Source organism: Alteromonas sp. 07-89-2, from assembly GCF_013113925.1.
GTDB lineage: Bacteria > Pseudomonadota > Gammaproteobacteria > Enterobacterales > Alteromonadaceae > Alteromonas > Alteromonas macleodii.
In genome coordinates this window covers 228,398-286,068 of sequence record NZ_VTYM01000002.1, presented here as the reverse complement: position 1 = coordinate 286,068, position 57,671 = coordinate 228,398, and the positions used below count along the sequence as shown (strand labels likewise).

Below are 57,671 nucleotides of genomic sequence, written 5' to 3'. Positions count from 1 at the left end.
TAGCAAGTTTTGACGTATTACTTTGCCGGTGAAACATCGATTCACCGCAATATACCTTGCCAATTCCAACGCCATATAGTCCACCCACCAGAGTTTCGCCGTCCCAAACTTCCACAGAGTGTGCTAAACCCAAACCATTGAGCTGCCGGTAAGCCCCAATCATGTCATCGGTAATCCATGTTTCGCTATTGAGTTCACCTGTGTTTGGGTTTTTACGAGGGGTTGATGAACAGGCTTCAATTACACGGTCGAACGCGTAATTTAACGTTACCGTGTATTTTTGTTTTCGAGCAAGCTTCTTAAGGCTTTTCGATGCGACAAAATTGTCGAGTTCAATAATGGCTCTGGGGTCGGGTGACCACCACAACAGCGGTTCGTCATCACTGAACCAAGGAAAAATGCCCTGTGAGTAGGCAGAAAATAAACGTGCAGGGCTGAGGTCGCCACCAAATGCTAGCAGGCCGTTAGGTTCGTCTAATGCAGTGTCGACTGGAGGGAAGGGCGCGCCTTCTTCGATGTAATGTAACGCTATCATAATCGGGCCAAAAAAAGCCCCACTGAACAGCAGGGCTTGGGAAACAGTACTAACCTTGTTCAGGCATCGTACCGTCTAAGTATTTTTCAGCATCTAGCGCCGCCATACACCCTGTACCTGCTGATGTAATGGCCTGACGATAAATATGATCGCTCACGTCACCTGCAGCAAACACACCTTCAACGCTTGTTTGCGTCGCATTGCCGTTTGTACCGCTGTTTACAACGATATAGCCATCTTTCATTTCAAGCTGCCCATCAAAGATATCGGTATTCGGTTTGTGACCGATAGCAACGAATAGACCCATAACATCAAGCTCTTCAGTGGCATCACTGTTCGTATCTTTAATACGGACTTTGGTTACACCCATTTCGTCACCGAGCACTTCATCTAGTGTACGGTTTAAGTGTAATACCACGTTACCGTTTTCTGCTTTATCACGAAGGCGTTGCTCAAGAATTTTTTCACTTCTAAAGCTATCTCTTCTGTGAATAACATGTACTTCTGATGCAATGTTTGAAAGGTAAAGCGCCTCTTCAACAGCGGTGTTACCACCACCAATTACCGCTACTTTTTGATTGCGGTAGAAGAAACCGTCACAGGTTGCACAAGCAGATACACCTTTACCCATAAACGCTTGCTCTGATTCAAGACCAAGGTATTTAGCTGAAGCACCTGTAGCAATGATTAGTGCGTCACACGTATAAGTACCGCTATCTCCGTAAAGCGTGAAAGGGCGCTTCGAAAAGTCGGTCTTATTGATGTGATCGAAAATAATTTCAGTATCGAACTTTTCAGCATGCTTTTGCATACGAACCATTAGATCAGGACCAGTAAGGCCTTCAGGATCGCCCGGCCAGTTTTCTACTTCTGTCGTGGTAGTAAGCTGTCCGCCTTGTTGAATACCAGTTAACAGTACAGGTTTAAGGTTTGCACGTGCAGCATAAACCGCTGCTGAATAACCTGCAGGGCCTGAACCCAAGATAAGTAGACGGACGTGTCTGCTTTCTGCCATTTTCCTCTCCAAATAATTCACCCAATAGGGTTACTTATAAAATTTCTCTTAGAAAGCTAGGTAGGGGCGAAAATCTGTAAATCAAGCTCAACACCTAGTTACTTTTATTATAGTAATTTGCCAGCGCAATATCTGCAGGTCGTTATTCACTTGCTTTAACAAAAGTAACAACAAAGCCATGCAGCACAATGTTTAGGCTTAAGCGCTATATGATGCCTTTAAGCGAGAAAAATGTCACTTAAAGATAGAATGAACTTATACCTTTTAATTATTAACGTACGGTGTATTAGTTACACAACGCCGATCTTCACAGCAGACCAAAAGGCAGCCGCCACATAACGAAACTTAATTAACTACAGTGCAATCGTATTTGATAAGATCGATGTTGATAGTTTATCGCTGTAATTACGTACTGATTTAGAAGAACCAGTTTGTATTAGCCAAAAAGCGGATTACAATTTAGTTATAACTATCGAATAATGACGTGAGTGATATCAGTATTAATGCTGATAGTAAGGTTTATCAAAGAGGTGAGTCATGTCTCAATCAATAATGACAATGTTGAAAAACGGTCAGCAGTACATGAAGACATGGCCTGTAAGAAAAGAACTCTATGCCTTTTTCCCAGAGTGTAGAGTTGTAGCAGCGACTAAGTTTGCAATTAAAACCATGCCGCCAGTGGCTATGGTTTCATGCGCGCTGCTCTATCAGAGTTTAGGCGCCGATTATCTACCTCAAACCATTACCATAGGTGCTTTCTTCTTAAGTCTGCCTATGCAAGGTTTGCTTTGGCTAGGACATCGCTCTGACCAATACCTTCCACCACAACTGAAAAGCTGGTATCAAGAAATCCACTCAAAAATGCGCTCGCAAGGTGTGGCTATGACCAATGCTAAATCAAAACCAAAATATAAAGAGCTAGCGCAACTTCTTAAGACAGCGTTTAACGATTTAGACAACGCATTTACTAAACACTGGTTTAATTAACAGCACGTATCCTGTAAATACCGCTCGCCAGACAGTGTCTTGGGTCAATAGGCTTTTAGGCTGTCAACGTCTGGTGCGCGAAGCAAGGCCTGACACTTCCTACATTTGTATTGTGCCCCTTTTAAAATATTATTGTGTCTGCGTGTACTTAGCGCATAAGTGTCACAGTCACACACATAATGAAAAGTGCGGGCTACCCGTTTCACGTCAAACTGATGGGTAGCATTAGGCGTGCAGTTAAATACGCTGCGCATTATCGACTGCCATTCTTTGCCGTGGGGCTGAACTCTGCCAAACAGAACCCATACCAACAAATGGCTGACTTCGTGTGGTACCACGTCACTTAAAAAGGCATCGATATTATCTTTAAACAGAAGTGGGTGAAAATTCACGCGGTTTTGCTGTAAAAACGCAGTGCCCGCATTTTTCCCCGACCGTCTAAAAGTGATGGTAGGGCGCTTGAACGTTTGCTTGAAGTATTGCTCTGCTTGCTCATAGCAATAAAAAACAGCGTCGGTAATAACGCGACGCTGTTCTTGAGTTAAGTCATTTGAAGCGATGTTGCTGCCTCTGTCTTTTTACTGTTTCTACTTATTTGCTGCGCGTATTATTTAACGTCACAAGGTAAACATAGCACGTAGGTACCTTTAGGGTCGTTTAGTTGGTTTACTAAACTGAACTCTTTAAGTACGCGCTTAAATTCATTTACCAGTGCAGAGTCGGCATGGGCAAATTGCCATTTGCCCACAAACGTCATTGCCTGGCCAAAAAATTCCTTCCAGAAAATTTCCTGGGCACTCAGCGTACGTTGTACGTAGAACGTATCATAATTTTCTAGCTCGGCGAGCTCGGCCGCTGCAACTACAGCATCGTCAACCGTACCAAGCTGGTCTACCAAGCCAAGTTCAATTGCATCTTCGCCAATCCACACGCGTCCTTGGGCAACACTATCCACTTCTTCTACCGACATACCACGAGCATTTGAAACCAACGACAAGAAGTTTCCGTAAGTGTTTTCAACGTTGCGCTGAAGAATCTGACCGAATTCTGGTGCTAGTGGACGCACAGTAGAGAAGCCTGCAAGCTCTGTAGAGCCCACACCGTCACTGTGAATACCTAAATAATCCAGTGAATTTTCGTAGGTCATAAACATACCAAACACGCCAATCGAGCCTGTAATTGTGCTAGGGCTTGCAATTATTCTATCGGTACTTGCTGCAATCCAATAACCGCCTGAAGCTGCATAGGTGCTCATAGAAGCAATAACGGGCTTACCTGCTTGTTGTAGCTGCAACACTTCCTGACGGATAATTTCAGAGGCGAATGCGCTGCCTCCAGGAGAATCAATCTGAAGAACCACTGCTTTTACGTTGTCATCAAGACGAGCCTTACGCAGAAGACGCGCAGTGCTGTCGCCACCTATAGTACCAGCTTTTTGATTACCGTCTAAGATGGTGCCCTTGGCAACTACAATCGCCACTTTATCCATGTCTGACTCGATAACCGGCATAGGCGGGTTAACAACTTTAAGATAGGTATTGAACGAAGTGAGGTTAACGCCGTGATTGTTTTCATCTTCACCGACTAACTCAGTAAGCTCCAATCTTACTTCTTCGCGGGTCTTCAATGCGTCTACCCAATTATTCTCAAGCGCATACTGTGCGAAATCGCCGCCTGCCGCTTCAAACTTTGCTAATAAACCTTCAAGGGTCTCGTCAAAGTTTGCTTCATCGATACCGCGAGCTGCTGCTACATCCGCTTTGTATTGCGCCCAGTAACCATCTAACCACTGTTTCTCCGCTTCTTTTGCTTCTTCAGACATATCATTTCGCATGATAGGCTCAACAGCAGATTTATAAGTACCAACCCGGAAGATATGCGTGGTTACTTTTAACTTTTCTAGCATGTCTTTGAAGTACATGCCATAACGGCCGTAGCCTTCAAACATTAACCCGCCCATTGGGTTCAGATAGATGCTATCAGCGTGTGCTGCCAAGTAATATTGGTCTTGGGAAAAGTAATCGCCAATGGCATAAACGGGCTTTTCAGATTCTTTAAATGCGTCAATAGCATTAGCTACGGTGCGCAACTTGTCTAAACCACCGCCGGTAAGACCTTGAAGGTCAAGAACCAAAGCTTTAATACGGCGATCCTTTTGCGCATTTTCAAGCACTTTCACTACATCGCGTACCAGTACTTCTGGGTTTTCAGGTTCACTGCCTAGCGATTCTTGTAAGAACTGTTCGAAAGGATCAATGCTTTCTTTTTCTATAACTAGCTTGCCGTTAAGCGTAAGAAACAAAGCACTGTCTTTGTTTACGGTAAACTGTTCATCGTCCTGACCAGTTATTGCGATTATCAATCCAACAAATATAACAATGAATATCAAATTAAAGAAAAGTTTGCGGGTGAAGTTCAGCACCGTCCACAAGCCAATAAACAAGGATTTAGTCCAATTTCCTTTGGCTGCCATTTTAATCACTACCTTTTTTTGAATTAACTAACCAGAGCAAGATAGATCAGGCATACCTTACTCACGTACTGCATTCTATTATGTTACCTAAATCGAGTAAGATCGCGAACTTAATTGTAATTTTTTGTGAGTGTCTTTGTTTTCGGCGACTTACGATGACTTTTATTCTGCGTTGTTTTTTTCGTCTTGTTCCAGCCACTTTCGAATGAGGGAGGCAATACGTTTGTGACTATCCTCGCTCATCGTCATAAGGAATTTTCCATTCTTTGCTTTATAGCCGGTTTTTCCATGGCCCTTTTTCATTAGTCGTAAAAACGGTGAGGGCTTATTTTCGCGCGATGAAATTTTTTTCATAAAGTGCCGTTCTTATTTCTTAATTACACAAAGTAGGCAAAACAATGACACACATTTACCAACAAATCGTAGCCCGACTGCAAGTGGCAGATGGCATTCCTTTACTTTTATTGCGCTTGTATTTAGCACCAGTGATGATACAGGCTGGCTGGAATAAAGCATCCAGTTTCGACAGTATTGTAGATTGGTTTGGTAACGATGATTATGGGCTTGGTTTACCAATGCCTTTGGTAATGGCGTTCTTAGCTACAGCCGCAGAACTCGTGGGTGGTGTTCTATTGTTATTGGGTGTATTGACGCGCTTGGTGAGTATTCCATTAATGGTAACCATGATAGTCGCTATGGTGAGTGTTCACGCTAAGAATGGATGGCTCGCTATTGCTGATGCGTCTTCATGGCTAGCCGACGGTACAATTTTACTGAATGAAAACATTATGGCTGCGCCAGAAAAGCTTGCGGCAGCTAAATCATTGTTACAAGAGCATGGCCATTATGACTGGCTTACATCCAGCGGTAACTTTGTGGTACTTAACAACGGCATCGAATTCGCTGCGACCTATTTTATTATGCTTTTAGTTTTGTTTATCTATGGTGGTGGACGCTTCTTTAGTGTCGATTACTATGTGAATAAAGCCATGCGTTCTAAAAGTCATTAGGGGCGCTCCATTTACTGTACAAAAGGCCGGAATTTTCTGGTCTTTTTCGTTTATGAACCGTAGGATCTAGCATTCAGGTTAGGTAAATTATTGTTGTTGGCACGCTTTTCTCGATTATGAAAATCGAAGCGTGATAACAGCAACGCGAAAAAATAAAGTAGGGACGTAAATGGACGCATTAACATTGTTACTCAACAGAAGTTCTCAGCCTCGATTGGAAGCGCCAGCACCTAGTGGTGATGCCTTAGAGAATATTATGCAGGCTGCACTACGTGCCCCAGACCATGCTTGTCTTACTCCGTGGCGTTTTATTGTGTGCACAGGAAAAGGGCTGGATAAGCTAGGTGCACTCTATGAGCAATCCGCTATTGAAAATGAAAAGTCGCAGAAAGAAATTGAACGTGCCGTGCAGCTTCCTCACCGCGCACCTATGGTTATCGTAGCCATCGCAAAGCATGTGGAACATGAAAAGGTACCGCGTGTTGAGCAGATAGCGTCGGCAAGCTGTGGCGTGATGGCGATGCAAATGGCAGCAGTAGCACAAGGGTTTAACGGCATGTGGCGCACCGGTGGCTACGCACACTGTGAGACGGTAAGAAACGGATTAGGTTTAAGTGAAGAAGACGAGCTGGTAGGTTTCTTATATTTAGGAACACCAGCATTTGAGCCTGCACCTAAACCGCAAAGAAATAGTAACGACTACTTTGAATTCTGGCAGTAGTTGATACCTATTCGAATAAACTACCGCATTAGAAAGCTAGCGGCGGGTAATAGGGGTCTTATTTTTATAAGTAAGTTAAAATAAGACCCTAACATTTAACTTAGAAAGATAGGTCTACATTATAACCAGCGAACTTCCTGATATTAATAACGCGATCGCCATCTAGCATCCAGTATTGCCCCTTGATACCTTGCAATACACCAGTAAATGACGGTGTCTTATCTAAGTTTAAAGATTTTATCTTTATCGGATAATCTTCAACAGGGTAATGAATATCATGGATAGGCGTAGTCACTTCTGATACTGCTTGAAGCCCTTTTTCTTGCTTCAGCGCTTCTAGCTCACTTTCAATTTTATTCATTAATTCGGTTTTGACCTGTTCTAAATCAACCTCGTCAGGTTTGCCCTTTAACATTGTTCGCCAATTGGTTTTATCTGCAATGTGATCCTTGCATAACGTTTCAACCAAACCACTGGTAAGCCTGTCAGGAACTCGCAGCATTACGGTAGCTTGCGTAGCTCCTTGATCCATCCATCGTGTAGACACGCCTTCGGTGACTTGACGAGTAATGCCCACTTTTACCGTACCTGTGTTAGCCAAATAAACAAAATGCTCGCTAAAGCAATGTTCTTCACCCCACTGAGGTTCTCTGCACGTCCCTTCGTGGTAATGGCACTTTTCTGGCTTAATAATGCAGCTATCGCATTGTGCCAGCGATATCAAACACGGGTAGCAGTATCCTTGGTTGAAGCTTTTTTTGGTTTTGCGGTTGCAGTGAACACAGTTGATTTCACCAGAGTAGGTTACCGTTACTTCCTTGCCGATAAGAGAATTGATATCTACCAACTCATCACCAATTGGAAGCGAGTAGTGCACGGTATTGTTTTCATCGGCGGAGGTACGCATTTTTTTAAGCATACCCGAATATGTTGTTGTCACTTGTTGAAACCTTTTTCTTAAAAACTTTATTTGTAACGACTGTTAGTCGCTTAATTCGCCGCGCAAGTTTTGCGTTAATAGATGGATTATTTCCTCAAAAGGAAGCCCTTTACTTAATAAGTAGTGCAGTTTCGCGAGGGCAGCCTCGGGCGTCATATCGCTACCCGATAAAACTCCTACTTCTTGTAGGCCATGGCCAGTGGCATAGCCACCCATGTTTACGCGACCGCGCATACACTGGGTACAATTCACAACAGGAATTTCTCTGGCTTTAGCGTATTTTAACTGTGCAATAAGCTCAGGGTTCTGAGGTGCATTGCCCACACCATAGCTCAGTAAAATCAGTGCATTTACCGGCTGCTGCAGCGTGTTTTTAATGACCTCTGGCGCAATACCGGGATACAAACTTACCATGCCGATCGGTTGGGCTTTAACGTTCGACACCGTTAAGGTGTTATTTGGCGTCTTCGCTAATTCGCCGGCTTTCAGACGAATATTAATGCCAGCTTCTAACAGTGGAGGAAAGTTAGGGGAGTCAAAGGCACTGAACCCATCTGCATCTACTTTACGGCTGCGGTTGCCGCGAAGTAGTCTGTTGTTGAAGAACAGTCCGACTTCGGCAATGGGGAAGTTCGCGGCAACGTATAACGCGTTTAGAAGGTTGACTTGACCATCTGAGCGAAGCTCTGCCAGTGGAATTTGAGAACCGGTAACAATGACAGGTTTTGACAAATCCTCAAGCATGAAACTCAACGCCGAAGCGGTGTATGCCATGGTGTCTGTACCGTGCAAAATAATGAAGCCATCGTACTTGTCGTAGTTGTCGGCGATATCATCGGCAATACGCTGCCAGTCAGACGGATCCATGTCTGATGAATCGATAAGGTTATCGTATTCATGCAGTGTAAAAAGGGGCATTTCAGAACGGTGAAACTCCGGCATCTTTTTCAGTGTGTCTGACAAGAAGCCTGCAGCGGGTACGTAGCCTTGTTTAGACGGCTTCATACCAATAGTTCCACCTGTATAGGCAATGTATATATGTTTGCGCATGAAATGACCTTACCCTTAATTTGGGAATACTTTTCAAAAGGGGATAGCGTAATTTGACGGGCATTCTAACAATACCCACGGGTTTGTCACCCTGAAATACGAAGGCACAAAAAAGCGGTGAAGATCACCGCTTTTATTCTGTATCAACTTTTTAGCAACTCTAGGCTGAGCCCTATGCTGAAGTTCGGTACTACTTAACTTCTTTACCCGCTGCTTGTTGGTCTGCATGGTAGCTAGAGCGGACCATAGGGCCACATGCTGCATGGGTGAAGCCAATTTCTTTTGCGTAGTCACCAAGGGCGTCGAATTCCTTAGGGTGTACGTAGCGCTTAACCGGGTAGTGGTGACGGCTTGGCTGAAGGTATTGACCCAGCGTAAGCATGTCCACATTGTGAGCGCGCAGATCATCAAGTACGCCTTGAATTTCTTCGTTCTCTTCGCCCATACCCATCATCAGACCAGATTTGGTCATCACGTCAGGGTGTTGCGCTTTAAACTTCTTAAGCAAATCCAACGACCATTGGTAATTCGCGCCAGGGCGACATTCACGGTATAAACGCGGGATCGTCTCTAAGTTGTGGTTGAACACATCAGGCACGCCGTTTTTGAAAATCTCAAGTGCACGATCCATACGTCCACGAAAATCGGGTACTAATACTTCGATTGTCGTTGTTGGACTGTGTTCGCGAATGGCGTTAATACAATCTACGAAATGCTGAGCACCGCCATCGCGAAGGTCGTCACGGTCAACAGAAGTAATAACCACATAGCGCAAGTTCATTTCTGCAATGGTTTTAGCCAGCTTCTCTGGCTCTTCTGCGCTCGGAGGCAGTGGCTTACCGTGGGCTACGTCACAGAAAGGACAACGACGGGTACAAATATCACCAAGAATCATAAAGGTGGCTGTACCGTGGTTGAAACACTCGGCAAGGTTAGGACAACTCGCTTCTTCACACACAGAGTGAAGGTTGTTTTTGCGAAGTGTCTGTTTGATGTGATCAATTTTCTCGGTAGTACGAGGAAGCTTGATTTTAATCCACTCCGGCTTGCGCAGCATTTCTTCCTTTTCTGTAGGAATAATAGTGACGGGAATGTGTTTTACTTTTTCATCATCACGGAGTTTTATCCCCGCTTGAGGTCGTGCATTACTCATCAAAACCTTCTTTGTATGTTGGCTGTGCAATGGAAAGCGCTTCTAGCAACAAATGCGTTAATTCATTACCAGCGGTCTCAAGCGTAGTTGGACCATTGAGGCGCGCGGTATCGATCATTTCCATACCGGCATAACCGCAAGGGTTAATACGCTGAAACGGTGTTAGGTCCATATTAACATTTAAAGCTAAGCCATGAAACGAGCAGCCATTACGTATTCTTAAACCTAATGAACAAACTTTCTTCTCATCGACGTATACGCCAGGCGCATCGGGCTTTGGATACGCGGTTACGCCGTATTTTCCAAGTAGTCCGACCACCGCTTCTTCCATAGCAGTGACTAAATGGCGAACACCTAGCTTTCTGCGCTTTATGTTTAGCATCAGATAAATCACTTGTTGGCCTGGACCGTGATAGGTCACTTGGCCACCTCGGTCAACCTGAACAACAGGAATATCACCAGGCATAAGTATGTGTTCAGCTTTGCCTGCTTGTCCTTGCGTAAAGACGGCATCGTGTTCAACAAGCCAAATTTCATCTTGGGTGTTTTGGTCTCGCTCATCGGTGAAGCTTTTCATTGCCTCGAAGATAGGCTCATACGGCTGACGCCCTAACTGACGCACTATAACGCCGTTTGCGTCAGACGCTATCGACTGCTCATTCACTTAAAGTACAACCCTAACTAGCTCTAATTTGGCAAGTTCAGTGTAAATGGTTTCCATGTGCTCTTTGCTGGTTACACGCACACTGATAGAAACCGAGTGGTAAGTACCTTTACTACTTGGTTTTACGTTAGGCGAGTAATCACCTGGCGCGTGTTGCTGAAGGCAGCTCACTACCTGTTGAGGTAGGTCTTCATGAGCAACGCCCATGACTTTAAACGTTTGGTTTGTTGGAAAATCTAGTAATTCGTCAAAACGGGTATCCATGCGATATCCTTGGTACTTAAAATATCATATAAAAAAACGGCCAGATTGTAACAAATCTGGCCGCTTCACAACTAGCTTTTTAACGTATTCAGTAAAGGTGTTTACTCGTCGTCAAATCCTAGCTGAAGCATAATGTAGTCTTTCATGCGATTAAAGAAGCTGCCTTCTTTTACTTCTTGAAGGGTAACAAGGGGATAGCTAGCCACATCTTCACCGTCTAGTTGTAGATAAAGTTTTCCAACAACCTGACCTTTTGCAAGTGGTGCTTCAAGCTTGTCATCAAGTTCGAAGTTAGCTTCTAAATTAGCCGCCTGACCGCGTGGAATAGTAATGGGGGTAGATTGATTAATTCCAAGGTCTACTGTCTCTCTATCACCCATATAGATGCGGTGAGCAACGAAACTATGACCAGCTTGGTATGGCGTAAGTGTTTCGTAAAAACGGAAGCCATACTTAAGTAGCTTTTTGTTTTCAACTTTACGTGCACGTTCGCTATCAGTCCCCATAACTACAGAGATTAGACGCATACCGCCTTGCTCTGCAGAAGTGATTAGGCTGTAGCCCGCATCAGACGTGTGGCCAGTTTTAATGCCATCAACGTTTAAGCTTTTGTCCCACAACAGGCTATTGCGGTTGTATTGCTTAATGCCGTTGTAGGTGAATTCCTTCTCGCTATAAATCTTGTACATTTCTGGCGTTTCTGCGATAAGCGCGCGAGACAGAATCGCCATGTCACGAGGGGTAGTGTAGTGGTCAGGGTCGTGAAGACCGTGAGCATTAACCCAGTGAGAACCACTCATGCCAAGTGATGCCGTGTGTGCATTCATCATGCTGGCAAAAGCAGATTCTGAACCTGCTACGTGTTCTGCCATAGCTACACAGGCGTCGTTACCTGACTGCACAACAATGCCACGTAGTAAGTCACGTACTGAAACTTGTGTACCTACTTCAATAAACATTTTTGACGAGTCAGGGAATTTCTTCGCCCATGCGTTTTCCGAGATAGTCACTTCGTCGTCTAAGCTGATGTTACCGGCCTGTAATTCTTTGCCAATAACATAAATAGTCATTATTTTCGTCAAGCTCGCAGGAGCAAGCTGCATGTCCGCATTTTTAGATGCAATCACATGACCCGTTTCAAAGTCGGTTAAAAGAAAACCTTCTGCGGCAACTGAAGGAGCAGGCGGAGTGACTACGGCAGCATTTGCTGTGTGTAGTAATGTGCCTATCACCAAAAAGGCAAATGAAAGTAATGACGGTTTAGCGCGTTGAATTATTCTGAGCATGGTTCTAATTTCTTTGACCGTTTTATCCGTGTGAGTTAAAGCTTACCCTATTGTTGCGATGACCGCGAAACGATGACCGCAAAACATGGCTACCCAATTTTAGCTTTTGTCCAGTTCGTAACCGAATTCTGTTGTTTCACCTACTTATTAGCTGAGGTGACGAGAGATCTTAACGAAAGGCTGCTTATAAGACTAGGTTTTATCAAAAAAGTTTACGTGATTGTAGGTATTAGGCGAAGAAACCGTGATATTGCCTGCTGAATGACACAATGCTGCCACAATGTCGTTGTTTTTATGAGCGTGCGACAACCCAACTAACTACATGGTCTGCGTAATCGCGTAAGCGTTGGGATAGCCATTTTGCTTTAATTGTTCAAGAACCTCCGCGACGACTGCTTCATCGTGGATAGGGCCTAACTGTAGTTTATAAATGTTATCTGCTACTGGCAGGTGAGCGGGAATTTGATATAACGCCGATAGCACGTTAGAGATAGATTTTGCTTTCTCGGCGTTTGAAAGCGCAGCAACTTGAATATAAATCGCATCACTTACCGCGTTGCTACTTTTCTCACTGCTGCTTGAGTTGGTATCCGCGGTGTTCGAAGAGGGGGCTAATGGCGGGGTGGGTGAAGTTGCTGCCATGGCCGGTGCGGGTACTACCGCAATACCCAAGTATTCATCGTAAGTAACAGTTGGACTGTTTCCCACCGTCACATTGTTTTGTTCGTCAAAGTGGATAACTTCAAGTTTGACTCGCGCTGTGCCTTTGCTGTGGTAGCCTAGTTTTACTGCGGCTGCATACGACAAATCGATAATTCTATCATCGTGAAAAGGGCCTCGGTCGTTAACGCGGACGATCGCTTGTTTGTTATTTTCCAAGTTAGTAACACGCACGTAAGAGGGCAGTGGCAATGTTTTGTGAGCCGCGCTCATGGCAAACATATTGTAAGTTTCGCCATTTGAGGTTAAGTGACCGTGAAACTTTTGGCCATACCAACTGGCGTAGCCGACCTCTTCATAGCCCTTACCACTATCCATTGGCGTGTAGTGCTTGCCCAGTACCTTGTAGGGCCTGCTGTTAAACATGCGGTAGGCTTCGTATTTTGGTACAGCATCAAGTGTTTCTGGTTTCTTGGCAACGTGCTTAGGCGCTGAGTCTTGCTTTTGAGTATAGCGACCAGATTGTGTAGGTGCACTTTGGCATCCCACTAATGCCAAAACTATTAAAACAGCTGAGCCATAGCGAAAGAACTGTCCGTTTGCCAGATTCTGGTTAACAAGACCCGCATTAACTAAACCCGCTTTTACAAAATCAAGTACCGAAAAAAGGCGCTGCAACATACAAGTTATCTAGACATTAAACGTTTCTGAGTGGCAATGGCCATAAGAATGCCAAAACCTGCCATTAAAGTCACCATAGATGTTCCTCCAAAGCTCACTAGAGGAAGGGGAACACCCACCACGGGAAGTAATCCGGACACCATGCCCATGTTTACAAATACATAAACAAAAAAGGTGAGGGTAATACTGCCACCAAGCAATTTTGCATAGGCGTCTTGTGCTCGACTAGAAATTATAAGGCCGCGCATAATTATAAAAATGTATATTGCCATTAAACACATTACACCGGTAAGACCAAACTCTTCGCTGAATACTGAAAAGATAAAGTCGGTGTGACGTTCGGGTAAAAACTCGAGTTGTGATTGCGTGCCTTGCAGCCAGCCTTTGCCGTCTACACCACCGGAACCAATGGCAATTTTAGATTGGATTATGTGGTAGCCAGACCCTAGCGGGTCGCTTTCTGGGTTCAAAAAAGTAAGAACCCGCTGCTTTTGATAATCCTTCATTAAAAAGAACCACATCACAGGCGCAAACGCGCCAATGAGGCCGCCCACTACTGAAATAAGACGCCAGCTCATACCTGCCAGGAATATGGCAAAGATACCTGAACTGGCGATGAGTAACGAGGTCCCTAAATCAGGCTGCTTTGCAATGAGAATGGTGGGCACGACCACCAAACCAAACCCAACGATAATGTGGGTGGTGCGTGGTGGCATAGTGAATTTACTGATATACCATGCAACCATCATAGGCACGGCAAGCTTCATCAGTTCAGAGGGCTGAAAACGGATAAAGCCCACGTCTAGCCAGCGCTGTGCGCCTTTGCCCATATCACCAAATAATAAAACGGCAATTAGCATGAGCAGGCCTGCACCATAGGCATAGGTTGAGAAAAACCTAAACACGCCCAAAGGGGCCTGGGCTAATCCGAACATAACGACAAAGCTAAATCCCAGCCTGATAAACTGGCGCTCCATTTGCTCCATATCCTGACCTGACGCCGAGTACAGAGTAAATAGCCCAACACAACTTAGCACGAGTAGCCCGACTAGCAGCCAGCCATCGATATGAATGCGCTGAAGAAAACTTATTTTATTAGGGTTTATGGTGGTTCTCTTCACTAGTTCGTCCCTAATTCATTATCACTGTTTGCCGAGTCAGCTTCGGCAGTTTCAAAAACACGGTCTCTGAAATAGAAATCCATGATTTGACGGGCGACGGGTGCTGCGTTCTTACTACCACCGCCTACGTTTTCAAGGACCACGGTTACCGATATCTCTGGATCATTGAACGGTGCAAAGCCAACATACATGGCATTGTCTCGAAGACGCTCATCAATTTTAGTAGCGTCATATTTTTCATTCTGACCAACGGTAAATAACTGTGCTGTTCCTGTCTTACCCGCAGAGTCGTAAGGGGTATCTGCAAATGCATGACGCGCGCCGCCTTCTTCGCCACTCACAACATCGCGCATGGCGTTTAACACCACATCCAAATTGTTACGATTCTTAATTTCTATAGGCCGCAGCGACTTAAGCGGGATAAGGTCGACAGAACTATCGGTGTTCATATAACCGCGAATGATTTGTGGAATATAGCGTTCCCCAGCATTGATAAGCGTGTTAACCGATGTATTTAACTGTACCGGCGTGGTGGTCCAATAGCTCTGTCCTATACCAACGGGGATGGTGTCACCAATATACCAAGGTTGATTAAAGCGAGCGCGTTTCCAACCTCGGCTAGGCATGTTGGCATCTGACTCTTCGTAAAGATCGATACCCGTGAAATCTCCGAATCCGAATTCGTACATAGATTCACTGATTTTATCGATACCCAATTTATACGCTAGCTCGTAATAATAAGTATCGCACGACACTTCTATTGCTTTTGATACGTTAACTTTGCCATGTCCCCATCGACGCCAATCGCGCCACACGTGCGACACATTTGGCAATTGATAGCGACCTGTATCGTTAATGGTGTAGTCTTTGGTGATAATGCCTTCTTCTAGTCCTACAAAACCAAGGTGCGGTTTAATGGTAGAAGCCGGAGGGTATTGTCCTTGTGTCGCCCTGTTAATTAGCGGGCGGTCTGGCGAATTCAGTAGCGCAGAGTAATTCTTGCTGCTGATACCGTGCACAAATAAATTGGGGTCGTAACTAGGGTTAGAATAAAGTGCCAGTACGCCACCTGTTTTAACATCGGTAACCACTACAGCGCCGCGCATGCCTTCTATTATTCGCTGGGCTTCTAACTGAAGCTCTAAATCCAGGTTAAGTACGATGTCTTTGCCCGGTGTTGGTGGCTCAACACTGAGTACACGAATAATTCGGCCTTGGTTGTTTACTTCGACCTGCTGATAACCCACTTTTCCATGAAGCAGCTCTTCGTGATATTTCTCTATGCCTAGCTTACCGATATCGTGGGTTGCGGCATAATTATCTTCTTGACCTGCTTCAACGAGTTTTTGTAAGTCTCGCTTGTTAATGCGTGCAACATACCCCAGTGCATGGGTAAGCGTTTCTTTATAAGGGTAATGACGAGCTAAACGCGCTTCAATTTGAACACCCGGAAACTTGTGTTTACTGGCAGAGAACAACGCTACTTCTTCTTCGCTTAGCTGAGTGCGAAGCGCAACGGGTTTAAATCTTCGCGTTCCTTTAAGCGTAGATTGAAAGCGTTCAATTTCATCGCTGGTGATGCTCATTAATTCGGTTAGATCTGCAAGGGTTTGCTCAATATCATCCACTTGCTCTGGAATAACTTCCAAGCTAAAAACTGGGCGGTTTTCAGCTAAAAGCACGCCGTTGCGGTCATAGATAAGGCCACGGTTGGGCGGTATCGGAAGAACCTTGATGCGATTACCGTTAGACCGGGTTTGATAATCTTCAAACTGGGTGACCTGCAAAGAATAGAGGTTGTTAAGTACAATGCCCAACATGGCCACAACAATAATAAAAGCAATGGTCGCTCGGCGCGCGAACAAGTTCGCTTCAGCGGAGTGGTCCCGTATTGCTTGACGTTTTCGTTGCATTGACTTCCTTTGCATTAATAAAGCGACCAATTACTCACGGTGATATGGGTGGTTTTGCGTCACCGACCACGCGCGGTATAAGCTTTCTGTAAGAATGATCCTAACAAGTGGATGGGGTAGAGTTAGGGCTGATAAGGACCACTTTTGTTCCGACGCAGCAATACATTCTGGTGCTAGCCCTTCTGGACCACCAATAAGCAGACTTACGTCGCGCCCGTCCATTTTCCAATTGTCGAGTTGTTTAGCAAGCGTGGGAGTGTCCCAGGGTTTACCTGTTACTTCTAACGTAACAATGCGATTTCCTTTGGGAATAGCGGCTAGCATTTGCTCGCCTTCTTTTTCCAAAATGCGCTTAATATCCGCGTTTTTGCCTCGCTTTCCGGCGGGTATTTCAGTAAAAGACACTGGCATGTCGCTAGGGAAACGACGAATAAACTCATCCACGCCTGTACTTACCCAGCTTGGCATTTTTGTTCCGACCGCGACGATTTGTATACGCACTTCTTTTACCCTTACCGCAGGAATTAGTATTTCACTTATACAATAAAGGCCATACGCATTTGAGTATGGCCTTTATTGACCGTGTTACTGCATGTTTATAGCAAGCGTTTACGCCACTACGACCACAGTTTCTCTAGCTGGTAGAAATCACGGGTTTCATCTTGCATAACGTGCAAAATAACATCACCAAAATCAACCAGAACCCATTCGCCGGTTTCCTTACCTTCCACGCTTCCAGGTGCATGGCCCGCTTTCTTCGCTTCTACCATGACATTTTCTGCAATAGATGAAACGTGGCGCTTTGAGTTACCTGAACAAATGATCATGGTATCTGTAATACTTGATTTGCCGCGAACGTCTAGTTCAATAACATCACGGCCTTTCATATCGTCAATTTTGTCTTTAACAAACTGTTTGAGCTGTTGACTCTCCAAGAGTTTTCCTCACTTACTTAACTTTTATATAACTGATGTTCGTTTATGTAATCTAAAACGCTTTCTTCTAACCATAAATTAGATAGGTCAGCATTTGAACTGTTTGGCGTACCCGATTTCTCGGACGTGGCAGCACTTGCTAGTACGACACGAATTTCAGTAGATGAAACACTAAAAAGCGGTGTGTTGGTTAACACTACATGGCCTGCAGGCTTTGCGTGAATAACATTTTTATCGTTAGCCACATGACAATCTAACCAAGCTTGTATTGCGGGAGGAGGCGAAAATTTCTCATCGTCTCTGCGCATAACCACTAAGTGACAATAATCGAGCAGGTGTTCCCACTCGTACCATTTGTCCAGATTATACAGTGAATCTGCGCCAATGAAAAAACAGATTGTGTCATCGCTTTTCTCTTTAAGTGCACGCAGTGTTTTAACTGTATAAGAGGGTGACGGAAGCGTCAGTTCAATTAACTCTGGAATAAGTCTGTCATTGTTTTGGGCGCAAAGTTCAATCATTTTTACCCGATGGCTTTCTGACACACCTACTGACTTATGCGGAGCTAATTTACAAGGCATGAGATGAACGTGGTTTACTCCAATTTCATCTGCCGCTTTTAGTGCCGCACCAATATGGCCTTTATGCGGCGGATTAAACGTACCCCCAAGAATGGCTTTCACCGTTGGATTTGTTCGAGAAGCGCCGGAAAGACTCACTTAGAATTGCCCATTATGCTTGTAACAGGGGAATTTCGCGAAGGTCCATACCCATAAACATCATGCACAGGTGACACATTTCTACGTAAGGGCGGGCAATGACATTCTGTTTGAATGCATGATCTGACTGAGTCAGTGCTTTTTGGATGTCTTCTAGCTGCGCGACGCTCAGACGATTCAAGGCACTTTGATAAAAACCTTGTCTATTACGCCAAATACCGAATTTTTGCCACTGAATGGGGGCACCGCTTTGCTGCGCTAGTTTTAGTTTCCATAACTGCTCCCACTCTCGAATCAGCGCCCAAATAATGATGTTAGGCTCCAGACCCTCGCTCTCTAATCGGTATAGCATTTTTATGCAGCGGGTACTGTCGCCGCTAAGCATAACGTCAACTAGTTGAAACACGTTGAAGCGCGACTGATCGACCATCGCCTTTTCAATTTGTTCGTCTGAAATAGACTGGTGTGGATAGAGTAGGGCGAGCTTGTCAATTTCTTGCTTAGCAGCAAGCATGTTGCCTTCGCAGAAATCAGCAATCATCTTAGCACCCGACGCTGATACGGAGAGTTGGTGGGCATTTAACTGCTGGTTGAGCCATGCATTGAGCTGCTTGCCTTCCAACGGGTAACACAATACCGACGCGCCCAAATCATCAAGCACTTTAAACCATTTGCCGCGCTGCACGTCTTTGCCAATTTTGGGGCCGTGAACCAGCAACAAAATATCGGGGTTTAATGACGCCGCGACTTCTTGCAGCATTTTACTGCCTTCAGTGCCCGGTTTTCCCGTAGGTAGCTCTAATTCAATAAACTGTTGGCTTGAGAAAAGCGACATGCTTTGCGTGGCTTCAATCAACTGATTCCAGTTAAAGCCCGTTTCAGCAACAAGTACTGTACGCTCTTCAAAGCCATTGGCTTTTGCTTTAGCGCGTATTTGCTCAATGACATCAAACTTCTGCTGGGGTTCATCTCCAAACACCAGATAGCACGGGCGAAGTGCCTTGGTGATATCTTGGCTAAATTGGTTTGGATAAATCTGCATGAAAAATTCTGATGTTTACTGACTAATTGAAGTCGATGCATTTGGTGCAGCGGCTGCCTGACTGGAAAGGCGTCTGATCATGATATCAGCGGCTTCATCGCGCATTTCACTTAACATCAATTCAAGTTCACGAGACTTTGCCAACACTTGGTCAGGGTCGTCTTGATAGTCACGTACTACTTCAAATTGCACCATTACCGCTTCCTTACCAGGAAACTGCACGCGGTAACGCACAACATATATCAGTTCATATTCAGCAACTTGACCCGAAGGGTAAACCGACAGCAGCTGACGTTCTAGTTTCTCTGGAAGCAAATAGATGTTTACGTTTTGGTTAGAGCGCGATGTTTTATCTACGCTAACACTGGATAAACCGTAAACGTTTAAGCGTTTATCAAGCGCACGCGCCAAGGGCGCGTGTGCTCGGGCACTTTCAATAGCAACGGTGTTTATGTCGTCAGGTAGGCTAGGGCTACTTCGCAAATGAAAGCCACAGCCAGTAACCAATACGGTTCCCAACACAGCGACTGCGAATTGTAAGTGCTTTTTCATCAGTATCTGACCTAGTTAGCTACAATGTTTACAAGCTTGCCAGGCACAACAATCACTTTACGAATGGTTTTACCTTCGATGAATTGCTGAACGTTAGGCTGTTCTTTCGCAGATGCTTCAATGCTCTCTTTGCTAGCATCAGCAGCAATTGTCATCTTAGCGCGAACCTTACCGTTAACCTGAACGATGATTAGCTTTTCGTCTTCAACCAATGCGGCTTTATCAGCCTGTGGCCATGGTGCTAAATCGATATCTTCACTGTGACCCAACACTTTCCATAGCTCGTGAGCGATGTGCGGCGTAATAGGATTTAGAAGCAACAAGATAGATTCACAGGCTTCGCGCATAATTGCGATGTCCTGCGCGTCCTCTTGTGGCGCTTTTTGAAGGTGGTTTAACAATTCCATCACCGCTGCAACCGCAGTGTTAAAGGTTTGACGACGGCCTAAGTCATCAGACACCTTTTCAATGGTCTTATGTACTTCACGGCGAAGAGCCTGTTGGTCTTTCGACAGTGCCTTAACATCAATCGCTTCTGGCGTGCCTTTTTCAACGTGTTCGGTCACTAATTTCCAGATACGACGTAAGAAACGGTTTGCTCCTTCAACACCAGAATCTACCCATTCAAGGGTTTGCTCCGGTGGAGCAGCAAACATGGTAAATAAACGCACTGTATCGGCACCGTACTGGTCAATAACTTCTTGCGGGTCGATACCGTTATTCTTCGACTTAGACATTTTCGTCATACCGCCGTGAATAACTTCTTCACCGTCAGCGGTTAGCCATGCTTTAACAATACGGCCTTTATCGTCCTTTTCAGTGCTTACTTCGGTAGGCGAGAACCAGGTTTTCTTACCAGACGCGTCTTCACGATAGTACGAGTCAGCTAATACCATGCCTTGACACAGCAAACGCTTGAACGGTTCATCAGAGTTTACCAAGCCTTCATCGCGTAACAACTTGTGGAAGAAACGCGAGTAAAGTAAGTGCAAGATAGCGTGCTCGATACCACCAATGTACTGATCTACTGGTAACCAGTAGTTTGCTGATGTCGGGTCAAGCATGGCGTCGTTGTTAGTAGCACAGGCATAGCGCGCGTAGTACCACGATGACTCCATAAAGGTGTCAAAAGTATCCGTTTCACGTAACGCGGCTTCGCCATTGTATGTGGTTTTTGCCCACTCAGGGTCAGCTTTAATTGGCGAGGTTACGCCATTCATTTCTACGTCTTCAGGCAAAACAACCGGTAGTTGGTCAGCAGGAACCGGAACAGATTCACCGTTTTCCAAATTTAGCATTGGAATAGGTGCGCCCCAGTAGCGCTGACGGCTTACGCCCCAGTCACGAAGACGGTAATTTACTTTGCGCTTTCCACAGCCTTTGCTTTCAAGTTCATCGGCAATACCGTTAAATGCGGCATCGAACTCAAGACCGTCGAATTTATCTGAATTAATCAAGTTGCCTTTTTCAGTGAATGCAGAAACGGTAAGGTCGCACTTATCTTCATCACCTGCGTTTGGCGCAATGACTTGTTGAATAGGTAGGTTGTATTTAGTCGCAAACTCCCAATCGCGCTGGTCGTGGCCAGGAACAGCCATTACCGCGCCTGAACCGTAGTCCATCAACACGAAGTTAGCGACCCAAATTGGAAGCTTTTCACCGGTTAGTGGGTGAACAACCTCAAAACCCGTGGCGAAACCTTTCTTCTCCATGGTTGCTAATTCAGCTTCAGCAACTTTGGTGTTTTTACATTCGTCGATAAAGGCCGCTAAATCTGGGTTCGATTTTGCTGCGAATTCGGCAAGAGGGTGCTGCGCAGCCACTGCAACGTAAGTAACGCCGTAGAAGGTATCTGGACGCGTGGTATATACCGTTAAATCGGCAATATCGTTAACTGCCGACGCTAAATCGAAGGTAATTTCAACACCTTCAGAGCGGCCAATCCAGTTTGCCTGCATTGCGCGTACTTGGTCTGGCCATTCTTGAAGCTGCTCTAAGTCTTGTAAAAGTTCTTCGGCGTAGTCAGTAATTTTAATAAACCACTGAGGGATCTCTTTTTGCTCAACCAGCGCACCAGAGCGCCAACCGCGACCGTCGATTACCTGCTCGTTGGCCAAAACAGTCTGGTCTACAGGGTCCCAGTTCACAGTAGAGTTTTTCTTGTAAACAAGACCTTTTTCGTAAAGACGCGTGAAGAACCACTGTTCCCAGCGATAGTAATCTGATTTACATGTGGTTACTTCGCGATCCCAGTCGTAACCGAAACCCAACGAGCGAAGTTGGTTTTTCATGTAATCAATATTTGAGTATGTCCATTTCGCAGGAGCAGTGTTGTTGTTAATTGCTGCGTTTTCAGCCGGAAGACCAAAAGCATCCCAACCCATAGGCTGCAATACATTTTTACCCTGCATGCGCTGGAAACGGCTGATCACGTCACCAATGGTGTAGTTGCGCACGTGACCCATGTGAAGTCGGCCACTAGGGTATGGGAACATAGACAGGCAGTAGAACTTTTCTTTTTCTACGTCGTCATTTGCTTTAAACGATTGGTTTTCTTCCCAGTATTGCTGAACGCGTTGTTCAATGTCTTTCGGATTGTACTGATTATCGGCCATGAAACTTAGGCTTCCGCATTAAAAGTTAAAACGTTTATGGGGCGGCATAAGGCGAGTTTGTAGCAACGCCAACTAACCGCGCGTGGGATTCACCCACTTAACATACATATAGCCCAATAGAATAACCCAGCGCTAAGCCATGCCTCAATAGCTTAACACTGAACTAGGCAATATTTATTGTTGCTTGCTTGAAAAGTGAGCATTAATGGCACAGTTTACGTCGATTGAACACCAGAACTCGCCCCATTTGCTCATATTACTTTCTCTTGGCGCCATCTTATTTTGTCGATAAACAGGCCCAGTGTCGCATCTAATTATTGTCACTAAACGCGGTTAGTGCATTAAGTTGTTGCGCCTGCACTTTGTCGACGACTCGAACTAAATTGGCGGCGTCTTCGTTAGATGCTTTTTGGCCATTAAAATGAATATTACCTGAGACGTGGTAGGTAAGGGTGACTTTAGTTTTCGGTATACGACCGTCTTGTGTGTTTGCATCCGATGATGTGCTCGATGCTATTGTGCTGAATTCCCATGTCAGTGCACCTGACATACCCATTTCTTGAAGCGGGCCTAAGCCGCCTGTCATCACCACTTTTTTGTTCGGTTCAACATAGCTTACCTGCATATGCGCTGAACTCGCCGTGTCTGTCGTTTCACAGAAACAGCCACCAGCCTGCTCATCTATGCGCAAAGCACCTTTCCACCATGTGTGGTCTTTCGGCCACCACATATCCACATGTTGAATAAAATGAGAGTACACGACTTCAACTGGCGCATAGCTTTCACTCTCATTGGTGATAGAAAACCCTGAGTTATCTGCATAGTTTACGTTAGCGATACTCATTGAAGAAAATGCCGTACCCAGAAAGGTTGCAAGGAAAGAGGAGGTGAGCAGAAGGGGTGAGCGAGTTTTCAATTTTTTTGTCATTGTTATTACCCTGTTTTTATTTATTGGTTATTGCGCGTGAAACCAGGTCTCGTCGATAAAAAGCATGTCGGTCTTTTCCTCTCTTTAAGGTAATTGAAAGTAGCGTACGTTGCTACACACTTTAATGTTTGGGAAGGCCGCAATCCTCTTTTAGTACTAACTAATTTCTTCCTAACCTGATGAAGGTGGTTGTTTGTTGTGCAATTAGCGATGCAAAGCTGCCTTATTCAGGATAAGCGTTTGACACTAATGTTAATTAGGGTTTCACTTAAGTAAAGAAACAAAGATAGAACAGACATGTCTGTAGACAGTAAATTATATGCGTTAGATGTAGACGCGCTTTCACCTACCATAAATCGCCGAGCGATAAACAGTGCCTTAAAAGATGATGAAGCGCTAAATGCGACCTTCATTGGGCAAGAGCGTGCGCGTGAAGCACTTACGTTTGGGTTAGGTATTAACACCAAAGGCTATAATCTTTATGTGATGGGTGAGCCCGCTACGGGGCGCTTCACTCTAGTGAAGGATTACATTGAACGCCAAGTTGCCCAGCTACCGGCGCCTGATGATTGTTGTTATATCAACAATTTTGACGAAGAGCGCGAACCTGTTGCGCTAAAATTTCCTCCCGGTGGTGGAAAAGCATTCCACAAGGACATGGCTGCGCTTATTGACGATGTCTTAGACTCACTGCCCATTGCCTTTGATAATCCGGGATATCAGCGCCGTCGCGCGTCAATTTCCAGAGAGTTCGAGCAAAAATACGATGCGGCTATCGATGCGGTAGAGCGTTACGCACAAGCGAATGATGTTGCGCTGTACGAAGAGGGTGGCTCTATTACGTTTTCACCTATCGTTAACGGCAAGCCAATAAGTGACACAGAGTTTGCGTCATTAACTGACGCACAACGGGAAGGGTTTTATACTCTTATTGACGAACTAGAAAATAGGTTAAGCGAAGGTCTGTTAAGCCTGCCTACGTGGAAACGCGAAAACTCTGAGCGTCTGCGTGAGCTTGACAAAAAGACCGCAGAGCAGGGGATTAAGCCGCTGCTAAAAGTGCTTGAGCACAAATACGCGTCTGAGCTAGGGGTAATGAAGTACCTCAAGCAGCTTAAAACTGCATTGGTCAACGCTATCTTAGTCATTCACAGTGAAGAGCAGAAAGAAGAGAAGAGTGATGACTTCGACAAGAAGATATTTTTAGAAGAGCAATTTCTTCCTAACGTTTTGGTGTCGAATAAACTCGATGACGCAGCCCCTGTTATTTATGAGCCGAACCCTACTTATCAAAATTTGTTTGGCAAAATAGAGTACACCAACATTCACGGCAGCGTGTTTACCAACTATCGCATGATTCAGCCCGGTGCGCTCCATCGTGCAAATGGCGGTTATTTGTTGTTGGATGTCGACCAACTTATTGAACAACCTTTCGTGTGGGATACCCTTAAGCTTGCCATCAAGTCGCAGCGCTTGCGCATGGACTTACCCCAGCAAGATGTGGGTATGGTGAACAACATTACGCTCAATCCACAGCCCATCGACTTAAATGTGAAAATCGTTCTGTTAGGCTCGCGTGATTTATACTACACGCTGCAAGATTACGATGACGAGTTTGATGAACTGTTTAGAGTGTTGGTGGATTTTGATTTGGAAATTCCCGTCACCAGACAGGCGCTTTTTGATTTCGTGGGCAAAGTACGTGCGCATCTTATTCAGTTAGGACTTAAAGGCATTACCGCTAACGCGATGTGCCGGCTAGTTGAGTACTCGTTAAGAATGGCTGAACACAAAGAAAAGCTATCTGCGCACTTCGCTGAAGTTATCGAGCTAGTTAATGAAGCCTATTATTTCTGTCAGAAATCTAGTGCCGACACACTAGAACTTGATCATTTAAAAACAGCATTAAGTGCCAAGAAGCGACGCACCGGCCGCGTCAGTCAAACACTATTAAACGATATTAAAGAAGGGCACGTGCTTATTGCCACTGAAGGAAAAGCGGTAGGCAAAGTAAACGGGTTAACTGTATTGGATATTGGTGACACTGCATTTGGTACGCCTGCACGCATTACTTCTACTGTATTTGCCGGCGCAAGTGGTGTAGTTGATATTGAGCGTGAGGTAGAGCTTGGACAGCCTATTCACTCAAAAGGCGTTATGTTGCTAAACGGCTACTTGGGCAACAAGTATGCCCAGCATTTCCCGTTAACCCTATCGGCAAATATAGCGCTAGAGCAGTCATACGGACATATTGATGGCGATAGTGCATCCCTTGGTGAACTGGTTGCGCTTATCTCTGCGTTGACTGAAATCCCTTGCTTACAAACCTTGGCTATCACGGGTTCCATAAACCAGTATGGTGAAGTGCAAGCGGTTGGCGGAGTGAACGAAAAGATAGAAGGCTTTTTCGACTTGTGTCAACACCGTGGCCTCACCGGCACGCAAGGCGTGATTATTCCTAAATCAAATGCGATTAATTTGGTATTAGACGCCACTGTTATCGATGCTGTGAAAAAAGGGCTGTTCCATATTTACACTGTAGAGACCGTTGATGACGCGCTATCTATTTTGATGGAACAGGAAGCGGGTAAAATAAGCAGTAAAGGTCGTTACCCCAAAAACTCAATCAATTACCATGCCGTAAACCGTCTATACAATATTGCGCTTATTGTTAATGGTGGCGATGGCGAATAGATAAAAACGAAGCGCGTACTTGCAGTGTCGAGGCGCGCTTCTTGATTTTTGTGCTAATAAGGAAGCGTTTTTTCAGTAGAACGTGCACACAGCCATTCAATGTTAAACGCAAGTATCAGAGCGAGCTAATCGCGGGTGCTGATCACCAGAGTTTCTGAAATTTTATCTTGGATAGCTTGTCGGTTAGGATCCCAGTAAATTTGCACAAATCCTAACAAGCCCGTTGCTAAACCCGCACCGTAACCGCCATAACGACCAAAGCTCTCCCATAGCGACAGTCCAGAACCATCGAGTTTGAGTACTTGTATATTTAGCAGTCGTTTACCTGGAGTTTTTCCGTTAAACCATGCGGTAAACACGCTGTAATAAAGCGCGGCCCAACCAAAGCCTAAGCCAAGTTCAGTAATTAACCCTTTAATCCACGCGACAATGCTGTAAGTGTTTGCTGAGGGCTCTGAAGTTGCGTCATCGAAATCTGCTAGGTCACTTTCAATACCTTCAGCTTCCTGTAGGCCATCTTCATGCACACCTTTATTTACAACTTGCTCATTTATTCCAATATCATCGTTCGCACCATTTTTCTCACCTGGGCGACTAGGCGAGTCGATCACGTTGCTGACAGTTGCATCGTCACGAAAGTAATTAGCCTCATTAGCAGCATCTAACGTAAGCAACACTGTCCAAAAGAGCATGAACGCTCCACCTATTCGAAGAAATGAACGCGTAGTTTTTTTATGGCTTTGATTGGCTAGGTCATGGTTGGCTAAGTTGCGGCTAGCTTTATAAAACGTCACTGTAGCAATAATCGCCAAAAACAGTGCATCCAGCGAGCTCAAAATGGCGACAAATAGTAGGTCAATACACTGAGCCCACCCTCGTTGAAAAGGTGTAGCCAGACGCTTGCCTAACAGTGAGTTTGCCACGCCAAACGCATAGGGCGTGACTATATCCTTTGTTTCAACGGTTTCTAATTTATCTGCAGTATTATTTTCGACATCACTACTAAGAGGTGGCGTATCAATATGTTGATGAGGGTGAGACATTTGCTGTCCACTGTGCTTAACCTAATTCCATAACTCTACTTTACACAGTAAGGCGTATTATTTTAACTCTTTTATCTGAAGGTTAAGCACCTCACAAATACGCATGCAAGATACAGTGTAATGTCTTCAATAGTCGGAATATTTTTCTTTTTAGCAAATAGATAATTTAAGTGTATTCCACGTAAGTTATTGATTTATATGCGCGGCATTGGGTTTGCATCAGAGATTATCGAATGGATAACAATGATGCCTTTAAGGAGGTTACGATGTTTAACTCAAAACGAACGATTACAGCAACTCTGGTTTCAGTCGCTATGATGGGCTCATCTGCAATGGCACAAGCTAACGTTGACGAGATGAAAACTGCGCAAATGCAAGCAGCTTCAGCGTCAGTGCAACCTGAGTCCAGAACATCTGAGTCTGGTGATACGTGGATTACGTTGACCGGTGAGGTGTCTGCTGTAGATTCAAAATTCTTTACGTTAGATTACGGTGACGGGAATATCTTTGTTGAGTTAAGAGACACCGACCTTGACAGTAATGCCTATGCAAAAATGAAAGGCGAAGAAGTCATGGTAACGGCGCGTCTTGATGATGGCATGTTTTCGAGCGAAAGGTTAGTTGCTCAAAGTGTGATTGTTGATGGTATGGATACTGTTTACTTAGCTGAGTCGGTTAATCAGGCTTCGGCAGACCTTTATTTAAGTACAGCAAGTAACATTGAGTTTGACGATGAAGAAATGGTGCTTGTAGGTACCGTTAAATCAATTGGCAAAGAAGCGTTACAAATTGACGTTGGCGATACCACCCTCACGGTAGAACTTGATGAGCTTGAGGACGCACCTGTGGATGCGGATGGTTACTTAACGCTAATGAAAGGCGAGCGCGTACGCATCACTGGCGAACTAGAAGACGATTTCTTTAATCGTTTCACGGTAGAAGCTGATACGCTAATTAAAATGAAAAGTTAACTATTACCAATAGATAACGCTTTAAAAAAACCGCCGAAATGAAGTGACCCCCAATTAGTTGGACACTCCAATTATTGGGGTCACTTCAGAAAGGCGGTTTTTTTGATTAAAGCATTAATGTACTTAATCACTACTTTGGAGGCATGCGCAGCCCGCCGTCTAAGCGGATTGTCTCACCATTTAGGTAGCTATTGTTCGCCATATGGATAACCAACTTAGCAAATTCTTCTGGTAGCCCAAGGCGCTTAGGAAACTGAACGTTAGCAGAAAGGGCGTCTTGCACCTTTTCTGGCATAGCAAGTAGCATTGGCGTGCCCATTACACCCGGCGCAATGGTGTTAACACGAATACCCAACGGGGCTAAGTCTCGAGCCATTGGAAGGGTTAAGCCGATAATACCACCTTTACTCGCGGCATAAGCGGTTTGCCCTATTTGACCTTCGTAACCAGCAACTGAAGCAGTGTTTACGATAAGACCGCGTTCGCCTTCCTCGTTAACTGGCGATTGCTTTGCCATCGTCGCTGCAACTAAGCGAGAAACATTAAAGCTTCCTACTAAGTTAATATCGATAGTTTTCTGGAAATCACCCAACGGCGCCGGATTGCCTTCTTTGTCAAGCAGTCGCTTAGCTGGTGCGATGCCTGCACAATTAACCACTAGAGAAATGGCGCCAAACCTTTCGGCTGTCGCGTCTATAGCTGCTTGAACAGAAGCTTCATCGCGTACATCGACTTTGGTGAAAAGTGTGTTGTTATTGCCTAATTCTTCTACGCGCTGTGCGCCAAGCTCTTCATTTAAGTCGAAAAGGCTGACGTTAGCACCTGCATCTCGAAGTGCGATAGCAGTGGCGTGACCAAGTCCGGAGCAACCACCAGTAACAATGGCAGTAAGATTATTTAGCGTCATAGATTTCCCTTAAACCCTAGTTTTTCACTATTATTAACGTGATGTTAACGGGAAGTAAGAAGAAAAACTACGGTGCCGACGGGGATCGGCACCTTATATTCAGCTATTTTGGCAACTGAATTTTACAGTCTTCGCTTTGACGGTAGATAATTAGCGTGTGGCCGATTACCTGTAGCTTAACTGAGTTTGTTTCACGAACAATGGCATCCATGATTAGCGCTTTTTCTTCGCGATCGTCTGTTGGCACCTTAACTTTAATTAATTCGTGATGGCTAAGGGCGTTGTCAATTTCGGCAACCACACCTTCTGTCAGGCCGTTCCCACCTAGCTGCACAACAGGTTTTAAAGGGTGTGCAAGGCCTTTTAGGAATTGTTTCTGTTTATTTGAAAGTTTCATGAAGTAATATTTCTTACAATTAATCTGTTAGTTTATGCTTGAAATAACGTATTCTAACGCCATCTTCTCTACAATCCTAATGACATTGTATTGGAATGACAAAAAAGAAACACTCCGCTAGCAGTAAACGCTGGCTACAAGAACACGTTAACGACCATTATGTGCAAAAAGCAAATAAGGAAGGTTGGCGCTCGCGGGCTATCTACAAACTGGAAGAAATTCAGAAAAAAGATAAGCTTATTAAACCAGGAATGACACTTGTAGACCTTGGTGCTGCACCGGGGGGCTGGTCACAGCTAGCCGCACAGCTCGTTGGCGACAATGGTCAAGTTATCGCGTGCGATATTTTGCCCATGGACCCAATTGTGGGCGTAGACTTTTTACAAGGTGATTTCAGAGAGGACGCTGTTCTCGACGCACTATTGAACAGAATCGGTGGGAACACCGTAGATATTGTGTTGTCAGATATGGCACCGAACCTTGCAGGTAACGCGTCGGTTGACCAATCTCGCTCTATGTACCTTTGCGAACTAGCGCTTGATATGTGTCACCAAGTGTTAAAGCCTGGTGGTTCGTTTGTCATAAAGGTGTTCCAAGGTGAGGGTTTTGTTGAGTTCATGAACGCACTTAAACAATCTTTCACAACCATAAAGACGCGTAAGCCTGACTCGTCCAGATCACGTTCGCGAGAGGTGTATTTGGTGGCTTGTGGGTATAAAGTGTAGTACGCTTTGAGATAAGCGGTTTTCGTTGCGAGTTGTGTCGTTTATTCAATAAACAACTTGTTGAATATACAAGCAATTCGGGTTTATAGAGGTTAGTAGCATTGAGCGATATGGCAAAAAATTTAATCTTATGGTTAGTCATCGCCGTTGTTTTAATGTCGGTTTTCCAGAGCTTTTCACCGAGTGAATCGTCTCGTTCGCAAACTGACTACACAACGTTTTTGAGAGAAGCAGAACAGGGAAATATTCGAGAAGTTCGCATCAATAATAGTGGCGAAATTCGAGGTACTAAGCGTTCAGGCGAAACTTTCCAAACATTCGTACCTTACTTCGATGACAAGTTAGTATCTGACTTGGTTAAGAACGACGTAAGAGTGTACGGTGAACCACCAGAAGAGCAGTCTCTTCTGACGTCTATTTTCATCTCATGGTTCCCCATGTTACTGCTTATTGGTGTATGGATTTTCTTCATGCGTCAAATGCAGGGTGGCGGCGGCCGTGGCGCTATGTCATTCGGTAAAAGCAAAGCTCGCTTGCTTGGTGAAGACCAAATTAAGACAACATTTGCTGACGTAGCAGGCTGTGACGAAGCGAAAGAAGATGTATCTGAATTGGTAGACTTCCTACGCGACCCGTCTAAGTTCCAAAAGCTTGGTGGTAAAATTCCGAAGGGCGTACTTATGGTAGGTCCTCCTGGTACAGGTAAAACGTTGCTTGCAAAAGCCATTGCCGGTGAAGCGAAAGTACCATTCTTTACGATCTCTGGTTCTGATTTCGTTGAAATGTTCGTGGGTGTAGGTGCATCTCGTGTGCGTGACATGTTTGAGCAAGCGAAAAAAGCGGCGCCTTGTATCATCTTTATCGATGAAATCGATGCGGTAGGCCGTCAACGTGGTGCTGGTCTAGGTGGTGGTCACGACGAACGTGAGCAAACCCTTAACCAGATGCTTGTTGAAATGGACGGCTTTGAGGGTCATGAAGGTATTATCGTTATTGCGGCAACTAACCGTCCTGACGTACTAGACCCTGCGCTTCTTCGTCCTGGTCGTTTTGACCGTCAAGTAGTGGTTGGTCTTCCTGACATCCGCGGCCGTGAACAAATTCTTAAAGTTCATATCCGTAAAGTGCCAGTGGCTGATAACGTAGAACCGTCAGTTATTGCTCGCGGTACACCAGGTTTCTCAGGTGCTGACCTTGCTAACCTAGTAAATGAAGCTGCATTGTTCGCTGCTCGCGGCAACAAGCGCCTTGTTTCTATGGAAGAGTTTGAGAAAGCGAAAGACAAAATCATGATGGGCTCTGAGCGTAAGTCTATGGTGATGTCTGAGCCTGAAAAAGAAATGACAGCGTATCACGAAGCGGGTCACGCTATCGTAGGTCGCTTAGTGCCAGAGCACGATCCGGTATACAAAGTGTCAATCATTCCACGCGGTCGCGCGCTGGGTGTGACCATGTACTTACCAGAGCAAGACCGAGTGAGCCACTCTAAACAGCACTTAGAAAGTATGATTTCTAGCTTGTTTGGTGGGCGTATTGCTGAAGCCATTATTTATGGTGACGACAAAGTAACCACGGGTGCATCTAACGACATCGAACGTGCGACTGAAATTGCACGTAAGATGGTGACCCAATGGGGCTTGTCGAGCAAAATGGGCCCAATGCTTTACGCTGAAGACGAAGGCGAAGTGTTCTTAGGCAAGTCTATGTCTAAGGCAACAAACATGTCTGATGACACAGCACGTGCCATTGATGCGGAAATTAAGTCACTGATTGACCGCAACTACGAGCGTGCTCAAAAGATCCTTGAAGACAACATCGATATTTTACATTCAATGAAAGACGCACTGATGAAGTACGAAACCATTGATGCTAAGCAAATTGATGATCTGATGAACCGCACTGACGTTCGTCCTCCTGCTGACTGGGATGACAGCAAGCCATCGGGTGGCGATAAGCCAAGTGGTGGTGCGCCGGTTCGTGAAGGTGAAATCAAAAATGACGGTGTAGACAAGCCGTCGGTAGGTAAGCCGGGCGATATTCCAAGCTAACCTTCTACATCCATTGAAAAGCGCCAGTTTAACTGGCGTTTTTTGTTAGAGCTAACTGATTTTAATCTGGGAATTTGACTTACAGTTTATGTCACGGTGTTAGCTGAGTTATTTATTTCGTTACGCTTTACACTGATCTTTGCAAAGAACAATGCAAAAAACATAGCGAAGAACAAACTAAAGAATTCAGCAAGCAACAAGGCAAAGAGCATGCATTTTTAAGTAGGTTTCATTGCTAAGACAGCGGGTCAAAATCAGTTTGCTTTATAGCTTCATTTCTCAACATATTTTCTGTCTAAGAAATACGGTAATTTCAAAACAAAGGTAATGCAGGTAATTCATGCAGTTTGGTAAGTACTCCATAGATCTGTCACAGCCTCAGGTAATGGGCATTTTAAATGTTACTCCTGATTCATTTTCTGACGGCGGCAAGCATACAAATGTATCTCAAGCCCTTGACCATGCGCTTCGCATGATTGAAGACGGGGCAACTTTTATTGATATAGGTGGCGAATCGACAAGGCCAGGCGCGCCCGATGTATCGCTGCAGGAAGAACTTGATCGCACAATACCCGTTATTGAAGCCGTAGCTAAAAATACCGCATGTGTTATTTCTATTGATACCAGCAAGGCTGACGTTATGCGGGAAGCGGTGAAAGCCGGCGCGGGGCTAATTAACGATGTACGCGCGTTACAAGAGCCTGGTGCATTGCAAGTAGCAGCTGAAGCAGAAGTACCTGTTTGTTTAATGCATATGCAGGGGCAACCCAGAACCATGCAGCAAAGCCCTGAGTATGATGATGTAGTGAATGATGTGGGTCAGTTTCTACTCGCGCGTACCAAAGTGTGTGAAGAAGCGGGCATCGCTAAAGACAAGATTTTGTTCGACCCTGGCTACGGTTTCGGAAAGTCACTGGAACACAATTATACGCTGGTGAAACACTTGCCATCGCTTATGAAGCTGGGTTACCCAGTGTTAGTAGGCATGTCTCGCAAGTCGATGATTGGCAATTTGCTAAATAGAAAAGTGGATGAGCGCTTGGCGGGAAGCATAAGCCTCGCTACAATTGTCGCCCAAATGGGCGCACAGATAATTCGCGTTCACGACGTGAAAGAAACAGCTGATGCTGTCAATATCGTGAAAATGCTGAATTCAGTAAAATAAGGAATAATAATGACGCAGCGCAAATATTTCGGCACCGACGGTATCCGCGGAAAGGTAGGCGAGAGCAATATCAACCCAGAGTTTGTTACAAAACTCGGGTGGGCAGCAGGTAAGGTCCTTGCCGGACGAGGGACGAACAAAGTACTTATTGGTAAAGACACGCGTATTTCTGGCTACATGCTAGAGTCGTCTTTAGAGGCGGGTTTATCGGCTGCTGGTATCAATATCGGCTTGCTAGGCCCCATGCCAACGCCAGCCATTGCTTATCTCACCAAAACATTTCGCTCAGAAGCAGGGATAGTGATTAGTGCGTCACATAATCCGTTTTATGACAACGGCATTAAATTTTTCTCAGCGCAAGGCTTTAAGCTTGATGATGATATCGAGTTAGCGATTGAAGATATGCTTGAGCGTCCAATGACGTGTGTGGCATCTGATAAGCTGGGTAAGGCCACGCGTATAAACGACGCTGCGGGTCGTTATATTGAGTTTTGTAAGGGGACATTCCCTTCAGAATTATCGCTGACAGATCTTAAAATTGTTGTGGACTGCGCACATGGCGCAACGTACCACATTGCCCCCAATGTATTGAGAGAGTTAGGTGCTACGGTTATCGAACTTGGTACAGCGCCGAACGGTTTAAATATTAACGACGGTGTAGGCGCAACCTCAATGGATGCGATTGTTGATAAGGTTAAGGAGACCGGCGCTGATCTTGGCTTTGCCCTAGACGGCGATGGCGATCGCATTATGATGGTAGACCACCTTGGCAATGTGCTTGATGGTGACCAGATTGTTTACATCATTGCCCGCGACGCGCTTAAGAACGGCAAAATGCAGGGTGGTGTCGTTGGCACGTTGATGAGTAATTTAGGCCTTGAAAATGCGTTGTCAAAGCTTGGTGTTCCTTTCGCAAGAAGTAATGTTGGCGACCGTTATGTGATGGAGCTGCTACAGCAAAAAGGCTGGTCTATTGGCGGTGAAAACTCGGGTCATGTTCTCAATCTTAATATGAGCTCTACGGGTGACGGTATTGTAGCTGGGCTTCAAGTGCTTGCTGCAATGCTTCGTTCGCACATGGACTTACACGACTTAGCAAGTGGGTTTGAAATGTACCCGCAAACGCTAGTTAACGTGAGGTACGCTAACCAAGAAGTGGATTATTTAGCACACAGCAATGTACAAAATGCTAAGAAAGAGGCTGAGTCTGCGTTAGGTAAAACGGGCAGGGTACTTCTACGTAAAAGTGGTACTGAGCCGTTAATTCGTGTGATGGTTGAGTCGAATGACGAAAGCCAATCTCACAAATGGGCAGAGCATATTGCTGAAACTGTTCGTAATCTCGCCAATTAGTTGGCGTAGCAGGAAATTTTGCTTTTTGTGCTTGTATCTTCTCAATTAAATAGTTAATATCACGCCCGCTTTGAAGACAGGGCTAAGGTCTGCGTTGTGAGTAAAAATCTTAGAAAGCCATTCGTGGCTGGCAACTGGAAAATGAACGGAAATTTGGCATTAGTTGCTGAATTTAATCAAAAACTGGCGAATGTAAAAGCTGATTCGGAAATCGTAATTTGCGCTCCTTCACTTCTTTTACACGCATTTGAAACCCATTCGTTTGCCATTGGTGCTCAAAACGTAAGTCAACTTAATAACGGCGCTCACACTGGTGAGTTGTCAGTTGAAATGCTTAAAGAAGCAGGTTGCGGTTACGCAATTGTTGGGCATTCAGAAAGACGAGAAGACCAAGGCGAGTCAAGCGAACTTGTTGCATTAAAGGCAAAGCAATGTGTTTCTTCAGGTGTTGTACCCATCATTTGTGTAGGTGAGCCACTTGAAGTGAGAGAAGCAGGTGATGTTGAATCGTTTGTTGGCGAGCAACTAGATGCACTAGTTAGCGCCATGTCGGTAGACGAACTCAGCAAAACTGTTATTGCATACGAGCCGATTTGGGCAATTGGTACTGGTAAAACAGCCAGCCCCGAGCAAGCACAAGAAGTACACGAATTTATTCGCGGCTACTTTAATAAAGTAGACGCACAATTGGCTCAAGGCCTTCGTATTTTGTACGGTGGTAGTGTTAAGCCAGATAATGCTGAAACCCTATTTGCACAGAAAGATGTAGATGGCGGTTTAATTGGCGGAGCCAGTTTAAAAGCTGAAGATTTTATTTCAATTTGCCAAGCGGCAAACTGACGAGGTATTTATGATTTACGAAGTGCTATTAGTAGCATACCTAATTGTAGCGCTATTACTTATTGGATTTGTATTGATCCAACAAGGTAAAGGTGCAGATATGGGCGCTTCATTTGGCTCAGGCGGTTCAAACACTGTTTTCGGTTCATCAGGTTCAGGTAACTTCATGACTCGTACGACCGCTATATTAGCCGGCTTGTTCTTCTTAATTAGCCTTTCTTTGGGTGCAATGACTGCAAACCGTGAAAGCGCAGAAGATGAGTGGAACAACCTAGAAGTTCCAGCGACAGTAGAAGAGCCAGTAGAGCTACCAGCTGATCAAGACGTACCAGTTATTGAAGATGCAGCTCAAAGCGATGTTCCTGTTGTTGAAAGCGATGTGACAGACGTACCAAAGTCTGACGACGCTGAAGGTTCAAACTAAAAAGTTTTCGCGGAAGTGGTGGAATTGGTAGACACGCCATCTTGAGGGGGTGGTGAGCATAGCTCGTGCGGGTTCAAGTCCCGCTTTCCGCACCAAATAAATGTAAAGGCCAGCGCAATGCTGGCCTTTTCTGTTTTTACACTGTGTATGTAGCCGCCGGAGAAGTTTGGCGAACAGCGCGGAGAAGTTTGGCGACACTATTAGACTTTAGCGGCTTTATTTATCTTCCTTTCTCTACCCCAATTGACCTGCTTAATACCTCTCTTGTTAGCCCACTCCCTGACGGCTTGCTTCATCTTCATTGTGACTGTACCGTGCCCAATATAGATTACAACATCGTCCTCACCTTGTGAGTGAGCATAGAACTTAAACGTTCCTTCAGGGAAAGTTAGTCGAAGAATCCACCCAGTGATGAACTCTTCGACTTCAACTTGGTTAAATATCTCGACTGTATAAGGCATATTTAAATCCCGTTTAAACAGCTCTTGCGGTTGTTGAGTAGTATTTTACTTTGGGTGCGCCTGATAGCCCTGGAGCAGTCATAACAACACCTCTCTCATCATTGCCTACAAAAACAGAGACAGTCGGTTCGAACTCTTTTGTTGATGACTTGATTGGCATATCTCCCATTCTTGCGTGCAGTTTACTTTTTTCTCTCGTGATTGAATCCGTATCAGTAGATATGATTTTAACGCCAGTGGTTTCGAGCATAGAGATTTCTACTCTCCTTACATCATTTGCTTCGAAATCGAACCATCCGTCCTCGAGAACAAGGCCAGTAGGATCACTAGGTTTAAGTCTGAATGTTTCTCTATTTGCTCGCCCTGGAAATGCCGTAATCATTCCATCTGATTCAAACGTGAACGAAATTTTGTCGATAATGTTGAGTACATCATTTTGTACTACTGCAGCAACGTCAATGTTAACCAGGGAAGGGGAGCTAACTGCACCTTCATCGTCAACAGTGACCAGCTGAAACGTCAAGCGCTGCGCCGTTGTTTTGCTTGGAGCCGTTGCAGTAGGCCGTGCAGGGTTTTCTTGGTCAAGTGTTACTGTATCACCAGCAGTTTGTGTCCAGCGCCATTCGACTATAGTGCCGTCAGTATCTTGCGAACCCGTACCATCGAGCGTGAATTGCGTTGCGGCGGCTACTGACTGGTTAGGTCCAGCATTAGCTATTGGGGGTTGATTCACTGGTATTGCCTCATCTGTAGTAACCGTTTGTATTGCACTTGGCGCTGAATCGCCAAGGGTATTGAACGCACGAGCATAAACGGTGTAGGTTGTTTCTGGCTCTAAACCTGTAAATGAACCTGTTTCATTTTGTTGGTTATCTAAAAAGAATTTATAGCCCGTAGCCCCAGGAACGGTGTTAGTGCTTAAAGTAATCGACTCACTGGTTTTAGACGTCGCGAGGCTTGGTGCTTGCGGCACAGCTACTGCGTCAGCGCTATATGTGATTAGGTCTATTTTCTCAAATGTAACGGCAGCGTCAGCCGTTGCAGGTTCAGCACCTAATGAGCTGTCAAGCTTCGCTTTAATAAAGACATAAAGTGGCTTGTTATAGTCAAACCCGCTTATATCAATAATTTCTTGCCCAGCTACACCTTCAAGTACGATTAACTGACCAGTCGCCGGCACAAGGCGCAAGCCAACATTGTGGCGTGACTGGCTAGACTCATCTTGTTCTTTGTCTGAGTTGCGCCCACCACTTTGCCCAAAATAGTTACGCGATAACGTAGTACCATCGCTTGATGTACCTAACGTGTCTATAGCCATTTTCTCAGAGCGTGCGGCACTTGTGGTTGCTGTCGCTCTAGGATTCCATCGATAGTTAAACTGAACCGTTGGCGCGGTCAAACTATCGGTTAAACCAAATTCAACAAGCATCGCATCAGACGTGTCTTTCCCGATGTTCTTGAACATTACATCGATGATGTCGTGGTCTTTAGGGGTAATGCCTTGCGTTGAGATTATGGACGATTCAGATTCATCCATGTCCAACAACAACGATACACAGCTCAACCCTTCTAAATCGTAGTTTGATAGGCTAGGGGTGACCGCTAGCCCTGTGGGTAAATTAACGCCATCAGAGGCATAGGATTGCTGCACTGCCCTTTGACTTAAAGGGTTGAAAATTTCCCAGTCAGCGGCTTCTTCGGTAACCGTACAAATACCGATTGAGCTAACTGAAGCGCCATTCTGCATGGCTTTATAAAAGCCATACACAACACCTTCATATTCAAGTTCGTGAAAGTTTTGAAGTTCATCATCATCGAACTCGCCAGCGGCCCCAAGCTCGCCCATAACATTAGGCTCTGACACAAAATTAAAGTAGTCATCAACTAAAAATTCGCACGGAACCGCCCCCGCATCTACACCACCAGTTACAACGTTGGGTCTAAAAGTGCCTTTAATTTTCCAGTAAGCGCCTTCTTTAATTTGGTTATGCGGATTTTCTGGTATGTAAATCCAGTCTTCTTTCCCTGCGGGGCTGTACTGTTTAAGTTGACCTTGCATTCGGCCTACGTCTGCAATTTCAGTCCAGTATCGAGCGCTTAGGGTATTTGAACCCACTATGCGAACACTGGGTCCACGGTTGTCAAAGCCACCGCCTTTGGTTTGTTTAGCAATCCATTTAAACGGGATAGCAGGGTTTTTGTTTAGCCCTACATCAAAGTAACCACCATGGCCGTTCCCTGAGAAAAGCTTAGGGTTGTAGGCATTGATGATACCTTTATACGTAAAATCTATTCCGTTTGAGCCTGTGGCGTATGTGGTTGCTTGTACATTACCGCCGTATTCACTACCCGCATTCACAGCACCATCGTGAGTAAATAAATAAACCAATCCCTGATCTACTATCATTTGTGGTGTTTCCGTCTGCACCTCTTTGTAGTAGATAGGGTTAGTTTTCTGAACTATGTGATCGAACCATGTTTCATTTGATACATCTTGCCATTCGTGCCACGCCGCCCCGTCTGTTAGTGGCCCGTCTGCTTTTCTCCATACACGAACATAAATACCGCCATTGCCTGTACTATGGTCAGAAGATGAGTACATGATAAACGGGTAAATTTCACTCGGCCAACCAGGAATATAAACGGTCTTATAGACACGAGCCCAAAACTCCTCGTCATCAACCATAGAGGCAGGTTTATCAAACAACTTACCTATCTTGTTTATCTTTCTTTTGAACCCGCTGACAAACTGGGGTAGAGGTAGAGCAGGCAAGTCAGGAATAGCGCCACCGCTATCAACATAATTGAATGAACTTAGGCGCTGTGGCCATAATGCTGAGTTAGCCATATTACGCCTCCGTTACAGTCGCTGAAGACCACGCAATAATGTCGGCATCGTCATTTGCAGCTTGTTTATCAGTAGCAATAAGCATAAGAGTTTCACCAGCAGCTACTGAAGGGAAAGCATCTAAATCAATAGTTACGGTGCTAGAAGAAGTATCTAACGCGCCCGAAGTAATCGAGTCACCTAGAGGAGTAGGTGAAATTAAAAAGTTGACGCCTGAAACCCCAACTAAGTCTTGATGCAAATCAAAAGTGATACTCTTTGTCGCCGCTACTGCAGGGTCAGGAATTGTGATGTAGTCAAAGTCATAGTCTGCAGAACCTGTACGAATACCGTGCAATGTTGCATTTTGATTAAAAGTGTCCGTTATGTCTCCACCGACCTGCGTACCATTTTGGAAGCATCGAATTGTGTCTCCATCCAACTCTACGCCTAAAGTTCTAGGTGATGCGCCCCCAATTCCTGCAGGTGTTATATCCAACAAGTCGGGGGATTGGGTTACACCATCAATAACCTTGATAAGGCGAAGGCGGTTATCTTGGGCGCGATTTAGAAAATGAAAGCCATTATTTAAGTCTGTAGCCCTGAAGAAAATCGCCGCATAAGAGGGGCTTGTTTTGGGGTCGAGGATGCGCAACGTCAACGAACCATTACTTGCAGATTCCCACAGAATACGAGCATCGCCACTTGGGGCTGACCCCGTTATTCTTAAAATTCCATCTTCTAAAATCCATGAACCAGCCTGTAAGAAGCCATCCCCATAGTTACCGTTTGCACCGTCAAAATTTAAAGTTGCCATTTCTTAACTCTCTATACTGTAATTGTAATTTCATTCGACCAGTTGCCAACTAGCGCACCATTAAGGCAACGACAACGGACTTTGTATGTGCCTGAAGAAAAGTTCAGTGAACGCTTAAAGCACCCAACTACACCGGGTAAACCAGTGTTAGGAACATCAAGAGTTTGCCAGTCTGCGCCAGCATTGCTCGAAAATTGAAACTCCATGTCTGTCATTGCCGCACGGTTTAAATCATTCAATGTGGGATATGTTTTTAAAACATGGACTAATTTGGGTCGAGTCCTTAACGGACTGAAGGTGCTGTAGGTACCAAAGCCTTTCGGCTGGTTCATTAGCTGCTCTTTGCTTACGCACCTAACGTTATCTACAGCGCAGTTCCAAATTTCGATATAGGGGCTTGAGTGGCTTGGATAGAAGACCTCACGAACTCCAGAAGTTCTAACAAATTCTGTATTACACACAGTAACTGAACCTTTGGAGTGGGATCGCAGCATTTTGCACCCGCCTTCGTATCGCGAGTAATTTATCTCACTTCGCTTTTTGAGATCCGTTACTCCATCCGAACTATTTCTAAAATCGTTTCCGTATATATGCGCAGAATATTTGAACGCGTCTTCGCCGTGGTAAGCACCATTAACTACAACGCAGTCGGAATTCCCGAACTGGGATTGGTAATCGCCGTAGTTAGAATCAAGCATCAAATCAACGGTGCAGAATAGTATTTGCTGCACTTTTACAAACGGGCCGTGCAAATCACCTACTATCGCCGTTTGCCAACGTTCGTTTGTGCCAGTGTATCCACCGAGGAAGTTCATTTTATAAACCTCGAGGGATTCTGCACCACGAAGGTTTACACCGTTCCTACGATTGCTTACCTCGACGTTTTCAAAAAGGTAATGTTTCGAAGAATCTGACGCTCTGTAACCGTCTTGTTCATTTTGCGCAAGTACGCCTGTTTTATAAACGTCAGCGGTATGAATGTATTTAAGACGAAGCACTGGCATTACATCGAACTCTAAATTGACGGTATTACCATTAACCGTTGCATTTAGTTCTGGTACTGCTGGGGTTTCGGTTCTAAGCAGCTTACGCACAAAAATATTTTGAACGTTGCCTTTGTAGTCAGAAGCCGTTACCTGTATTTGCGTGGCGTTAGCTGGCGCACGGATTAACCAAACTTCTGTACCTTCTAAACTATGGCTGTACTGGCCTACTGTGCTGCCAATTTTGGGTGTAACTGAACCGGCTTCGCTTCCTACCAACTTTAAAGAGATTTGATAAACCTCACCTTCTTCAAAATTGTAACTGGCACTTAGCGGGCTGCTTGTACGGTTTGCATAGTAGTTACCACCACTTTTAGACCAGCCAGAGCCACCAAACGCATCTGGTTGGACTACTTTTGCACCGACCTCTGGTGAAGGCAGTATTTTAAAGCGGTGCATGTAAATGAAGCTTTCAGTGCTATACCTGAAATAATCAATTGCTTCTTCTCCTGGGTCTAGGTGCAACCATACATCCAGAGGCATATATCGCAACGAACCATCGCCCGTGGGTACAACCCTTGCCCCGCTTGGTAAATCAATCTGGCTGCTGAATGCATTTTCAGCACCTTGCACCGACACGGCATTATCAAACTGGGGTATATGCATAAAAGGAAGTGATAGAGTCTTATTTGCATAAACAGGAAGCGTGTCGAGTGTTACATCAGCCTTTACACCGCGCCAACTTTCACCTTCGACTAACGTTACAGTTTCGTTGTAGAGTTCACCATTTACTGTGACGTTATTTAAAATAAATGTAGAGTTGCCTCGTGCATAAACAAATGGCAGAGGAGCCAGCGCTTTATAGTCACCACCATTGATAGTAATCGTAGAACCATCATGACCTACAATTACACCAAGACCGCTTGTTTCATCCAAATTACATCCGCAGTTATTAAGCTCACCGTCTTTTTCAAACTCGTAAGCAAAGCCATCACCTTGTACTCTCCGCGTCCATGACACCATACAATCACGAGCCGTAGAGGTTTCAGAAAAGTGAATACCTTTGCAGTCGTAGGTTGACGTTAAACCCTTAACGTCTACGGGGCATTCAAATCTAAACCCTTCAGCACTAAAACCTTGTGTATCTACGTATCGAACAATAGCTTCTCCACCCTGCTCTAAGTGAACACCGATAAAGGGGGTAGGGTTTTCAGAAAAGAGGTTGTTTTCATTAATTACCTTGCCACCAACAATCTCTATTTCGGAGTGGCCGGCTTTTACTGCGATACCTATATCGCCAGAACCGGTAATATCAAAGCCTTGCAATGAGATATTGCTAGAACCTAAAGGGATAATGAGCGCTTTTAGTGTTGTTTTAATCCACGTTAAGCTTCGTAAAACCCAATCAAACATACGATACCCGCCTGTATTTATCAGTCCTGCGTTACTCATAATCGCACCATGTATTTCAGTGCCACGATTGTCTTTAGTTAGTGTTAAAAGGTTTTGCGAGTCTTTAAGCTTTACACTGTAGAAGCGGTGGTAATCTGCGCTTAATAAGATGAAATTTGCAGGAGCGTTGATAATCCAAGGTGAGTGATTATCCAAGCTTGTGTCTATTTCGCTTTCACCAACTTGCAGGCCAAAGTAAAAAGAGAACCATGCTCCTTCTCTTGCCTCGTCGATATCAAAGTTCCATGGTGCTTTTCTGGGCGTCCAGTCGCGTATTTCTGAAGGATGCGCACCTATGTAGAAATTATCACCTCTCTCAAGTCTGAAGTTAGGATCATCCTCAGGAGAATTACTGTATACACGATGATAGATTTCATTCAAATCTTGAACAGGGTTACACTCAGACCAATCTTCGCCTTGTGTCCACCCTTGAGCGGTTTTTAAGTTCACATCAAAAAGGCGATTAATACTCATGAGCTGGAATCCTAATTCTTACTGCTTCAATGGTCATTGTTCCTGTAATAGCCCCATTTTTTCTTTTAAAGTAGATGCGTTCAGCTTCGGTTATGAAGCGATATGGCTCGGCGGCGTAAGCTATGTTTGGAGCGCTATTTGAAATAGTTATAGCCATGTCACGATTGAGAGAGTGAACAATGAGAATAATTTCAAAGCTATATTCGTCCGAGTTATCACCAAACAATCGAAGCGCATCCGTACCGCCGTCTGCATTAGTGACGGTATATCGCCTGAAGTCGTTCGGGTCTTGTTGCCAACTAGCTCCCATGTAATTCGGCGTTTGGGGAGTTATATCCTCCCCATACCAATGGTTATCGCTGCGCAGATAGAATGTTTTAAACGGGCTTCTTAGCGTGCCAAAAGCGACATCAAAATAGCCGTTTAAGTCACGATAGTATGAATGGTCAGAATCTAAAGAAGCCCATGAGTTATCGAGTTCTACGTAGTCAATAATTCCTTCAAAGTACTCGTTGTTGAACTCGCCTATTTTGTATAAATCAGTGACTGTAGTTTCGTATTCATGCCATTGATGATTCGCTAATGTGGGGTTATTAGGAAGCCCATTCCCGCCTACTCCCATCGGATATACGCGCATTTTTATGCTGCCCGTATAGGCCGAGTTAAGCCGAATGATTAAACCTCTCCAGAAGATCGCGAATTTTCTCGTCGCTATAGTTGTTGGAATCGTTAACCACTTATCTGTTAGAGATAGATGTACTAATCCGCGAACGTCATCAAATCTTATTTGGCGCTCATTGTTCGGGGAATCGCTGGGCAACTCTTCAGTTTTTTTCAGCGTCGGATAGTCACTTAGAAGATGAGTAAGGCTTTGGTTTTGACGAACCGGAGGGCTTAGGGCCTGTGTTCGTTTATTGTCCGTGTCGATATCATCTGGCAACTGCTCAACCGAAACCTTGCCACCAATCTCAGGGAAATTAGGGAAACGCTTCGCTGTCTCAGGGAGCACTTCATTTATATCCCCTTGTACTTGTACCCAAGTAGGCCACTGCGTAGCTGTTGGTGGTGGGTTTAAAATTGCTGTCCAACTAATTTCACCTACGGTACCAGGACCGTCACCATATGCTTCAGCTAGTCCGTTCTGTGCTTGTGTAAGTGAAGTGACAGCGTCCAATAGAGCACTGTTCTGACCAAGCGGTATGAGTGTTGCGCTTTTCTCTACGATATCATTTCCGCTATACGCAATTGCTAAAGTTAATGTTCTGTTCGTAGTGTCCCCACTAGTTACCAACCGCGGCCTGTCACCTGCAATAAAAATCACGCTACCCGGCACTACTGAGAAGTTTGAGTCATTGGTGTTTATTTGAATGACGTTATTGTTGTTACTAACACTAACGCTTGGGAACTCTCTCACTGCACTCATGAAGGCCGCTCCTCAACGCTGATAAGATTAAGGTTTTGCGTCTGGATGAATTGAATCACGTGGTACCGCTGCTGATTCACCACTCTTACTCGATATGAGAATGTGCCTTGGCTTGTGTTGGTGTCGGTGTAAGTAAAAGATGAGTTCGTCACCTCGTTTCGATTACAGAGACGCCCACTGGGGTCGTTAGATATTTCAGGCTCATGGATTTCACGGTATTGTAGTTCGCCAGTAACTTCATGTGATTGGACTTGCGTCCATCCACCGCCACCTAATGCGCGTTCAAGAATGATGGTGCAACTCGGTACAAAAGTTTCACCAGTTGGGCAATAACCGTCTTCTTGACTAAAACCACGCCAAGAAATGCCATAGCTAACTTGCTTGGGGTTTCCATTGGTTGTGAATGGACCAACTTCCACTGAAGGGTTAAGAGTTAGTAGTGTAGTGTCACCACCATTTATCAATTGGCCTGTGGTAACTGAGCCACCGAAGTACTCGTTACCATTTAAGTCGCGCCACCCTAGAGAGGCATTTTGTTTTGTTAAGGCGCCGTAGTCAGGCTCTCCGTTTTGATCAAGAATCGGGCTTCCTTTCCATATCCATAAGTTGTCTGGACCGAAGCCAGACGGGTCTTCTACTTCCATAACATTGGGTAAAACGACGAGCTTTCTAGCTGCACGCATTGTGCCTTTAAACTCTGTGTTAGCGCCTATTTCAAGTCGCCCACTAATAGTGTTTAACCAGAAAAAGACTTCACCTGCAGTGCTGGCAAATCGCAGGTTATCCATGTAAAGCAGAATGTCGCTGTCGCCATTACCGCCCTGTATACTTAGCCCGGTGAAATTTTCGTTTTCATCTACAACGCCAAGGTAATAAGTGCCGCCTAATTCGCCTAGTTGAGTCTCAAGTGCTTGCATGAAGTTGATGACTGATAGTTCGTCACCATCTTTGTTTTGCACTTTCACTTCGTCAAATGCTCGAACTAGGGGCGCACCGACTATCCAATCGCCGTTTTCATCTTCATAACCGATATTCACCTCCTTGAACTCGGTAAATTGTGCCGAAACGGTTTTGGTACCTACTTTCTGCTTAAGGCCAATTATCTCTGTGCTGTTGATTTGATTAGCACTTACCGCTTCGGTAACGTTGTATATAAGCTGCTGATAGTCGTCGCCTTGTTCGCTGGTTTGCGTGCTCCAATACTCCACGTCATTAGTGATAGCATCGATATGATCTCCCAGTGCCGCTGGTAAACCGGGCCATTGAATTCGAGATATAATTTCTGGGTCTACTCTGTCGAACGTTGTACCTATCAAATCGGCCACGCTGAAGCTTAGCCAATTCGGGTCTACTTGGTCGCCATCAATAAGCCGATACCAAACATAGATAATGCCGTCGTGTGGGGTGTTTGTAATAGTAACGGTGTCGCCTTTACCCATATAAATGGCGCTATCGAAATGTTCCTGCTCATCGCCATCATAGGAGTACTTCCATTCATAAGTTGCGTTGTTATGGGGAAGAGTAGGGCCGTTAATCACAATGCGACCAGGCAACACATTTACTACCACACCTTGTGTGGGCGTCGACGGTACTCCAATAGTAATGTCTCGTCCGATGCCTGGACTGGTTCTAAATCGGTTTCGCGCAGATACCGCGACGGTATAAACGCCAACAGGCAAGTGCGCTAAGCTCTGAGCTCTGTTTGCAGGCGTAAATGTTAGTTGAGTCTCGGGTGTTTGGCTGTCTTTGTTGCTGACTGAAACAACATAGCTGATCACGTTAGCCGGCGATGGATGGTCCCACGTTAAAACACCTTGTCGCCAGCTGTCATTTGGGGTGGTTGTCCACTGTAAATTTTCAGGAGCCTGGACAACGGTAGCATCTGGCAAAGATGTGTTTGGCGTTAAGTCTCCTTCAGCAGCTTCAAAGCTGTCAGGGTAAATCTGCGGGCCATCTTCTATTAGCTGCAGTTTGGTCTGATGTTTTTCAGTATCAAAGTCTCTGTCTTCAACAGTAAACTCCTTACTCACGCCTGTTTCGACATCAACAAACTTTATACATGTACCAGGAATGATATCTAGCCTAACACCCGGGACAATATGTGTAGCCATAAAACCCGCGCGGCTACGTTCCATTGCTAGCTTACCTATTCGCTGCGCTTGATGGTCGCGGGTTATTAGCGTGAAGCGCAGGTTTGACTCTAAGTAAGCACCGTCGTTTTCGCGGTACTCGGCGCTCTTTACCACAGGGGCATTGGTCATTTGCCACTTGTGATTTGGGCTAACAAACTCGGTTTTGACCGTGTTAATTTTTTCTTTGTAAGGGCGATGAGGGCGGTACTCTGGGAACGTCATTGAGTCGTTATCTACGTCAATGACTATTGTTGCTGGGCCAGCATACATAGCGGGCTTAAAGTAGACGACACCACCTACACGATAGGGTTTGCCTCCCATACACGCCATAATTTGATTAAGCATGTCTTGTTGGCGCATGCCATTGTTTAAAACACCGTTAACCTCAAAGCGCGTTCCTGTTTGCTCATTGCCCCCTGCGTCTCTATAGATAGCCTGTTCATCGCAGTAGTTGGCGGTAACAGCAATAAAGTCCATAGGGAGGCGTCGACGCGGAACGGGCTTTGCGCCGTAACGGCGTAAGCAGTCGTAACTACATAGCGATGGGTTGCTTGACCACTCCCATGTTGATTCATCATCGAAGCGGTGCTCGCCATCACCACCTTGCGTCGTGTCTTTTCTGGGGTCGTAAACCTTGTGGCCACGAACAACGAATTTAATTTCGTTTAGCCCGCTCGGGAACGCTTCATCATCAACTTTAATTTTCAACGTCACGTAGGTTTGGTTTACGCCTATATGTTCCGATGTCCACCCACTGATATATTGGTTAGCAAGTGGGCACACTGTGGTTTGGTCGCCTAAATAGATTCGGCTGGAAACTAACCCTGAAAGCTCACTCTTTGGCTTCCCCTCTATTTCATAAATATCTACGCTCTCACACGGATGACCAACAAGGTGAAGCACCATTATGTGGTAGTCATCACCACCGATAGTGGGCTTGGCATAGCCGACGATTTTGCCGCCTACTAGCGCCTCGCCATACACTATTTTTCTTACATCGTTAGCGTTGGTATTTAATGACTGGTCAGTGGCAGGGTCAGATGCATAGTCGCCCATATCGGGTGTAAGGGCATCACCCAGAAAATGCGTTACTGCAGCTCCGCCAACGCCAATTGCTACTGCACTTAGTGCAGCTGAAAGACCAACACCTAAAACCGTAACCGAAGCGCCTACCGCTGCGGCTCCCAACCCTAATGCAACGCCGACAGCTACTGGTGGCATGGCACACTCCAACACCCTAACGCGCGATTTAATGGCATAGTGGCAAGGCCATTTAGTGTCGCCACCCAAATTTTACCGCTAGCAACGACCCCTAAGGCATCACCCGTGTCGGTTTCAACAAGCACCAAGTCACCGCGACCTGCGTTTAAACGGGGTTTAAGCGGACCAAATATGGCATTTAACGTACTTTTAATATCGCCATGGCCATATTTAATTAATGCCTTGGCTGCCCCTTTTTCGGTGGTGTATTTACCTCTAAACGGTTCGGCAAAATCTTTTCCTGTCATCGCGTGAACAGCATTTGCAGCGAACAAGCAGCAATCAAACGTGCCCCACTTAAACGGGGTGTCTAAATTCTCTTGCAGGTAAGTGACAAGCTTTTCTGGCCAATTCTTATTTCTCATCTTTGGTGGGCTCCGCTTCTACCGCGCGTTGAACGTCTACCGCCACCGCCGTAATTTGTCTTAACTGGAAGACTGGAAAGAGGGGAGCCTGCGATCACTTCTACAAGGTCAAAAAATCGGTCTCCCGGGTGAAGTTCTTGTTGCGCTGCATCGGTGGTTTTTACCACTTCGACAGGTTGAGCCCATCGCTCGAACCAGTCGTTAATCGTAATTTTGATAACCGCAGGTTTGTTCGCTGCGCGTTTACCTGTGATAACTTTTAGGTCAACCATTTCTGCATCGATAAAATAGTCAGCGCCTTCTGTTATTTGGCGGTTCTCATCGAACGCCACTAAATGGATGAAACACTCGCGGCCGTTGGGGTCTTCGTTCATGACTTCACTGAGCAACGATGGGTCACGCACAACAAGTGAAAGCGTGGTTCTGTTACCACTTTGGCTCGCGTTTTCTCTAACTCTGCCAATGCTGCCAAGCTCGCCTATGCCTAGATAGGTCTGCCCGTTATAAACGCGGGAGCCCACACCTGTGTGAACTCGTACCCAGCCAGACTTAAAGTTTAGTTCTGCAAAGGCGAGCAAGCGCGACGGGCTGGCTTGCGCGGCTTCTAACATAGTGGGTGAAATAGCGCTCTCAATCATGTAAATGCCTCTTCAAAATCAAGCGTAATATTGCGGTACAAACGGCGGTTGCCAGACAGCTGCTGTATTTGTTCTGGTTTAATCCATCGCGCGATGGTTTTAAGCGAAGAAACATCGCTTTGGATAACACTGTTGTCTGTGGCGGGTTCGCGTAATTCGTTTGTAAAGTAAAGCGTGGTGCGTCCAAACTCATCGGCATAGCAGTCTTGCCTAATCTCAAGCAGCTGCTCGCCAATCACACAGCGGTCCATTGCACTTGCAACCAAAAGGTTTGGTACAAACCCATCGGCGTTTAACATCATGCCGTACTGGCCTGCACCATTTACTCTAGGAACGCCTGCCCACAATCCGCTTTGTTGATTAAAGGTTGTGTCGTACAAACGCGTTTTATTAACAGGGCCGCGCAAGTGAGCTAAGTGCGCCTTCAGCACCTTACATTCTTCAAATGTCAGCACTGAAAACTTGTAAGAAACAATCCATCGTTCGCCTGGGTTCTCGACAATATGCTCAAAACCGTTAAATGAACTTCTGTTCATTTTGGTATTGAACTGAGGAACAAACAGGCAACGGCTAACGGGAAGTTGAGGAAAATCAAAAATCTCATTCATGCGGCCATCGTCCCACTTAAGCTTTGCGATAATTCGCCACCATTAGAAAAGTCTTCTCGCAACTGGGCTTGCCACTGCAGCTGCGCCATTTCCACGCTCTCGCGTATTTTTTCTTCCATGCCTGGTACTGCATTTGTTGCGTCTATGTTGTTGGTGATATAGAACACTCTTGAACCGCCACTCCTTCCGCCCGGTGCTCGTGAATCATTTGAGGCGACCATGTTTTCAAAACTACGACGTTGTTGAGGGTTGAGTACCATCTCGTCGTTTCTAAGCCACCAAGTTCCCTCTCTGACATTCTTATCTAAGCCGCCGTGCGCTTGGCCTTGCATTGTGACGCCTTTAATATTCGCAATTAGGCTTGCTCCAGTTGCTGCGGCGTTGGCCATTGCGGGAAGGTTGGCGGGAAATGGCAACGCCATGGCATTACTGATAGCGGTAGATAAATTCATGACGCCTTGCGCAATAGCAAAACCTTTACTAATGGCAAAAAGAACTTTATAGGCTTTTGATTGCTCACCCGCGAAAGACCCTGCGAGACTTGCGAGGCCGTCAAATATTTGTGCTGAGCTACTTAGTATTAAATTAGATTTTTGAGCTTCTAGCGCCTGTACTTGGCTGAGATGCTTTTTACGAGCCGCGAAAATTAAGTCTAAACCTTGCTGCTCGGTGATTTTCTTTTGTTCCATCGCTTCAGCAATGATCGCCATTTCATTCTGCGCGTTGATGCGAAGTGCTTCTTCACGAGTGGCGAACTTAAGCCTAAGCTTCTCATACTCACTGTTTTGCTCTTCGGGCGTTGATGTTCTTTCTTCAGGAACGAAAGGTTCTGGTGCGTTGAAGCTGTTATCGTTGGCCGCTGGCCTTTGAAGCCTGAACTCTGCGAGAGACCTAGCAGCTGCCAGCTGCTCATTCATTGCGTTAATTGCGCCATCTCGCTCTGCAAAAACATCCTGTAGAACTTGATCTCTCGCTTGGTTTGAAGCAGCAATTCGAGCCTTTGCAGTCTCTTTTGCTTTTTCAGTTACCCTGTCATAGGTTCCATCAATGCGGGACAGCTCACCATCTAAATTAAATGAATCTCCATCAAAGGGGTTGAGTACATCCACTAGCTCGCTCGCATATGCGCCAGCCTTTTTTATAAGTCGCTGTAACTCTAATAAAACCGTGTCTCTAAATAGACCAGCGTATGTTTTAGCTACTCTTTCCAGATTGGCTAACTCGACAGTTAGTATCTGAACCATTCCTTTAATGTTCTGAGGGAAATACTTAAATGCATCAGCAAGCAATCCAAGCGTTTCTTCAGTGATCGCTTTTGCTGCTAAAACTTGTAGTGGGAATTGATTAACTGCACCTATAGCCAAGTCAATCGAATCAAAAACAGAATCTGCCCAGCCCGACCATGCTCCAGCGTAAGCTGACAAATAGGCGACCATCTCTCCGCTGGCTACGATAGAAGTTAAACTCCCAAGGGCTTCACCAATTCCAGAAATAGTATTTGTTAGTCCGCCAAAATCGTTTGATGCTTTGTTTACTTCTGATACCAGTGTCTTGAAGTTGTTTGAAACAACAGTCATTGCTTGACTGGCGGTAGGTGCCATCTTTCCAAATTCTGTGTTTATGGCTTCAGATTGGTTAATTAGCGCAGCTATAAGCTTCTGGCTAGTTAACTCACCGTTTTCAGCCATTTCTCTTAGTTCACCAGTTGTAACACCTAACTGCGTGGAGAGCGCCTCCATAAGTCGTGGAGCTTGCTCGGCAACGCTATTAAACTCATCGCCTCTAAAAGCGCCTGAAGCCAATGCTTGAGCTAATTGCCGAGTAGATCCCTCAGCCTCTTGAGTTGATGCTCCACTTATAACAAAAGACTGGTTCACCGCTCGTGTGACTGCTAGCAATTGATTTTGGCTTACGTTTAAGTCTTGTGTGGCTCTCGTCATTTTTGCAAAGAGCTCAGTGGTTGCAGCAATATCTGAAAATGTTCTGTTAGATAGTTGCAGCAGCTCCTTTTGAACTGCAACTCTTTCTTTTTCCGATTTAGTTATCAACCTCACTTGGTTATCGAGACGTTTCATTTCATCCGAGAAGCGGATGACATCCCCAATTCCCATTGCAGCGATTAATCCTGCGATACCACCTGTTAAAAGGTTAACAGGTGAAAACATTGTCCTAATATTTGCAGTAAGTTGACCTTTTGCAGCAGAGAGACCTGCAACCTGGGCGCTTGTTCGTTGGGCTTGATTGCCAGATTGGCGAGTTGTATTAGTGAATTTTTCTTGAGCTGTGCGAGCACGTTGTGTCTCACTTACTAAGCCACTTGCGTCACCCCTTAACCGAATACCAGTTACTATTTCACTCATTACTTACTCATCGTGCAAATTTTTGTGATTTCATCTGCGAATGTTCGACCCATTATTCGAAGTCCTTTGTATTGTTGACTCGTAAATTCGCGACCCGACATAAACGCATCATCGCGGACGGCTTTAACATCAAGACCAAGGCAAACATTTTGATTCCACAAATACAGGTCTTCTGTCTCAATGAACCACTCGACGATAGGCCAGTTTTCCTCTAGAACTTCATAACGCTCGTCCGAGCGCATTACTTTGTTCAACTCTCCTAAATGGCTCGATAATCCGAGCTCCTGCATTTGCTCAGTTAGGGCATCTATCTCTTTTTGCGGGTTTTGCGGCCCGACTGCCCAGTGCCTGGCTGCCCCTTCAAGTTTTTTGCTACGATTCCCGTGGCTGCTTCGTGGTATGCGTTAATGAAGCCCATTCGCACATATGCTGCACTTTTAAATAAAGCTTCTTTTGTTTTTGCGGTACAGGGGAGTGGTTTTCCGTCTTCATCTTGAATGTCACTACCAAATGCAGTGACGACACGAACACAGAATTTAACGTCATCGCCAATGAGCTTGTCGTACTCGTCTTGATTTAAAACCTCAAAACTTGCAGTGCATTTTTGAGATTCGGTATGGCCGCCATCAATTGGTACTTCAATTGATACAGGCCATTCGATTTCACGTTTTTTCGCTAAGATAAATGGCATGGTTGATTCTCAAACAGAGTTGCCATCCCTGGCGGTGAGTAAATCGCTGACTCCTTTGCTCAGCGCTTTTATCGCCCTGCGGGGCACGTTGTATTAGCTGGTCTTGATGATACTGTGATGGCCTTTGATAACCCTGAAACCACAATCCCAAGCTTGCTTGCCTTTAATAGCGGTAGGCTTAACCGTTAAGATTTGGATACCTGAACTCGACTGTTCAAACACTTCTCCATTGGCTACGCCGTGGGTAAATGTAAATGGAACAAGTGTTGAAGTTCGCATTAAGGCGAAGGGGTCGAAAGTTGACAGTGCTGGGCTTTCAATAATGAACTTTCCTTCTTCGCTCCAACTTTCAATAAACACTTGGTTTTGCTCAGTTCCCTCGTCATGTTCAACATTATGATTGTCGGCAAGCTCATACTCATAGAGGTTGAGAGCTTGAGCATCCAAAGTAAATTTGGTGTTGGAATTACTTAGTGGGAGAGGATCCTGAAATCCGCTGAAATCTGGTTGAGGTGGCAGGCCCTCGATGGTTTCGCCGTAGATTCCTTTAACCTCAAAAGTTAGGTATCCCAGTTCGTTTATTTTTCCAGCGACGGTAAGGGATGATTTTCCTGCAAGCAAAATGTGATACATCCCTTCCCAATAAAAGTAGAACGTACCGTCTTGCTCTTCCGATGCATTGAGAACCCGGTTATGGGTCACTTCATTGGCAACATCGGTTTTTTCGTCACGCATTGCCGTTTGCAGGATTGCGCTGTATGCAGCTGCGCTTGATGCATCACCAGAGCCCGCTATTTCCACAGGGATGGTAAGTGTCATCATTTCACCAGCGTGTATAACCTTCTCTCCACCTTGCTCACCCGTATCTAAATCACGTGTAATTTGTTCGCTCTGATAAGGATCAACCGCCAACCCTTTGGTAAGTATCGCAAGAGGTTGTGCGCCAGCAGCGATATAGTCAGCGCCTTTTGTGTCGCTGTCTCTGCGAAGCGCCATCACTACAAATTTTTTGTCGTGTCTAAACCCTGGAGTGATACTCATGATTTCTTCTCCTGTGCTTTTGGCTGCGCTTTGGTTTCAATTGGGCGGTCTTCAACAACCACGACTTTTAGCTTTGGATGTGCACTAATTTGTGCGCGTTTGCCGTCGCTTAGCTCACCCGTTTTAAACTTGTTTTCACCAGGCTTAAACGTAACGGCTGCGCGCGTAATATCGTTGTCGCTGGCATTGGTCACTATGATCATGTTGCATTTCCTCTGTACCAGGTATTGGTTGAAAATCTGTCTATCCACCAAAGACCATCGTTGGTGAAACCGATAAGGTCGCCATTCCCCAAAATAACGCGTTCGTGCTCGTTGTCAGGTTTCCAACCAAACAAGCTTTCACGCAGTGTATTGCGCAGGCTTTCAAGCTCTGCAAGCGTTCGCTCGCCTGTAGGGTCGTTAATGGCACGTAATCCAATGACTACACCAAACGTCACGATAAACTCTTGCAGCGGACGGCCCATATCGACATCACGGCTATTTGTCATGGGTCGATTGCTGACTGGCACGACAAACGCGGCGCTATTGCGATGCAGTGGTTGGCTCATTGCTTTTCGCACGTTGGCGGCGGTGCCAACCTCGTCGAACAGGCTGGCAATACGGGGTTTAACCAAATTCAGCATCAAATAAACCCCTTTGAGTTGCGACGGCTAAACACGCCTTCCTCACTCTGAATTTGTATCTGGTCGTCAGATGCGGGCGACTCGTTGCTATCTGATAGACCTAACCGCACTTCGCCTTTTCCCACCGACTTCAAAAAGTCCATTGCCGCCTTGTTATTCTTATCGACGGTTTCAGGAACGGTGTGGTCGTACATATTGAACCTGGCGATGTCAGCGCATATTTTAATTAGCACGCTAGGCACAACATTAAGGGGCAGGGTGTAACGCCCACCCAAATAGCCATCAATCAAGTCACTGGCATCCTCTATGGCTGCACTCACTGCTTGCTCGTCAATAAAGCCGTTATTGTCGCGGTCAGTAAGACGTAACAGTTCATCGGCTCCGTAACGGTCAATTAAGTTGTCAGTTGTGCAATACGCCATAGTGATGCTCCGACTAGCGCTAATTAGGCGCTAGCACCCGTGTCTTTGGTTGTGCTTGCTTTACTCGTTGCTTTCGTTCCCGTCGACTTGGTAGGTTCGGTTTGCGAGGCAGTCTTTTTTTCTTTCGTCTTTTCTTCAGCGGCGGAAGCGGTGAGCGCGGCAGAGATAAGTGAGGTATCAACGCCTTCTGGGATGGCATCGGACTGCACTTCGCGGACAGACAGCTTTTTCTCTTTGTGAATGTCGTTAAGTTGTTCTTCTGTAAAGTAACCTTCAGGGAAGGCTTTTCCAGCGTCAGTAAAGGTTGTGCCGGCACGACGAAAGGAAGGCACACTTGCGGTAATAATTAATGAGACAATAGCGAGTTTTGACATAACGTTTCTCCAAAACAACTGGCCTTTATTTAAAAGCCAGTTGTAGTAGTTGTAGTGATTGTTAAGGTTCTAGGTAATTAAGCTTGAAGGTAATCGGGGTTTAGTACCGTAAACTTGCCTTTGAGCTCGTTACTTACCGTCACACCGCCATCATCAATTTGTTCGCGCTCGTTAATCTTGGTAGCGTGTTCGTGTAGTGAGGATGGTACGACTAGCGTTAACCCGTTCTTACCTAAACCTAACGGACGGCCACCGTCTGCTTTAAAGCTGCGGAACTTGTTGATGGCTTCCCAAAGGGTTGCTGGAGTCAGTTCTTTCTTAACCCCGATAGCCATTTGCCAGAAGCCGTAGCCCACATTGCAGCGACAATCTACGCCATAGCGGAAAACCTTATTCATGAATACTTGTTCATCGTTAGGGTTATCCATAGCGACAAATTGCATACCCTTGCGCTCTTGGAAGATAAGCGGCTTTAAGCTTCGCGATGTGTCTAACAGATACCAGGCATCACCTGTGTAACCAGGATCAATGATTGCGTTAGAAAACGAGATATCTGTACCACTGCCATCTACTTCAGAATTCACTGGGTGGTCGGTGTCAAAGAAGTACTGCCCGTCGTAACAGGTAGACGTGAAGCCAGCACCTAGTAAAGGAAATATCAGTTCGTCTGGGAATACTAATGAGGCGTAACCCATTTCGTCCATCATGGGCGAATAAACGCCTAAGTTGTCATCTTCGATATCGTCTCTGTCAACCGCCACAGTTGATTCAAAGGCCTTATTGGTGATGGTGTAACCGTGCTCTTTAAGTGATTTAAGCTGACGCTCGCCAATCCATTCACGGAAGCCCGGCCATTGCCCTAACCAGCCGTAGGTGTTCGATTTGGTTGAGGATGGAACGATGGTGGCCACGGCATTGTACATCGGCATGCCACGGGTTTTACCGTCTTCGAAGTTTTTACGAAACCCAGTGCGGATTGCGTTTAATACAGGTGAGGTAATAATAGCCATGTGCTTTATTTCTCCAAATTAAGTGTGTGGTTAGGCGTAGAGCTAGTCTTTCTTAAGCTCGGTGGCGTAGTCCTCGTGGGAAATGCCCAGTTGGTCTGCTACAAGCTTTTGGTCAGCGGTAAGGGCCGCAACGGCGTTTTGGTCTTCACCGTCTGGTTTCTTTTCTTTGGTTTGTTTACCACCAAAGGCTTCCACGCTTGCGCGGCCATCAAGCTGTGCCTTAAGCGCTGCCATGCTACTTTTGCCCAGGCTACGTAAGTAAGGCAGCTCTGCTTGCGCCACGAACTTGCCGTCTTTTTGAGCCTGTTCAATAAGCTGGTCGACAGTTACCGCACTGTGGTTTGCCGATAACGCTGCTAGCTCTGCTACCACGCCGTTATAGGTTTCAATAGGCACATACTCGGCTGGGTTAATACCTTCTTTGGCTTGCTCAACTTTTGCCGTAAGCGCGGCAATTTGTTGGTCGCTTTCCGCTGCGCCGTCTAACTTGGACTTAATTTCGTCAAGCTTGGCTTTCACACCTGGCTTAGTTAACTGTGCATGTAATGCAGCAGCATCAATGTCGGTAGATGGGGTAGTAATACCCAGCAGATTAAATAGCAGGGCTAATGCTTCGTTCATGGGCGTAGGCTCCGATGGTTGGTTATTAACGTTTGCATGAAGGGCGGCAGCTTGACTCATGCCCTTTACTGCTGGGTCATTAGTGAGTGCGGCGCTGTGAAGGTCTAACACTTCACCTGTGTGTTTGTTGTAAATGACGACGGGAGAGTAGTATTTGTATTCACCCTCTTTGATGTGCTTTCGCGCGGTGGGCGTGAAATTAAGCTGAGCAAATAAGCCTTTGTCTTCTCGCCATTCGAATTTATTACCCCATGCACTGGCAGGGGCTTTAGAACCGTTCTCTTTGGCAAGTAGGGTTTGGTGGTCGTAGTCGACAAGCAGCTGCTCGCCCGCATCAGCTCGCGTATTTAATTTCGCGGCGAGGGCTTCGCCTTTGGCATTATCGATGCGCCACTTATTACCAGGCACTTCAGTAGGGCGGCCATCATAGGCAGCGAAGTCAGCTCCCGGGAGTATTTGTTGCCAGGGCTGTTCTATATCAATTGAAAAGGTACAAGCAGCAACGCCAAGTGGAGACTCAGCGTTGTCCGACTGGTTCGATAGGGCAGCAAAGGACACGGCTGCTGCTAGCGTTGTCGCTACATGGCGGCCTCCAAGTACTGAAGATGTAAGTGTGGTTAATTGTTTTTTCATAGCCCGACCAGTATGTCGGGCTATAGGGGAGGAAGGGGATTAGTCTAGGTTTGGGGTGTCGTTAGCTAGCATAATCGTCTGTTCACAATGATGAATGATAGCATTCAAGACTGAGGTTATGGGTAAAACAGTATCTTCAATTTCAAGTGATTCTATCTGACGCTCTACATTTTGAAGCGATTCATGAAAACGCTCTAATCGACCGAGATAAAGAAGGTTATTAACACCAAGCTTTTGATATTCCTCAGCGAAAAAATAAATTTCGGTTGCGTATCGTACAGTAGAATTCAGTGCGATATTCAAATTATCTAGAAGCACCTGGTCTTTAGGGGAAAATAATATGTCTCTTATGACGTCAGCCTTTTGCTCTAAAGTTTCTAGGGTCAAGTATATGGTTCCGTCCGATTTGCTTACACCATCTCCTAATCTTAAAGCTTCCCTGTATGCATCTCCGTCCTTCGAGATAGTTAGAAAGCTGTTCGACAGAGAGTCATGATAATTCGCGACTGCGCTATCAAATTCTTTATAAGTCTTCTCATAAATATCCACTGCTTGGTTATGTTTCATGGTTTCTTTATGAATTTCCGCAGTGGCTCTTAGCTCGGCAGCGGTCGAATTAAGCT

At 45.4% G+C, this 57,671-nt stretch carries 55 protein-coding genes and 1 tRNA gene (2 of these 56 running past the window's edge); 12 read left to right on the top strand and 44 right to left on the bottom strand.

Annotation, left to right across the window (positions count from 1 at the left end):
* Window positions 1-535 carry the 5' portion of a leucyl/phenylalanyl-tRNA--protein transferase gene (gene aat, locus F0261_RS02675; protein WP_171337164.1) on the bottom strand. The gene continues 212 nt to the left of window position 1, outside the view, so 535 of the gene's 747 nt are visible here — the first part of the coding sequence; the start codon lies at window positions 533-535; the stop codon falls past the left edge of the window.
* 49 nt (window positions 536-584) lie between these two features.
* Window positions 585-1,550, bottom strand: a complete 966-nt coding sequence (trxB, locus tag F0261_RS02670; protein ID WP_014949336.1) for a thioredoxin-disulfide reductase — start codon at window positions 1,548-1,550, stop codon at window positions 585-587.
* Between the two features lie 537 nt (window positions 1,551-2,087).
* Between trxB and yfbV the strand changes: the two genes are divergently transcribed.
* Complete coding sequence (gene yfbV, locus F0261_RS02665; protein WP_014979203.1) at window positions 2,088-2,537, top strand: terminus macrodomain insulation protein YfbV; 450 nt, start codon at window positions 2,088-2,090, stop codon at window positions 2,535-2,537.
* A gap of 44 nt (window positions 2,538-2,581) precedes the next feature.
* On the opposite strand, the gene F0261_RS02660 is transcribed toward yfbV, so the two are convergent.
* The 3 genes from F0261_RS02660 to F0261_RS02650 form a co-directional block, all read right to left on the bottom strand.
* Window positions 2,582-3,058, bottom strand: a complete 477-nt coding sequence (locus F0261_RS02660; RefSeq protein WP_171337171.1) for a SprT family zinc-dependent metalloprotease — start codon at window positions 3,056-3,058, stop codon at window positions 2,582-2,584.
* A gap of 86 nt (window positions 3,059-3,144) precedes the next feature.
* Window positions 3,145-5,010 carry a signal peptide peptidase SppA gene (gene sppA, locus F0261_RS02655; RefSeq protein WP_014949339.1) on the bottom strand — a complete coding sequence of 622 codons (1,866 nt, stop codon included), beginning with the start codon at window positions 5,008-5,010 and terminating at the stop codon, window positions 3,145-3,147.
* Window positions 5,011-5,172: 162 nt separating this feature from the next.
* Window positions 5,173-5,364: a hypothetical protein gene (locus tag F0261_RS02650; RefSeq protein WP_171337163.1), complete on the bottom strand. Its 192-nt coding sequence runs from the start codon at window positions 5,362-5,364 to the stop codon at window positions 5,173-5,175.
* A 44-nt stretch (window positions 5,365-5,408) separates the two neighbouring features.
* Between F0261_RS02650 and F0261_RS02645 the strand changes: the two genes are divergently transcribed.
* Both F0261_RS02645 and F0261_RS02640 read left to right on the top strand, forming a co-directional pair.
* On the top strand, window positions 5,409-6,020 hold the full coding sequence (locus F0261_RS02645; protein ID WP_014979206.1) for a DoxX family protein: 612 nt from the start codon (window positions 5,409-5,411) through the stop codon (window positions 6,018-6,020).
* A gap of 169 nt (window positions 6,021-6,189) precedes the next feature.
* Complete coding sequence (locus F0261_RS02640; protein WP_014949342.1) at window positions 6,190-6,741, top strand: NAD(P)H nitroreductase; 552 nt, start codon at window positions 6,190-6,192, stop codon at window positions 6,739-6,741.
* 100 nt (window positions 6,742-6,841) lie between these two features.
* Here F0261_RS02640 and F0261_RS02635 read toward each other — a convergent pair whose 3' ends face one another.
* The 16 genes from F0261_RS02635 to F0261_RS02560 all read right to left on the bottom strand — a co-directional run bounded on the left by F0261_RS02635 (window position 6,842) and on the right by F0261_RS02560 (window position 23,264).
* On the bottom strand, window positions 6,842-7,681 hold the full coding sequence (locus tag F0261_RS02635) for a DUF2797 domain-containing protein (protein WP_171337162.1): 840 nt from the start codon (window positions 7,679-7,681) through the stop codon (window positions 6,842-6,844).
* Window positions 7,682-7,723: 42 nt separating this feature from the next.
* Window positions 7,724-8,731, bottom strand: a complete 1,008-nt coding sequence (ansA, locus tag F0261_RS02630; RefSeq protein ID WP_171337161.1) for an asparaginase — start codon at window positions 8,729-8,731, stop codon at window positions 7,724-7,726.
* Window positions 8,732-8,921: 190 nt separating this feature from the next.
* Entirely contained in the window at window positions 8,922-9,884 is a 963-nt protein-coding gene (lipA, locus tag F0261_RS02625) for a lipoyl synthase (protein WP_014949345.1), read from the bottom strand.
* A complete protein-coding gene (gene lipB, locus F0261_RS02620; RefSeq protein ID WP_171337160.1) occupies window positions 9,877-10,548 on the bottom strand; it encodes a lipoyl(octanoyl) transferase LipB in 672 nt (223 codons plus the stop codon). The genes lipA and lipB overlap by 8 nt, the downstream gene beginning before the upstream one ends.
* On the bottom strand, window positions 10,549-10,812 hold the full coding sequence (ybeD, locus tag F0261_RS02615; protein WP_014949347.1) for a DUF493 family protein YbeD: 264 nt from the start codon (window positions 10,810-10,812) through the stop codon (window positions 10,549-10,551). It abuts the gene before it with no gap.
* A gap of 101 nt (window positions 10,813-10,913) precedes the next feature.
* Window positions 10,914-12,098 (bottom strand): D-alanyl-D-alanine carboxypeptidase family protein, encoded by a 1,185-nt coding sequence (locus F0261_RS02610; RefSeq protein WP_014949348.1) that lies wholly within the window; start codon window positions 12,096-12,098, stop codon window positions 10,914-10,916.
* 318 nt (window positions 12,099-12,416) lie between these two features.
* On the bottom strand, window positions 12,417-13,439 hold the full coding sequence (locus F0261_RS02605) for a septal ring lytic transglycosylase RlpA family protein (protein ID WP_171337159.1): 1,023 nt from the start codon (window positions 13,437-13,439) through the stop codon (window positions 12,417-12,419).
* A gap of 5 nt (window positions 13,440-13,444) precedes the next feature.
* Window positions 13,445-14,560, bottom strand: coding sequence for a rod shape-determining protein RodA (gene rodA, locus F0261_RS02600; protein WP_171337158.1), 1,116 nt, complete (start codon window positions 14,558-14,560; stop codon window positions 13,445-13,447).
* Window positions 14,560-16,473 (bottom strand): penicillin-binding protein 2, encoded by a 1,914-nt coding sequence (gene mrdA, locus F0261_RS02595; protein ID WP_014979210.1) that lies wholly within the window; start codon window positions 16,471-16,473, stop codon window positions 14,560-14,562. The genes rodA and mrdA overlap by 1 nt, the downstream gene beginning before the upstream one ends.
* 30 nt (window positions 16,474-16,503) lie before the next feature.
* Window positions 16,504-16,974 (bottom strand): 23S rRNA (pseudouridine(1915)-N(3))-methyltransferase RlmH, encoded by a 471-nt coding sequence (gene rlmH / locus F0261_RS02590; protein ID WP_014949352.1) that lies wholly within the window; start codon window positions 16,972-16,974, stop codon window positions 16,504-16,506.
* Between the two features lie 116 nt (window positions 16,975-17,090).
* Entirely contained in the window at window positions 17,091-17,408 is a 318-nt protein-coding gene (gene rsfS, locus F0261_RS02585; RefSeq protein ID WP_014949353.1) for a ribosome silencing factor, read from the bottom strand.
* A 17-nt stretch (window positions 17,409-17,425) separates the two neighbouring features.
* A complete protein-coding gene (gene nadD / locus F0261_RS02580; protein WP_014979211.1) occupies window positions 17,426-18,127 on the bottom strand; it encodes a nicotinate (nicotinamide) nucleotide adenylyltransferase in 702 nt (233 codons plus the stop codon).
* A 13-nt stretch (window positions 18,128-18,140) separates the two neighbouring features.
* Window positions 18,141-19,169: a DNA polymerase III subunit delta gene (holA, locus tag F0261_RS02575; RefSeq protein WP_014949355.1), complete on the bottom strand. Its 1,029-nt coding sequence runs from the start codon at window positions 19,167-19,169 to the stop codon at window positions 18,141-18,143.
* Window positions 19,170-19,184: 15 nt separating this feature from the next.
* Entirely contained in the window at window positions 19,185-19,721 is a 537-nt protein-coding gene (lptE, locus tag F0261_RS02570; protein WP_014979213.1) for an LPS assembly lipoprotein LptE, read from the bottom strand.
* 11 nt (window positions 19,722-19,732) lie between these two features.
* The gene (gene leuS / locus F0261_RS02565) at window positions 19,733-22,336 is read right to left on the bottom strand and encodes a leucine--tRNA ligase (RefSeq protein ID WP_171337157.1); all 2,604 of its coding nucleotides are present in this window, start codon (window positions 22,334-22,336) and stop codon (window positions 19,733-19,735) included.
* Between the two features lie 310 nt (window positions 22,337-22,646).
* Window positions 22,647-23,264 (bottom strand): hypothetical protein, encoded by a 618-nt coding sequence (locus F0261_RS02560; protein ID WP_171337156.1) that lies wholly within the window; start codon window positions 23,262-23,264, stop codon window positions 22,647-22,649.
* A gap of 297 nt (window positions 23,265-23,561) precedes the next feature.
* Here F0261_RS02560 and F0261_RS02555 point away from each other — a divergent pair, with 297 nt between their 5' ends.
* The gene (locus tag F0261_RS02555) at window positions 23,562-25,958 is read left to right on the top strand and encodes a Lon protease family protein (RefSeq protein WP_039229445.1); all 2,397 of its coding nucleotides are present in this window, start codon (window positions 23,562-23,564) and stop codon (window positions 25,956-25,958) included.
* 125 nt (window positions 25,959-26,083) lie between these two features.
* Here F0261_RS02555 and F0261_RS02550 read toward each other — a convergent pair whose 3' ends face one another.
* Window positions 26,084-27,001, bottom strand: coding sequence for an RDD family protein (locus tag F0261_RS02550; RefSeq protein ID WP_171337155.1), 918 nt, complete (start codon window positions 26,999-27,001; stop codon window positions 26,084-26,086).
* Window positions 27,002-27,267: 266 nt separating this feature from the next.
* Between F0261_RS02550 and F0261_RS02545 the strand changes: the two genes are divergently transcribed.
* On the top strand, window positions 27,268-27,972 hold the full coding sequence (locus tag F0261_RS02545) for a hypothetical protein (RefSeq protein WP_039229438.1): 705 nt from the start codon (window positions 27,268-27,270) through the stop codon (window positions 27,970-27,972).
* A 130-nt stretch (window positions 27,973-28,102) separates the two neighbouring features.
* On the opposite strand, the gene F0261_RS02540 is transcribed toward F0261_RS02545, so the two are convergent.
* Window positions 28,103-28,879 carry a 3-hydroxyacyl-CoA dehydrogenase gene (locus F0261_RS02540; RefSeq protein WP_171337154.1) on the bottom strand — a complete coding sequence of 259 codons (777 nt, stop codon included), beginning with the start codon at window positions 28,877-28,879 and terminating at the stop codon, window positions 28,103-28,105.
* Window positions 28,880-28,982: 103 nt separating this feature from the next.
* Window positions 28,983-29,276, bottom strand: a complete 294-nt coding sequence (gene yhbY, locus F0261_RS02535) for a ribosome assembly RNA-binding protein YhbY (RefSeq protein WP_014949363.1) — start codon at window positions 29,274-29,276, stop codon at window positions 28,983-28,985.
* Between the two features lie 95 nt (window positions 29,277-29,371).
* On the opposite strand from yhbY, the gene rlmE reads away from it, so the two are divergent.
* The 7 genes from rlmE to F0261_RS02500 all read left to right on the top strand — a co-directional run bounded on the left by rlmE (window position 29,372) and on the right by F0261_RS02500 (window position 35,926).
* On the top strand, window positions 29,372-30,001 hold the full coding sequence (rlmE, locus tag F0261_RS02530) for a 23S rRNA (uridine(2552)-2'-O)-methyltransferase RlmE (RefSeq protein WP_014949364.1): 630 nt from the start codon (window positions 29,372-29,374) through the stop codon (window positions 29,999-30,001).
* A 101-nt stretch (window positions 30,002-30,102) separates the two neighbouring features.
* A complete protein-coding gene (gene ftsH, locus F0261_RS02525) occupies window positions 30,103-32,049 on the top strand; it encodes an ATP-dependent zinc metalloprotease FtsH (RefSeq protein ID WP_014949365.1) in 1,947 nt (648 codons plus the stop codon).
* A gap of 340 nt (window positions 32,050-32,389) precedes the next feature.
* Entirely contained in the window at window positions 32,390-33,214 is an 825-nt protein-coding gene (gene folP / locus F0261_RS02520) for a dihydropteroate synthase (protein ID WP_171337153.1), read from the top strand.
* Window positions 33,215-33,223: 9 nt separating this feature from the next.
* Complete coding sequence (glmM, locus tag F0261_RS02515; RefSeq protein WP_171337152.1) at window positions 33,224-34,567, top strand: phosphoglucosamine mutase; 1,344 nt, start codon at window positions 33,224-33,226, stop codon at window positions 34,565-34,567.
* 96 nt (window positions 34,568-34,663) lie between these two features.
* On the top strand, window positions 34,664-35,407 hold the full coding sequence (gene tpiA, locus F0261_RS02510) for a triose-phosphate isomerase (protein WP_171337151.1): 744 nt from the start codon (window positions 34,664-34,666) through the stop codon (window positions 35,405-35,407).
* 10 nt (window positions 35,408-35,417) lie between these two features.
* Entirely contained in the window at window positions 35,418-35,831 is a 414-nt protein-coding gene (secG, locus tag F0261_RS02505; RefSeq protein ID WP_039229428.1) for a preprotein translocase subunit SecG, read from the top strand.
* Window positions 35,832-35,840: 9 nt separating this feature from the next.
* Window positions 35,841-35,926: transfer RNA gene (locus F0261_RS02500), tRNA-Leu, on the top strand.
* 105 nt (window positions 35,927-36,031) lie between these two features.
* On the opposite strand, the gene F0261_RS02495 is transcribed toward F0261_RS02500, so the two are convergent.
* The 20 genes from F0261_RS02495 to F0261_RS02400 all read right to left on the bottom strand — a co-directional run.
* Entirely contained in the window at window positions 36,032-36,292 is a 261-nt protein-coding gene (locus F0261_RS02495; RefSeq protein WP_171337150.1) for a hypothetical protein, read from the bottom strand.
* Window positions 36,293-36,305: 13 nt separating this feature from the next.
* The gene (locus F0261_RS02490; RefSeq protein WP_171337149.1) at window positions 36,306-39,140 is read right to left on the bottom strand and encodes a PKD domain-containing protein; all 2,835 of its coding nucleotides are present in this window, start codon (window positions 39,138-39,140) and stop codon (window positions 36,306-36,308) included.
* Window position 39,141: 1 nt separating this feature from the next.
* Window positions 39,142-39,936 (bottom strand): hypothetical protein, encoded by a 795-nt coding sequence (locus tag F0261_RS02485; RefSeq protein WP_171337148.1) that lies wholly within the window; start codon window positions 39,934-39,936, stop codon window positions 39,142-39,144.
* Between the two features lie 11 nt (window positions 39,937-39,947).
* Complete coding sequence (locus tag F0261_RS02480) at window positions 39,948-42,845, bottom strand: hypothetical protein (protein WP_216600681.1); 2,898 nt, start codon at window positions 42,843-42,845, stop codon at window positions 39,948-39,950.
* Window positions 42,835-44,268: a hypothetical protein gene (locus F0261_RS02475; protein ID WP_171337147.1), complete on the bottom strand. Its 1,434-nt coding sequence runs from the start codon at window positions 44,266-44,268 to the stop codon at window positions 42,835-42,837. Before F0261_RS02475 ends, F0261_RS02480 begins: the two co-directional genes overlap by 11 nt.
* The gene (locus F0261_RS02470; protein ID WP_171337146.1) at window positions 44,265-47,621 is read right to left on the bottom strand and encodes a phage tail protein; all 3,357 of its coding nucleotides are present in this window, start codon (window positions 47,619-47,621) and stop codon (window positions 44,265-44,267) included. The genes F0261_RS02475 and F0261_RS02470 overlap by 4 nt, the downstream gene beginning before the upstream one ends.
* Window positions 47,609-48,025, bottom strand: coding sequence for a hypothetical protein (locus F0261_RS02465; protein ID WP_171337145.1), 417 nt, complete (start codon window positions 48,023-48,025; stop codon window positions 47,609-47,611). The genes F0261_RS02470 and F0261_RS02465 overlap by 13 nt, the downstream gene beginning before the upstream one ends.
* The gene (locus F0261_RS02460; RefSeq protein ID WP_171337144.1) at window positions 48,022-48,663 is read right to left on the bottom strand and encodes a hypothetical protein; all 642 of its coding nucleotides are present in this window, start codon (window positions 48,661-48,663) and stop codon (window positions 48,022-48,024) included. Before F0261_RS02460 ends, F0261_RS02465 begins: the two co-directional genes overlap by 4 nt.
* Entirely contained in the window at window positions 48,660-49,271 is a 612-nt protein-coding gene (locus F0261_RS02455) for a hypothetical protein (RefSeq protein ID WP_171337143.1), read from the bottom strand. The genes F0261_RS02460 and F0261_RS02455 overlap by 4 nt, the downstream gene beginning before the upstream one ends.
* Complete coding sequence (locus tag F0261_RS02450) at window positions 49,268-51,631, bottom strand: tape measure protein (protein WP_171337142.1); 2,364 nt, start codon at window positions 51,629-51,631, stop codon at window positions 49,268-49,270. Before F0261_RS02450 ends, F0261_RS02455 begins: the two co-directional genes overlap by 4 nt.
* On the bottom strand, window positions 51,631-51,921 hold the full coding sequence (locus F0261_RS02445) for a hypothetical protein (RefSeq protein ID WP_014976434.1): 291 nt from the start codon (window positions 51,919-51,921) through the stop codon (window positions 51,631-51,633). The genes F0261_RS02450 and F0261_RS02445 overlap by 1 nt, the downstream gene beginning before the upstream one ends.
* Before the next feature lie 17 nt (window positions 51,922-51,938).
* Window positions 51,939-52,322, bottom strand: coding sequence for a hypothetical protein (locus F0261_RS02440; RefSeq protein ID WP_014976435.1), 384 nt, complete (start codon window positions 52,320-52,322; stop codon window positions 51,939-51,941).
* Between the two features lie 93 nt (window positions 52,323-52,415).
* Entirely contained in the window at window positions 52,416-53,363 is a 948-nt protein-coding gene (locus tag F0261_RS02435) for a hypothetical protein (RefSeq protein ID WP_171337141.1), read from the bottom strand.
* A complete protein-coding gene (locus F0261_RS02430; protein WP_171337140.1) occupies window positions 53,360-53,566 on the bottom strand; it encodes a hypothetical protein in 207 nt (68 codons plus the stop codon). The genes F0261_RS02435 and F0261_RS02430 overlap by 4 nt, the downstream gene beginning before the upstream one ends.
* On the bottom strand, window positions 53,563-53,988 hold the full coding sequence (locus F0261_RS02425; RefSeq protein ID WP_171337139.1) for a hypothetical protein: 426 nt from the start codon (window positions 53,986-53,988) through the stop codon (window positions 53,563-53,565). The genes F0261_RS02430 and F0261_RS02425 overlap by 4 nt, the downstream gene beginning before the upstream one ends.
* A complete protein-coding gene (locus F0261_RS02420; RefSeq protein ID WP_014976439.1) occupies window positions 53,988-54,410 on the bottom strand; it encodes a gp436 family protein in 423 nt (140 codons plus the stop codon). Before F0261_RS02420 ends, F0261_RS02425 begins: the two co-directional genes overlap by 1 nt.
* Before the next feature lie 23 nt (window positions 54,411-54,433).
* Complete coding sequence (locus F0261_RS02415) at window positions 54,434-54,784, bottom strand: hypothetical protein (protein ID WP_171337138.1); 351 nt, start codon at window positions 54,782-54,784, stop codon at window positions 54,434-54,436.
* 77 nt (window positions 54,785-54,861) lie between these two features.
* Window positions 54,862-55,794: a Mu-like prophage major head subunit gpT family protein gene (locus F0261_RS02410; protein ID WP_171337137.1), complete on the bottom strand. Its 933-nt coding sequence runs from the start codon at window positions 55,792-55,794 to the stop codon at window positions 54,862-54,864.
* 42 nt (window positions 55,795-55,836) lie between these two features.
* Window positions 55,837-57,048, bottom strand: coding sequence for a phage protease (locus tag F0261_RS02405; protein ID WP_171337136.1), 1,212 nt, complete (start codon window positions 57,046-57,048; stop codon window positions 55,837-55,839).
* A 39-nt stretch (window positions 57,049-57,087) separates the two neighbouring features.
* Window positions 57,088-57,671 carry the 3' portion of a hypothetical protein gene (locus F0261_RS02400; RefSeq protein ID WP_171337135.1) on the bottom strand. 250 nt of this gene lie beyond the right edge of the window, so only the last 584 of its 834 coding nucleotides appear in the window; its start codon lies beyond the right edge, outside the window; its stop codon occupies window positions 57,088-57,090.

Bases quoted from the DNA above. Each gene is read 5' to 3' on its own strand.
- F0261_RS02430 (WP_171337140.1), bottom strand. From the start codon at position 53,566: ATGATCATAGTGACCAATGCCAGCGACAACGATATTACGCGCGCAGCC.
- F0261_RS02480 (WP_216600681.1), bottom strand. From the start codon at position 42,845: ATGAGTATTAATCGCCTTTTTGATGTGAACTTAAAAACCGCTCAAGGG.
- F0261_RS02495 (WP_171337150.1), bottom strand. From the start codon at position 36,292: ATGCCTTATACAGTCGAGATATTTAACCAAGTTGAAGTCGAAGAGTTC.
- F0261_RS02485 (WP_171337148.1), bottom strand. From the start codon at position 39,936: ATGGCAACTTTAAATTTTGACGGTGCAAACGGTAACTATGGGGATGGC.
- ansA (WP_171337161.1), bottom strand. From the start codon at position 8,731: ATGCGCAAACATATATACATTGCCTATACAGGTGGAACTATTGGTATG.
- F0261_RS02560 (WP_171337156.1), bottom strand. From the start codon at position 23,264: ATGACAAAAAAATTGAAAACTCGCTCACCCCTTCTGCTCACCTCCTCT.
- holA (WP_014949355.1), bottom strand. From the start codon at position 19,169: ATGCAGATTTATCCAAACCAATTTAGCCAAGATATCACCAAGGCACTT.
- F0261_RS02405 (WP_171337136.1), bottom strand. From the start codon at position 57,048: ATGAAAAAACAATTAACCACACTTACATCTTCAGTACTTGGAGGCCGC.
- folP (WP_171337153.1), top strand. From the start codon at position 32,390: ATGCAGTTTGGTAAGTACTCCATAGATCTGTCACAGCCTCAGGTAATG.
- F0261_RS02545 (WP_039229438.1), top strand. From the start codon at position 27,268: ATGTTTAACTCAAAACGAACGATTACAGCAACTCTGGTTTCAGTCGCT.
- glmM (WP_171337152.1), top strand. From the start codon at position 33,224: ATGACGCAGCGCAAATATTTCGGCACCGACGGTATCCGCGGAAAGGTA.
- secG (WP_039229428.1), top strand. From the start codon at position 35,418: ATGATTTACGAAGTGCTATTAGTAGCATACCTAATTGTAGCGCTATTA.
- ybeD (WP_014949347.1), bottom strand. From the start codon at position 10,812: ATGGATACCCGTTTTGACGAATTACTAGATTTTCCAACAAACCAAACG.
- F0261_RS02415 (WP_171337138.1), bottom strand. From the start codon at position 54,784: ATGTCAAAACTCGCTATTGTCTCATTAATTATTACCGCAAGTGTGCCT.
- F0261_RS02420 (WP_014976439.1), bottom strand. From the start codon at position 54,410: ATGGCGTATTGCACAACTGACAACTTAATTGACCGTTACGGAGCCGAT.
- F0261_RS02550 (WP_171337155.1), bottom strand. From the start codon at position 27,001: ATGTCTCACCCTCATCAACATATTGATACGCCACCTCTTAGTAGTGAT.
- F0261_RS02470 (WP_171337146.1), bottom strand. From the start codon at position 47,621: ATGCCACCAGTAGCTGTCGGCGTTGCATTAGGGTTGGGAGCCGCAGCG.
- yhbY (WP_014949363.1), bottom strand. From the start codon at position 29,276: ATGAAACTTTCAAATAAACAGAAACAATTCCTAAAAGGCCTTGCACAC.
- trxB (WP_014949336.1), bottom strand. From the start codon at position 1,550: ATGGCAGAAAGCAGACACGTCCGTCTACTTATCTTGGGTTCAGGCCCT.
- rlmE (WP_014949364.1), top strand. From the start codon at position 29,372: ATGACAAAAAAGAAACACTCCGCTAGCAGTAAACGCTGGCTACAAGAA.
- F0261_RS02490 (WP_171337149.1), bottom strand. From the start codon at position 39,140: ATGGCTAACTCAGCATTATGGCCACAGCGCCTAAGTTCATTCAATTAT.
- F0261_RS02455 (WP_171337143.1), bottom strand. From the start codon at position 49,271: ATGAATGAGATTTTTGATTTTCCTCAACTTCCCGTTAGCCGTTGCCTG.
- F0261_RS02555 (WP_039229445.1), top strand. From the start codon at position 23,562: ATGTCTGTAGACAGTAAATTATATGCGTTAGATGTAGACGCGCTTTCA.
- F0261_RS02435 (WP_171337141.1), bottom strand. From the start codon at position 53,363: ATGAGTATCACTCCAGGGTTTAGACACGACAAAAAATTTGTAGTGATG.
- F0261_RS02475 (WP_171337147.1), bottom strand. From the start codon at position 44,268: ATGAGTGCAGTGAGAGAGTTCCCAAGCGTTAGTGTTAGTAACAACAAT.
- lipA (WP_014949345.1), bottom strand. From the start codon at position 9,884: ATGAGTAATGCACGACCTCAAGCGGGGATAAAACTCCGTGATGATGAA.
- leuS (WP_171337157.1), bottom strand. From the start codon at position 22,336: ATGGCCGATAATCAGTACAATCCGAAAGACATTGAACAACGCGTTCAG.
- F0261_RS02465 (WP_171337145.1), bottom strand. From the start codon at position 48,025: ATGAGAAATAAGAATTGGCCAGAAAAGCTTGTCACTTACCTGCAAGAG.
- F0261_RS02425 (WP_171337139.1), bottom strand. From the start codon at position 53,988: ATGCTGAATTTGGTTAAACCCCGTATTGCCAGCCTGTTCGACGAGGTT.
- F0261_RS02640 (WP_014949342.1), top strand. From the start codon at position 6,190: ATGGACGCATTAACATTGTTACTCAACAGAAGTTCTCAGCCTCGATTG.
- F0261_RS02440 (WP_014976435.1), bottom strand. From the start codon at position 52,322: ATGCCATTTATCTTAGCGAAAAAACGTGAAATCGAATGGCCTGTATCA.
- F0261_RS02460 (WP_171337144.1), bottom strand. From the start codon at position 48,663: ATGATTGAGAGCGCTATTTCACCCACTATGTTAGAAGCCGCGCAAGCC.
- F0261_RS02540 (WP_171337154.1), bottom strand. From the start codon at position 28,879: ATGACGCTAAATAATCTTACTGCCATTGTTACTGGTGGTTGCTCCGGA.
- F0261_RS02450 (WP_171337142.1), bottom strand. From the start codon at position 51,631: ATGAGTGAAATAGTAACTGGTATTCGGTTAAGGGGTGACGCAAGTGGC.
- F0261_RS02645 (WP_014979206.1), top strand. From the start codon at position 5,409: ATGACACACATTTACCAACAAATCGTAGCCCGACTGCAAGTGGCAGAT.
- mrdA (WP_014979210.1), bottom strand. From the start codon at position 16,473: ATGCAACGAAAACGTCAAGCAATACGGGACCACTCCGCTGAAGCGAAC.
- F0261_RS02445 (WP_014976434.1), bottom strand. From the start codon at position 51,921: ATGCAGGAGCTCGGATTATCGAGCCATTTAGGAGAGTTGAACAAAGTA.
- F0261_RS02650 (WP_171337163.1), bottom strand. From the start codon at position 5,364: ATGAAAAAAATTTCATCGCGCGAAAATAAGCCCTCACCGTTTTTACGA.
- lptE (WP_014979213.1), bottom strand. From the start codon at position 19,721: ATGAAAAAGCACTTACAATTCGCAGTCGCTGTGTTGGGAACCGTATTG.
- yfbV (WP_014979203.1), top strand. From the start codon at position 2,088: ATGTCTCAATCAATAATGACAATGTTGAAAAACGGTCAGCAGTACATG.
- sppA (WP_014949339.1), bottom strand. From the start codon at position 5,010: ATGGCAGCCAAAGGAAATTGGACTAAATCCTTGTTTATTGGCTTGTGG.
- F0261_RS02605 (WP_171337159.1), bottom strand. From the start codon at position 13,439: ATGTTGCAGCGCCTTTTTTCGGTACTTGATTTTGTAAAAGCGGGTTTA.
- F0261_RS02410 (WP_171337137.1), bottom strand. From the start codon at position 55,794: ATGGCTATTATTACCTCACCTGTATTAAACGCAATCCGCACTGGGTTT.
- F0261_RS02610 (WP_014949348.1), bottom strand. From the start codon at position 12,098: ATGCTCAGAATAATTCAACGCGCTAAACCGTCATTACTTTCATTTGCC.